This window comes from Caldimonas sp. KR1-144 (assembly GCF_049446155.1).
Lineage (GTDB): Bacteria > Pseudomonadota > Gammaproteobacteria > Burkholderiales > Burkholderiaceae_C > Rivibacter.
This window is the reverse complement of sequence record NZ_JBMSEE010000001.1, coordinates 547,617-602,256: the sequence shown is the minus strand read 5'-3', so window position 1 is coordinate 602,256 and position 54,640 is coordinate 547,617. Positions and strand designations below refer to the sequence as shown.

Sequence of the window (54,640 nt, the reverse complement as noted above, 5' to 3'; positions counted from 1 at the left end):
TCCAAGCGCACCGATGTCTACGCCACGCTGGGCTATGCCGACGGCAAGGACGGCGTGGTCGGCCTGTCACGCGACGACGTGACCTTCGGCAGCGACCAGACCGGCGTCGCGGTCGGCATCCAGCACCGCTTCTGATCCACTGCGCAGCGCAGCCTGCGGCAGCCTGGCGACAGCCGGGCTGCCGCGCTTAGCGCTCAGAATTCGCCCCGATTCCCGAGGAGACAGCCATGAGAGCTCAACTGATGCGGCGCCTCGCCGCGCCCCTGGTCTCGGTCGCGCTGTGCGTGGCCGGTGCCGCGCACGCGGCCGAGAACTACAAGATCATGATCGGCGCCAACCCCGGCGGCGGCTACGACCAGACCGGCCGCGGCATCGGCAAGGCCTTGCAGGAGTCGGGCGCGGCGGCCTCGGTGACCTACGAGAACAAGGGCGGCGCGGGCGGCACGATCGGCCTGGCGCAGTTCGCCAACGCCAGCAAGGGCGACCCGAACGCGATGATCGTCGTCGGCGCCATCATGGTCGGCGCCATCGTGCAGAACAAGCCGCCGATCACGCTGGCCAACGTCACGCCGGTGGCGCGCCTGCTGGCCGAGTACAACGTCTTCGTCGTGCCCGCGGCCTCGCCGATCAAGAGCATGAAGGACGTGGTCGAGCAGCTCAAGAAGGATCCGGCGAGCGTCAAGTGGGGCGGCGGCTCCAAGGGCTCGATCGACCACATCAGCGTCGCGATGATCGCGCGCGCGACCGGCGTCGACGTCGCGCGCGTCAACTACGTGCCGTTCAAGGGCGGCGGCGAGGCGGTCGCGGCGATCCTCGGCGGCCACGTCACGGTGGGCACCAGCGGCCTGGCCGAGATGGAGGAGTTCATCAAGACCGGCAAGCTGCGCGCGATCGGCATCACCTCGCCCGCGCGCCTGAAGGACGTGGCGATCCCCACGCTCAAGGAGCAGGGCGTCGACGTCGAGATCTTCAACTGGCGCGGCGTCTACGGCGCGGCCGGCATTACTCCCGAGCAGCGCAAGGCGCTGGCCGATGCGGTGAGCAAGGCCACCAAGACCAAGGCCTGGACCGAGACGCTCGAGAACAACCGCTGGACGCCGTCGCTGCTGACCGGCGACGAGTTCGCCAGGTTCGTCGACGAAGACCATGCGCGCATCCGCGCGCTGATGGTCAAGCTCGGCATGATCTGACGGGCCTGCCGCGATGAATCGACGCGCACAGACGCTGATCGGCGCCGGCACCGTGGGGCTGGCCGGCCTGCTGGCCGCCGGCGCCAGCCAGATCGGCGGCGAAGCCGGCTACGCCGGCGTGGGGCCGGCCTTCCTGCCGTGGCTGGTGAGCGCGGTGCTGGCCGTGTGCGGGGTGGCGCTGATCATCGGCGCGGCGCTGCCGGCGCCGGCCGAGGACGCGCCCGTGCCGGTGTCGGCGGACGGCGAAACGGCGAGTGCCGGCAGCGACTGGTCCTCGATGGCCTGGGTCTCGGCCGGCCTGCTGCTCAATGCCGCGCTGATCAACCAGCTCGGCTTCATCGTCTCGTGCGCGCTGCTGTTCGCCCTGGCCGCGCGCGGCTTTCGCCAGTCGATGGGGCAGGCCACCGGCTTGCAGCAGCTCGGCCGCGACGCACTGCTCGGGCTGGCGCTGTCCGCGCCGGTGTACTGGCTGTTCACCAAGGGCCTGGGGCTGACGCTGCCGGGCCTGACCAAGACCGGCTGGATCTGAGCGAGCTCACATGACCCCCACGCTCACTGCGTTCGCTGCCCCCCAAGGGGGCTCAGCCTCCTCGAGGCGGCTCGTCGGAGGCTGACCATGGAACTCTGGCAACAACTGCTGGCCGGCTTTGCCACCGCCGCCACGCCGGCCAACCTGATGTGGGCCTTCGTCGGCTGCTTCATCGGCACCGCGGTCGGCGTGCTGCCGGGGATCGGTCCGGCACTCACGGTCGCGATGCTGCTGCCGATCACCGCCAACGTGCCGGTGACCGCGTCGATGATCATGTTCGCGGGCATCTACTACGGCGCGATGTACGGCGGCTCGACGACCTCGATCCTGCTCAACACGCCCGGCGAGACCGGTTCGATGGTCACCGCGATGGAAGGCAACCTGATGGCCAAGCACGGCCGCGCGGGTGCCGCGCTGGCCACGGCCGCCATCGGCTCGTTCGTTGCCGGCTCGATCGCGACCGTGTTCGTCACGCTGTTCGCGCCGTTCATCGCCGAGTGGGCGCTGCGGCTCGGCCCGCCGGAGTACTTCGCGCTGATCCTGCTGGCCTTCACCACCGTCTCGGCGGTGCTGGGCGCGAGCGTGCTGCGCGGCATGACCGCGCTGTTCCTGGGCCTGGCGATCGGCCTGATCGGCATCGACCAGATCTCGGGCACCGCGCGCTACACGCTGGGCGTGCCCGAACTCGTGGACGGCATCGAGGTGGTGCTGGTCGCGGTGGGCCTGTTCGCGGTGGGTGAGGCGCTGCACGCGGTGATGTACGAAGGCCGCCAGCGCGAAAGCCGCAACGCGATGTCCAGCCTGTGGATGAACAAGCGCGACTGGCGCCGTTCATGGCCGGCCTGGCTGCGCGGCACGGCGCTGGGCTTCCCGTTCGGCACCATCCCGGCCGGCGGCACCGAGATCCCGACCTTCCTGTCCTACAGCCTCGAGAAGAAGCTCGCCAAGGACGATGACCGCGCCGAGTTCGGCCGCAAGGGCGCGATCGAGGGCGTGGCAGGCCCCGAGGCCGCGAACAACGCCACCGTCACGGCGGCGCTGGTGCCGCTGCTGACGCTGGGCATCCCGACCTCCAACACCACCGCGATCCTGCTGTCGGCGTTCCAGAACTACGGCATCCAGCCGGGGCCGACGCTGTTCCAGACCTCGGCCGCGCTGGTGTGGGCGCTGATCGCTTCGCTCTACATCGGCAACGTGATGCTGCTGGTGCTCAACCTGCCGCTGGTGGGCCTGTGGACGCGCCTGCTGAGCATTCCGAAGCCGGCGCTGTACGCGGGGATCCTGATCTTCGCGACAGTGGGCGTGTACGGCATGCGCCAGTCGTCGTTCGACCTGTTCCTGCTCTACGGCATCGGCCTCGTCGGCGTGCTGATGCGCCGCTTCGACTTCCCGACCGCGCCGGTGATCGTCGGCATGATCCTGGGGCCCATGGGCGAGGCGCAGATGCGCAACGCGCTGTCGATCGGCGAAGGCCGCTGGACGGTCTTCATCGACCGGCCGTTCTCGGCCGTCGTGATCGGCCTGTGCGTGGTGCTGGTGTGCGCGCCGCCGCTGTGGCGGCGGTTCGGGCCGAAGCAGATGTGAATGGCGTGGAGGCAAAGGCGCCGTGCTTGTTCACGGAAACCTCGCATCCGCCTTCTTCGAAGTAGCACGGCCTTGCCTTCGCGGCAGGCGGTCCCCGGCGGGGGCGATTTCCGGGGCGCGCCCCCGACCCGAGCAGCGCAACGCAGTCGGCGCGCAGCGCCGACCGCCACGGCATGAGCCCCTGCCGGGACCGCCTGCCGCGAACCGCAGCCCCTCGGACTGCAGAGCTACCCGGCGGCACCCATCCGCCGTGCCCGCTCGGCCTGCGCCTGCAGCGCCTGCGCATCGGGCGCGTCCTGCGTCGGCCAGCCCTGCAGGTGGCGGATCGCGATCGCGCTCAGTGCCGCGATCCATTCGTGCTGGTCGTTGAGGCAGGGGATGTAGCCGAACTCGCTGCCGCCCGCGCCGAGGAAGGCGGCGCGCGCTTCCATGTCGATCTCCTCGAGGGTCTCGATGCAGTCGGACGTGAAGCCGGGGCAGGCGATGTCGACGTGCTTCACGCCGGCACGCGCGAGCCCCACCAGCGTCGGCTCGGTGTAGGGCTCGAGCCACTTGGCCCGCCCGAAACGGCTCTGGAACGTGACCAGCACGCGCTCGGGCGCGAGGCCGAGGCGCTCGCCCAGCAGGCGCGCGGTCTTGTGGCATTCGCAGTGGTAGGGGTCGCCCAGGCGCAGCGTGCGCTCGGGCACGCCGTGGAAGCTCAGCACGAGCCGCTCGCCGCGGCCGTGCGTCATCCAGTGGGTCTCGATGCGCTTGGCGAGCGCGCGGATGTAGCCCTCGTCGTCGTGGTAGTGGTTGACGAAGCGCAGCTCGGGAATGCGGCGCTGGCGCGCGCTCCACGCGTTGACGGCATCGATCACGCTGGCGGTCGTGGCGCCCGAGTACTGCGGGTACAGCGGCAGCACGAGGACACGCGTCGCGCCTTCGGCGACCAGCGCGTCGAGCTCGGCGGCGATCGACGGGCGGCCGTAGCGCATCGCGTGGCGCACCAGCACGCGGTGGCCGCGCTCGCCGAGGTAGCCGCCCAGGAGCTTGGCCTGCCTGGCGGTCCATACCGCGAGCGGCGAGCCCTCGGGCGTCCAGATGCTGGCGTACTTGGCCGCCGACTTGGCCGGGCGCGTGCGCAGGATCAGGCCGTGCAGGATCGGCAGCCAGATCGCGCGCGGGATCTCGACCACGCGTCGGTCGGCGAGGAACTCGCCGAGGTAGCGGCGCAGCGCCGCGGCGGTGGGCTCGTCGGGCGTGCCGAGGTTGACGAGCAGCACCGCGGTGCGCTCGGGGCGGCCGTGGCGAAAGTTGTGCGGGTCGGCAGTGGCCATGGTCAGTTCAGCGAGGCGCCCAGGGCCGGGCGCAGTCCGTCGAGGTCGCGGATCACGCGGGCGATGTCGATGGGCTTGGTCCAGTAGCCGACGAAGCCGGCATCGCGCGCGCGCTGCATGTCGTCGGGCAGCGCGTCGGCCGAGCACATGAAGGCCGGCGCGGCTTCGAGTCCCGGCTGCGCGCGCAGCTGGACCAGCACCTCGTGGCCGCTCATGCCGGGCAGGTGGGCGTCGAGCACCAGCACCTGCGGCAGCCAGTCGCGCACGAGTTCGAGCGCCTCGCTGCCGTCCTCGGCGACGCGCAGATCGACGCCGCCGTGCAGCTTGAGCGCCTCTTCGAACAGCAGCGCGTTGATGCGGTTGTCCTCGACGTACAGCAGGCGCAGCGGTGCGGGTGCGGCCGGCAGCTCGATCGTCGCGGCGGCCGACGCGGGCGCGGCGCGCGGCAGGTTGATCATGAGGCGCGTGCCGCGGCCCAGCACGCTCGACAGGCTCAACGTGCCGCCCATCTCCTCGACCAGCCGGCGCGCGATGATGAGGCCCAGGCCGGTGCCTTCGATCGCGCTGGTCTCCAGGCCCAGGCGCTCGAAGGGCTGGAACAGGCGCGCCTGCTGCTCCTCGCTGAGCCCCGGGCCGTTGTCCTCGATCGCGATGCACCAGCGCTCGCCGCGCGCGTCGAGGCTGGTCGCGACGCGCAGCATGCCCGCGTCGCGGTTGTATTTGACGCCGTTGGACAGCAGGTTGATCAGCACCTGGCGCAGCCGGCGCGGATCGGCGCGCACCGTGGCCTCGGCATCGACGGCGTTGTGGCTCAGCACCGCGCGGCGCTGCGCGAGCGGAGCCAGCAGGTCCAGCACGCCGCCGACCAGGGCGTGCAGCGGCACCGGCTGCAGGTCGAGCACCAGCTTTCCGGCCTCGACGCGCTGCAGGTCCAGCACCTCGTCGACCAGGTTGAGCAGGTGCTGCCCGGCCTCGAGGATGTGGTTGCTGTAGCGCTCGAGCTGCGCAGGCGAATCACCGCCGTTGAGCCGCAGCAGCTGGGCGAAGCCGATCACGGCGTTGAGCGGCGTGCGCATCTCGTGACTCATGCGCGAGAGGAACTCGCTCTTGGCGCGGCTGGCCGCCTCGGCGCGCTCCTTGTCGCGCAGCGCGTTCTGGTGCTGCAGGCGCTCGGTGATGTCGACCTGCGTGCCGACCACGCGCGTCGGCGCGCCATCGGCATTGCGCGCGACGATCTTGCCGCGGTCTTGCACCCAGATCCAGTGGCCGCTCTTGTGGCGCAGGCGGTGCTCGGTCTCGTAGCTGTCGATCTCGCCGGCGCGGTAGCGGCGCACGGCCTCCATCACGCGCGGCTTGTCCTCGGGGTGGATGCGCTGCGTCCATTCGCGCAGGTCGGACCCGATCTCGTGCTCCTCGTGGCCGAGCATGCGCTTCCAGCGCGCCGAATAGAACATGCGCTGCCGGGTCTCGTCGAAGTCCCACACCGCGGTGTCGGAGCCTTCGAGCGCGAACTGCCAGCGTGCGTCGGCCTCGGCCAATGCGGCCTCGGCGGCGCGCTCGGCGGTGATGTCGCGGAAGGTCACCACGCAGGCGCGCCCGTCGTCGCCGCCGCTCGCCGGCAGCGGCTGGGCGGTCAGCCGCACGATGATCTCGGTGCCGTCGGGGCGCCGGACGCGCAGCACGCGGTCCAGCACGCGCCGTTGCTCCACCACGGCCGCGCGCACCGGGTGTTCATGCCGCGCGATGGGGCGGCCGTCCTCGTGCATCGTGAGAAAGCCCAGGCCGCTGAGGCGGTGTCCCGCCAGGCGCTGCAGCGGCATGCCCAGCAGCTCGCAGGCGGTCGGGTTGGCGGTCGCGATCGCGCCCTTCGCGCCGACCACCATCAGGCCCTCGGTCATGGTGGCGACGACCGAGCTGTACAGCGCTTCCGACAGGCGCAGGCGCTCGGCGTCGCGGATGCGCTCGGTCACGTCGTGCAGCACGCCGATGAAGTGCGTCAGACGGCCGGAGGCGTCGCGCACCGGCGCGACATGCACCTCGTTGACGAACACGCTGGCATCCTTGCGGCGGTTGCGCAGCGTCACGGTGCAGGGCCGGCCGGCGACCAGCGCGGCGCGCAGCTCGTCGAGCGCGGGCTGGTCGGACTCCTCGCCCTGCGGGCCCTGCAGGAGGCGGCAGTTGCGGCCGATGACCTCGTCGCGCTGCCAGCCGGTGAGCCGCTCGAACGCGGCGTTGGCGTAGATGACGGGCTGGTCGGCGTGCGCGGCGTCGACCACGACGACCGGCACGGCGGCCTCGGCCTCCAGCGCGCGCTGCATCATCAGCGCCTCGCGCTCGAGGCGGCGCAGGTCGGTGAGGTCGCGCGTGATGAAGAGAAAGCGCTCGCGCGCCATCGGCGAGACGCGGGCCTCGAAGTGGCGCTCGATGCCTTCTTGCGTGGTGAGCTCGTACTCGATGCGCTGCAGCTCGCCGCTGTCGCGCGCGCGCCGCAGCGCCGCATGGGCGAGCGCTGCGAGCTCGTCTGGCACGACGGCCTCGAACGGGCGGCCGCGCATCGCCGGCCACGCCGCGGCCAGCCATCGGTGGCTGGGGTCGCTGACCTCGAGATAGCGGCCATCGCCGTCGAGCACGAACCACAGGTCGGGCACGGCCTGCAGCACCGCGGCCAGCCGCGCGCGCGAGGCCTCGAGCTCGGCGCGCTGCTGGGCCAGCTCGAGCTCGGCGGTGCGGCGCTCGGTGATGTCGATGAGCCAGTGCACGACGCTGCCGTCGGGCAGGCGCTGATCGCCGGCGAGCACGTGCGTGTTGCCGAGCGCGAGCTCGTGCGTCGCGCCCTTGTCGGTGATCATGGCCTCGCGCCAGGCCACGGCCTCCTCGGGCGTGCCGTCGAAGTCGGAGTAGGCGCCGCGCACGGCCAGCGCGTGGATCAGCGACGGCCAGCTGGCGGGAAGCTCGGGCGTGCCCAGCAGCTGCGCCATGCGGCGGCGCGATTCGAGGTTGGCGAACACGATGCGCCCGTCGGCGGCGCAGATCATCACCGCCACGGTGAGCGAGTCGATCGCGCGGCGCAGCAGCTCCTGGCTCGAGCGGGCCTGGGCGCGCTCGGCGATCTCGGCCGTCACGTCGCGCGCGGCGCCGCGGTAGCCGCGAAAGCGTCCGGCGCTGTCGAACACCGGCAGGCCGCTCATCGACACGAGCATCGTGCCGCCATCGGCGCGCTCGCGCACCGAGACGGCATCGCGAAACGGCTCCTGGCGTTCGCGCGCGGCGAGGTAGCGTTCCCAGCCGGCGCGCAGCTCGGGGTCGTCGGGCGCACGGTGGAACTCGCGCACCTGGCGGCCGAGCTCGCGCGTCGCCGGCGCGCCGGTGTGCGCCTCGACACTGTCGGACACCCAGGTCAGCGCGCCTTGCGCGTCGCTCTCCCACAACCAGTCGGAACCGGCGCGGCTGGCGGTGCGCACGCGCGCCTCGAGCAGGCGGGTGCGCTGCGCGCGCAGGCGAGCGTCGAGCAGCGCGCTGGCGATCAGGGCCAGGTCGGCCAGCGCACGGGCCTGATCGGCGTCGAGCTGGCCCGCGCGGGTGTCGATCGCGCACAGCGTGCCGACGCGGCGGCCATCGACCGTCAGCGGCACGCTCGCGCAGGCGACGGCGCGCGGCGCGCCTTGCACCAGCGCGCCGGCCGCGAAGCGGGAATCGGCGCGCGCGTCGGACACTTCGAGCAGGGTGCCGGCGACGATGGCGGCGGACGGCAGATCGTCGCCGCGCGGGGCCTCGCGCCGATCCAGGCCCACCGACGCGGCAAACCACAGGCGCTCGCGGTCGACCAGCGTGATCGCCGCGACGGGGCGCGCGCAGCGCTCGGCCACCATGCGCGCCAGCGCGTCGAGGGCCGGATCGTCCTGGGGCTGATCGAGCAGGCGCAGGTCCTGGAGGACCTGCAGCCGTTCGGGCTCGTCGGCGGGAAGAACGACCGCGTGCATCGAATCAGGGACGCGCGAAGACAGCAAGGCGACAACTGTAACGGAGGCCATCGCGCATGCGCCGGCGCGCTGGGCGACACTGCGTGCCGTTGTTGACCGGCCCTGCGAGTTTCTCGTGCCTGCTTCCAAATTCGATCCCGCCCGGCTGCGCGCGCTCAGCCTCGACCTCGACGACACGCTGTGGCCGATCTGGCCGACCATCCGGCGCGCCGAAGCGGTGCTGCACGACTGGCTCGAGCGCCATGCGCCGCGCACCGCTCGGCTGGTCGACCTGGCGTCGATGCGGCGGCTGCGCGAGCAGGTGGCCGGCGAACTGCCCGGGCTTGCGCACGATCTGTCGGCGCTGCGGCGCGAGGCGATCCGCCGCGCGCTGGTCTCGGCCGGCGACGATCCGGCGCTGGCGGCCGAGGCTTTCGACGTGTTCTTCGCCGAGCGCCAGCGCGTCGAGTGCTTCGACGACGTGAAGCCCGCGCTCGAGCGGCTGGCGAGCCGCTACACACTGGTGGCGCTGACCAACGGCAACGCGGATCTCGAGCGCATCGGCCTCGCGCCATGGTTTCGCGCCGGCTTCGTCGGCGCGTGCGAGGTCGGCATCGGCAAGCCCGATGCACGCATCTTCCAGGTCGCCTGCGAGCGCCTGGGCTGTGCGCCTGACGACGTGCTGCACGTCGGCGACGATCTGCTGCTCGACGTGGCGGGTGCGCAAGGGGCCGGTCTGCACGCCGGATGGATCGAGCGCGTGCCGGCCGACGCGCCGGCGCCGCAGCGGCTGGCATGGCACGGCCGCGACCTGCTCGCGCTGGCCGACCGCTTGGGGGCATAAGGCCCCCCGCGCTCAGCGACGCGTCGTCACCGGATCGCGCAGCGAGTCGGGGTGCACGAGCACCTCGAAGTGCACGGTCGGCGCGGTCGGGTCGTTGGGCGCCGCACCCAGGCAGATCACGCCGCGGCCGTGCAAGGTGCATGAGCCGCGCCGCAGCGATACCACCTCGTTCTGCCCCTCGAAGCGAACGAACGTTCCGTTGTAGCTGAGATCGCTGATCTGGAACGTGCCGCCGTGGCTCTCGATGCGCGCGTGCGAGCGCGACACGCGCGTGTCCTCGATGCAGTAGGTCGCCTCGGTGCTGCGGCCCAGCACGGCCGGCAGTTCGTTGGCCGAGAACACGTGGTCAACGTCCAGCCAGACGAGGCGGATGCCGTCGGGAATGGGATTGGGCAGCGTGCCCTCGAAGAGCGTCGCGACCGTCTCGCCGAAGCGGCGCGCCTCGAGGCGAAACACCTGCACCGGCTCCTGGCGCCCCCGCAGCTGCAATCGGCTGAGCGAGCGAAAGCGCCCGCGCTGTTCCTCATCGAGCCGCTCGACCACCTTCTCGGTGGCCAATGTCTCGTTGTCGCCGGCGCTGTCGAGCAGGCGCGCGGCCACGTTGACCGCGTCGCCGAAGCAGTCGCCGTTGACCTCGACCACCTCGCCGTGGGTCACCGCCACCTGCAGCTTGAGTGCCGGCACGCGCAGGCCACCGGTCTGCGGCTCGCTGTCGACGATGCGGTCGAGCGATTCGTGCATGCCGTCGGCCGCGTCGATGCCGTCTTGCGGCTGTTCGAACACGGCCATCAGGCCGTCGCCCAGCGTCTTGACGACCTGACCGCCGCAGTTGACGACGATCTGACCCATCAGCATCACGCTTTGCGTGACGACAGCGGCCGCCTCGGCGTTGCCGAGCTTCTCGAACAGCCCCGTGCTGCCGCGCAGGTCGGCAAACAGGACGGTGCGTTCGACGATCGAGGTCATACAGCGGCTCGGGGGGATCGCGGCAGTTTAGCCGCGCACGCTCGTGCCGAGGGCGGCGCGGCGGCCAGAAACGGTGCGGCCCGTGCCGGTGAAGCCACCGGCACGGGCCGTTCGTCTCGCGGATGCGACGCCGGGGAGCGTCGCGCCGTCAGATCAGAGCTTGTCTAGGTAGGTGCGCAGCTTGTGCCTACGGCAAGCCGAGACGCGCTCGCTGCGCGACCGCGGCCGCCTGCGGCGGCACCTGCTTGGCCGATCACAGATTGTCCAAGTAGGTTCTCAGCTTGTCGGAGCGGCTCGGATGCTTGAGCTTGCGGATCGCCTTCGCCTCGATCTGGCGGATGCGCTCGCGCGTCACGTCGAACTGCTTGCCCACCTCTTCCAGCGTGTGATCGGTGCTCATCTCGATGCCGAAGCGCATGCGCAGCACCTTGGCCTCGCGCGGGGTCAGCGAGTCGAGGATGTCCTTGACCACGTCGCGCAGGCCGGCCTGCATGGCGGCTTCGATCGGCGCGGTGTTGTTGGTGTCCTCGATGAAGTCGCCCAGGTGGGAGTCGTCGTCGTCGCCGATCGGCGTCTCCATGGAGATCGGCTCCTTGGCGATCTTCATGATCTTGCGGATCTTGTCCTCGGGCATCTCCATCTTCTCGGCCAGCGTCGGCGCGTCCGGCTCGAAGCCGAATTCCTGCAGGTGCTGGCGCGAGATGCGGTTCATCTTGTTGATCGTCTCGATCATGTGAACCGGGATGCGGATCGTGCGCGCCTGGTCGGCGATCGAGCGCGTGATGGCCTGGCGGATCCACCACGTGGCATAGGTCGAGAACTTGTAGCCGCGGCGGTATTCGAACTTGTCGACCGCCTTCATCAGGCCGATGTTGCCTTCCTGGATGAGGTCGAGGAACTGCAGGCCACGGTTGGTGTACTTCTTGGCGATCGAGATCACGAGGCGCAGGTTGGCCTCGATCATCTCGCGCTTGGCCTCGCGCGAGCTGGCCTCGCCCTGGTTCATCTTCTTGTTGATGACCTTCAGGTCCTCGATCGGCACCACGGCCTTGGCCTGGATGTCGATCAGGCGCTGCTGCAGGTCCTGCACCGGCGGCAGGTGGCGTGCGAGCACGGCGCTGTAGGGCTTGCCGGCCGCCACTTCCTTCTCGGCCCACTTGAGGTTCAGCGCGTTGGGCGGGAAGGTCTTGACGAAGTGCTCCTGCGGCATGCCGCACTTGTCGACCACGATCTTGCGGATCTCGCGCTCGTAGCGGCGCACGTCGTCGACCTGGGCGCGCAGCACCTGGCAAAGGCGCTCGATGGTCTTGACCGTGAAGCGCACGCTCATGATCACCGAGCTCACGCCGAGCTGGGCCTTGTTGTACGAGGAGGACTTGTAGCCTTCCTTCTCGTAGGCCTTGCGCATGCGGTCGAAGTGGCCCGCGAGTTCGTCGAACTTGGCCAGCGCCTGGGTCTTGAGCTCTTCGAGCTTCTTGGTCAGCGCCTTGCTGCCGCCCTGGCCGTCGTCATCGTCCGCCTCGTCGAATTCGTCGAAGTCTTCCTCGGCCACGTAGTCGTCGGCCTCGTCATCGGAGACGAAGCCGTCGACCACCTCGGAGATCTGCATCTCGCCGGCGCGGATCTTGTCGCCCTGGGCCAGGATCTCGGCGATCGTGGCGGGCGATTCGCTGATGGCCAGCATCATCGCCTGCAGGCCGCCTTCGATGCGCTTGGCGATCTCGATTTCGCCCTCGCGCGTGAGCAGCTCGACCGTGCCCATCTCGCGCATGTACATGCGCACCGGGTCGGTCGTGCGGCCGAACTCGGAGTCCACCGTCGACAGCGCAGCCTCGGCGGCTTCTTCGGCTTCCTCCTCGGTGGCCGTCGAGGTGTTGCTGCCCGAGATCAGCAGCGTGGCGGCGTCGGGCGCCTGCTCGTAGACCGCGATGCCCATGTCGTTGAGCATCGAGACGATGGCCTCGAGGATTTCGGCGTCGACGAGCTTTTCGGGCAGGTGGTCGCTGATCTCCTGGTGCGTCAGGTAGCCGCGCGTCTTGCCCATCTTGATGAGGGTCTTCAGCTCCTGGCGGCGCTTGTTGACTTCCTCTTCGCTCAGGGCCGACTCGTCGAGGCCGAACTCGCGCATCAGCGCGCGTTCCTTGGCCTTGCTGACCTTCATGCGCAGCGGCTTGGCCTTGGCCTTCTCCTCGGCGACCTCCTCGACCGCCTCAACCTCGGCATCGCCTTCGAGATCCGCCTCGACGTCCGAGAAGTCCTCTTCCTCGGCCTCGGGCTTCTTCTTCTCGTCGGCCGGCTTGCGGCCCGGCTTGCCCTTGGCCGCCTTGGCGGCGGGCTTGGCCGGCGCCTTGGCGCTCGCCTTCGCGGCTTCGGCCTTGGCGGCCGCAGCCTTCTTGGGCTCGAGCTCGTCGGCCTTCGCGGCCTTGGTGGTCTTGGCCGGGGCGGCCTTGGCGGCGGGCTTCGCGGTCTTGACGGGGGCGCTCTTCTTCGCGGTCATGCGGTTCCTCGACGGGGCATGGATGTGAACTTGGAGTTCCTGCGCAGGCAGGTGGTTCGGATCCGGCGTTCCCATGGCGAACGTGAACTCGTGCGCAGCGCGGGCCTGCGGCCGAAAGTGGCGCCGCAAAAGCTACGCGCGGCAGCGCAACGCGGCCGTGCAAAGGGAACGCCGAGCGGGCAAGTTCGCGTGAACCTTGGATTTGTGCAGCCCTTGCGGGGAAGGTGGCCAATCATGGTGCCCGTTTTCAACGGGTGGCCGAAGACCGGAGGTGCTGCTGTCACTCTTGCCGCGTCTGACGAATCCGTAATTATCTGTCAAGAGGCGATTGACGTCAAAGATGCCGTGGCTATCGCGCCGAGGGCGGGGCCGTCAGGCGCTTTTTCAGGGCAATGTGCGTCTCGTTGAGACTGCGCCGCTCCTGCGGCGAAGCGTCGGCCGGCAAGGCATTGATTTGCTCTTCGAGGGCTCGCAGGCGCAGGCGGTCGACCAGCACCAGCAGGTCGGCGCGCAAGTCGCTTGCCGGGTCCGGTTCCAGCAAGGCTGCCACGCGCTCCAGCACCGCGTCGCCGCGCCCCTCGGACAGCGCGGCCAGATCGTCGAGCAAGGCGGCGCGGGTCAGCGGGCCGTGCTCGTGCAGGCTGCGCTCGACCGCCGAGAACAGCTCGCCGTAGCCGCCGCCCTGGCTCGCCAGCAGGTCCTGGGCGGGGCCATCGAGCGCATCCCACAGCTCGGTGCGGTGGACGAGCAGCCACAGAACGCGGTCCAGCTCGGTGGCGGTCGCCCGGCTCGGGGCGCGCCCCGAGCTGCGCGGGCGGGGCCGCGGCTGGCCTTCGCCGACCCGGGGGGAGCGCTGCGATCCCTGCGCGCGCGCGGGCGCCGCGCCGCTCCACAGGCTGGCGAGGTCATCGTGCGACAAGTGGCCAAGCGTGGCCAGCTCGCCGAGCAACTGGCGCTTGAGCGCGCCGTCGGGCAGAGCGGACCACAGCGGCTTGGCATTGGCCAGCAGCCTGGCGCGGCCTTCGGCGCTGCCCAGGTCGCAGCCTTCGCCGGCCTGCTCGACCAGCTGGCGCGACAGCGGCACGGCCTGCGCGACACAGCGCTCGAAGGCCGGCGCGCCGTGCTCGCGCACGTAGGAATCGGGGTCGTGCTCGGGCGGCAGGAACAGGAAACGGATGCGCCGCGTGTCGGTGGCGTGGGGCAGCGCGGCCTCGAGCGCGCGACCGGCGGCGCGGCGGCCGGCCGCGTCGCCGTCGAAGCTGAACACCACGTGGTCGGTGAAGCGCATCAGCTTGGCCACGTGCTCGGCCGTGCAGGCCGTGCCGAGCGTGGCGACGGCGTTCGCAAAGCCTAGCTGCGCGAGCGCGACCACGTCCATGTAGCCCTCGACCACGAGCGCATAGCCCTTCTCGCGCAGCGCAGCGCGCGCCTCGTGCAGGCCGTAGAGCTCGCGGCCCTTGACGAACACCGGCGTCTCGGGCGAGTTCAGGTACTTGGGCTCGCCCTGGTCGAGCACGCGCCCGCCGAAGCCGATCACGTCGCCTTGCACGCCGCGGATCGGGAACATGATGCGGTCGCGGAAGCGGTCGTAGCGCTTTTGCTCCGGGCCCTCTTCGCCCTGCACGATGACCAGGCCGCTCTCGGCCAGCAGCGGGTCGTCGTAGCGCGGGAACACGCCGGCCAGGCTGCGCCAGCCCTCGGGCGCGTAGCCGAGGCCGAAGCGCGCGGCGATTTCGCCGGTGAGCCCGCGACCCTTGAGGTAGTCGATCGCGCGCGGGCTGGCCTTGAGCTGGGCGCGGTAGTGCTTGGCGGCGCGCGCGAGCACATCCCCGAGCGTCGCCTGCTTCTCCTTCGCGGCCTTGGCGCGTTCGCGTTCTTCGGGGCTGCGGTCGTCCTCGGGAACGTTCATGCCGAGCTGCTGGGCCAGGTCGTGCACCGCGTCGACGAAGCTGGCGCCGGTGTGCTCCATCAGGAAGCGCAGCGCGTCGCCGTGCGCGCCGCAGCCGAAGCAGTGGTAGGTCTGGCGCGAGGGGCTGACGATGAAGCTGGGCGACTTCTCGCCATGGAAGGGGCACAGGCCCTTGTGGTTGATGCCGGCCTTCTTGAGCGTGACGTGGCGGCCGACCACCTCGACGATGTCGGCGCGCGCCAGCAGTTCCTGGATGAAGCCGGCCGGGATCATCAGCGCCCCATCGCGTGGCCGAGCGATTCACGCACGGCCTGGCGCACCTGCACGTAGCCGTCGTTGCTCGGCAGCCAGTCCAGGCGCGGCTCGTCGTTGTTCGAGTAGCCGGTCGGCGCCGCCACGACGGTGATGCCGCGCGCCGCGGCCTCGTCCTCGAACGCACGCAGCGCGCGCCGCATGTGCCAGGCGCTGGTGACCAGCACGATCTCGCGCACGCCGGCGTCGGCCAGCAGCGGCACCGTGTTGAGCGCGTTCTCGCGCGTGTCGCGCGAGCGATCCTCGGTCCAGCGCATCGAAAGACCATACTCCTCGCGGGCAATGCGAGCGGCGACGGCCGCCTCGGCGGGGGCCGGTGCCCCGTTGTGCTGCGCCCACCCGCTGCCGCCGCTGAAGCCCAGCGGCGCGCCCGTCTCGCGCGCAAGGCGCGCGGCGTAGCGCAGCCGCATGAAGGCTCGGTCGACGAGATCCGGTGCGTCGAGCTCGCGCGCATGGAGCTTGACCCCGCCGCCCAGCGCAATGATCGCGACCTGCGGGCCGTTCTTCGCGACACGTTGGCGGATGCCTTCGATCTGCGCCGCCGTCAGCGGCGCGGGCAGCGCCAGCCAGCGCTGCTCCATCCAGCGGCCAACCGCCGTGCAGCAGCTCAGCCAGATCAACACCGCGGCCAACAGCACCAGCGCGCGCGCCAGCCGCGGCCGGCGTCCGGCCTGCCACGCGCCAGCCAGTGCCAGCGCCAGCCAGGGCACGGGCGGCAGCACCAGGGCGGTCAGGAAGGGTTTCCAGCTCTCGATCATCTCGACGACAGGGGACCGGGGGGCGAAAGCCGGGCGACAGATTCTGCCGCAGGGCCAAGCAGGCTCGAACGCGCGCGTGTACATTGACCGCCTTTCGCCGCAGGACGAAGCGCCATGAACACCGACACTGCGCCCGCTACCGAGATCGCCACCCTGGCCGGCGGCTGCTTCTGGTGCACCGAGGCTGTCTACCTCGATGTCGACGGCGTCGTCGCGGTCGAGTCGGGCTACTCGAACGGCCACGCGGTGAAGCCGAGCTACGAGCAGGTCTGCCGCGGCGACACCGGCCATGCCGAGGTCGTGCGCGTGAGCTTCGACCCGGCGCGCATCAGCTTTCGCGAGCTGCTCGAGATCTTCTTCGTCGTCCACGATCCGACCACGCTCAACCGCCAGGGCAACGACGTCGGCACGCAGTACCGCTCGGGTATCTACACCCACAGCGACGAGCAGACGCGCGTCGCGCGCGAGGTGATCGCGGAGCTCGAGGCCAGCGGCGGCGTGCGCGGCAAGGTGGTCACCGAGGTCGAGCCCGAGCGCAACTACTGGCGCGCCGAGGCCTACCACCAGAACTACTTCGCGCAGCACCCCGAGCAGGGCTATTGCGCCTTCGTCGTCGCGCCCAAGGTCGAGAAATTCCGCAAGACCTTCAAGGACCGCGTGCGGCGCTGATGCCACGACGATGAACGCGCACCGCGAACCGCCGATCCGAGCCGCCCGGCGCCTGCCGGCGTGGCTGGCGTTCGCGCTGGCGTTCGCGCTGCTGAGCGCGCAGGGCTTTGGCAGCTGGCACCGCGCGCTGCATGCGCTGGGCGCGGAAACGGTCGCTACGGCGGCCGGCCAGGCCTCGAGCGGGGGCGGCCACGCCGCCGGCTCGGTCGAGTGCCGGCTGATCGACCACCTGTTCCATGCCGAGCGGCTGCCTGCCGCGGCGCCCGCGCTGGCGCTGCCCGCCCTCGTGCGCGTGCCGCCGTCGACGGCGGTCGTCGTCGCGCGGCTCGCCGAGCCGTCGCGGCACTACCAGGCCCGCGCTCCGCCGCAGGCCTGAGCGCGCCGCTGCGGCGCGTCGATTCCCGCTGAGCTTTCGCCTCGAGTGCGCCGCGGCCCTGCCGCCGCGCGCGCTCGGCCTTCCCGAACGGATCCCGCGCAGCCCTGGCGGCCGCGCCACCTGCCATGAACTTCAAACACCGTTTCACGCCGCTGGCCCTGGCCATCGCGGCGCTGCCCCTTGCCGCCGCGGCCCAGGATGCCGCACCCGCCGCCACGCTGCCGGACGTGGTCGTCACCGGCAACCCGCTGGCCAGCGACGAGATCGCGACGCCCTCGAGCGTGCTCACCGGCCCCGAACTCGTGCTGCGCCGCGCCTCCACGCTCGGCGAGACGCTCGCCACGCAGCCAGGCATGAGCGCGAGCTACTTCGGCCCCAACGCCAACCGGCCGGTGATCCGCGGCTTCGACGGCGACCGCATCCGCGTGCTCAACAACGCCGGCGCCTCGCTCGATGCCTCGTCGCTGAGCTTCGACCATGCCGTGCCGCTCGAGCCGCTGCTGGTCACGCGCATCGAGGTGCTGCGCGGTCCGGCCGCGCTGCTGTACGGCGGCAGCGCCGTCGGCGGCGTGGTCAACGTGATGGACAACCGCATCCCGTCCGCGCCGCAGCCGGGCGTCTCGGGTGCGCTCGAACTGCGCGGCGGCGGCGCGGCCGACGAACGCGCGGCCGTGGCCTCGGTCGATGCCGGCGGCAACGGCTTCGCGCTGCACGCCGACGCCTACGGTCGCAAGACCGACGACACCCGCACACCCGACTACGACCGCCCCGACGGGGCCGGCGGCACGACGCGCGCCGAGCGCATCGTCAATTCGGCCAGCGACGCCAAGGGCGGTGCGCTCGGCGCGTCGTGGGTCGGCGAGCACGGCTATCTCGGCGCCGCGGTCGACACCTACCGCAACGACTACGGTGTGGTCGCCGAGGACGACGTGACGATCCGCATGAAGCGCGACAAGCTCGCGCTCGCCGGCGAGTGGCGCGATGCCGACGGCGCGGTGCGCGCCGTGCGCGGACGCGTGCAGTTCACCGACTACGAGCACCGCGAAATCGAGGGCACGGGCGAAGTCGGCACGACCTTCACGAATCAGGGCACGGATGCCCGCTTCGAGCTCGAGCACGCACCGATCGGCGGACTCAAGGGCGTGATCGGCGGGCAGGCCGAGAACGCGCGCTTCCAGGCGCTCGGCGAGGAGGCCTTCGTGCCCAGCACGCGCACGCGCCAGGGCGCGCTGTTCGTGTTCGAGGAGCAGGCCGTCGGCGCCGGCAAGCTGACCTACGGCGCGCGCGTCGAGCGCACCAGCGTCGATTCCAAGGGCGACGACGTCAGCGCCGACCCGCGCTTCGGTGCGGCGACCGGCCGCGACTTCACGACCGGCAGTGCCGCGCTCGGCGCCGTGTGGCCGCTGAACGCCGAGTGGAAGTGGACCGGCAACCTCGCCTACACCGAGCGTGCGCCGACGCTCTACGAGCTCTACGCCAATGGCGCGCACGTCGCGACCGGGACGTTCGAGCGCGGCGACCTCGACCAGCGCAAGGAGCGCGGCACCACGCTCGACCTCGGCACGCAATGGCAGCGCGGCCGCGCTCACTTCAAGGCCAACGTCTTCGTCAGCCAGTTCTCGAACTACATCGCGCTGTTCGCGACCGGCGAGCCGCCGGTCGTCAATGACGAAGGCGAGGAACTGCCGGTCTACGCCTACCACGGCGTCAAGGCGCGCTTCGTCGGTGGCGAGCTGCAAGGCGGCTGGCGCGCATTCGAGGGCGCGCAGCACACGCTCGACCTCGACGCGCAGCTCGACTGGGTGCGCGCGGACGATCGCAGCAATGGGGAGCCGCTGCCGCGCATCGCGCCGCTGCGCGTGGGCCTGGGCGCCAGCTGGGGCATCGCCGGCTGGACGCTGCGCACCGACCTGCGCCACGCCTTCAAACAAGACCGCGTGCCGAGCGACGACGTCGCGACGCCGAGCTACACGCTGCTCAACCTCGCGCTCAGCCGGCCGTTCGACGCCGGACCGACCAGCGGACTGTTCTACGTCAAGCTCGACAACGTGACCGACGAGCTGGCCTACAACGCATCGACGATCGGCACGGTGCGTCCGCTCTCGCCGCTGCCGGGGCGCAGCCTCAGTGCCGGGGTGCGATTGACGTTCTAGGGCGCGAGTCGCGTGCGCTGCCAGCTGCCGTCGGCTTGCAGCGCATAGACGAGCCGGTCGTGCAGCCGGCTCTTGCGACCCTGCCAGAACTCCCAGCGGTCCGGCAGCAGCCGAAAGCCGCCCCAGTGCGGCGGGCGCGGCGGGTGCAGGCCGTGCTGGGCCGCGGCCTTGGCGGCATTGGCAACCAGCACCGCGCGCGAGGCGATGGTCTCGCTTTGCGGGGAGGCCCAGGCGCCCAGGCGCGAGTCGAGCGGACGCGAGGCGAAGTAGGCGTCGGACTCTTCGGCGCTGGTCTTCTCCACGCGGCCCTCGATGCGCACCACGCGCTCGAGCTCGACCCAGTGGAACTGCAGCGCCGCGAACGGATGGACCTCCAGCTCGCGGCCCTTGCGGCTGCGGTAGTTCGTGTACCACACGATGCCGCGCTCGTCGAAGCCCTTGACCAGCACGATGCGCGTCGACGGCCGACCGTCGGCACCGACGGTGGCCAGCGTCATCGCATTGGGCTCGGGCAGCTTGGCCGCGAGCGCCTCGTCGAACCAGGCCTTGAACTGCGCCAGCGGCGCCGAAGCGGCGCGCGCCTCGTCGAGTTCCGCGCGCTCGTAGCTCTTGCGCAGATCGGCAATGTCCTTCATGGCTTGCAGTGTAGAAGCGCTCTCGAGTGGTGCGATTCCCTGCGGCGCGCTCGGGATTGAGCGCCGTCCTGCAAGCTGCGCGCATCGCGAGCACAGTCCACGCCTTCCACACGCGGAGGTGTTTTCGGAAATGACAACCCAGTTCACGCTGAATGGCAAGCCGACGACCGTCGACGTCGAGCCGACCACGCCCTTGCTCTGGACCCTGCGCGACGAGCTGGGCATGACCGGCACCAAATTCGGCTGCGGTGTCGCCGCCTGCGGCGCCTGCACGGTGCACCTCAACGGCCAAGCCACGCGCTCGTGCGTGCTGCCGGTCTCGTCGGTGGCGGGGCAGAAGGTCACCACGATCGAGGCCGCCGGCGCCGGCAAGGTCGGCAAGGCGGTGCAGGCCGCATGGATCAAGCACGACGTTGCGCAGTGCGGCTACTGCCAGAGCGGCCAGATCATGAGCGCGATCGGTCTCTTGTCGACCAACAAGAAGCCGAGCGACGCCGACATCGACGCGGCCATGGCCGGCAACGTCTGCCGCTGCGGCACCTACCAGCGCATCCGCGCCGCGATCCACGACGCCGCGCGCTCGCTGGCCTGAACACGCACACGCAAAGGAACACCGAGATGAGCCTCGAGACGATGGTGCGCCGCCTGGGCGGCGCGAGCGAGATCGACGCTTCGGCCGCACAAGCGTGGCGCGGCGGCGAAGTGAACCGGCGCGGCTTCCTCGCCGCCAGCGCGGCCGCCGGCGGCCTGACCTTCTCTTTCGCGCTCGACGCGCAGGCGGCCGATGCGCCGGCGCCCGCGGCCAAGCCGCCGGCCAACCCGAACGCCTTCATCAAGATCAACCCCGACAACACGGTCGAGGTGCGCGTCAACCGGCTCGACTTCGGCCAGGGCGCGCTGACCTCGCTGCCGATGCTGGTGGCCGAGGAGATGGACCTCGACTGGTCGCAGGTGCGCGCCAGCCTCGCGCCGGCCGGCGAGGCCTACAAGGATCCGCTGTTCGGCATCCAGATGACCGGCGGCTCGACGGCGGTCGCGCACTCCTGGCAGCAGCACCGCGAGATCGGCGCTGCGGCGCGCGCGATGCTGGTGTCGGCCGCGGCCCAGCAGTGGGGCGTGGACGTCCAGGCCTGCCGCACCGAGAAAGGCCACGTGATCTCGGGCAACCGCAAGGCGAGCTATGCCTCGCTGGCCGAGTCGGCCGCGCGTCAGCCCGTGCCCCAGAAGGTCACGCTGAAGGAGCCGAAGGACTTTCGCATCATCGGCCGCGGCCAGCGGCGGCTGGACGCGGTGGCGGGCGCCGGCGGCAAGAAGAACTACGGCATCGACATGCGCCTGCCCGGCATGAAGACCGCGGTGCTGATGCGCGCGCCGACCTTCGGCGGCCAGGTCGAGAGCTTCGATGCCAGCGCGGCCAAGGCCATCCCCGGCGTGCTCGAGGTGCTGCAGGTGCCCACCGACCGCGGCGGCAGCGGCCTCGCGGTGGTGGCCACCGGCTACTGGCCGGCCAAGCAGGGCCGCGACGCGCTCAAGGTGCAGTGGAAGCCGGGTGCGAGCGCCGGCGTCTCGAGCGATCAGCTGTTCGAGCAGTTCAAGGCCGAGGCCAAGTCGCCCAAGCTGACCGCGCGCGAGGCCGGGCCGGCGATCACCGTGGTGCCGAGCAAGACCATCGTCGCCGAGTACGAGCTGCCCTACCTTGCGCACGCGCCGATGGAGCCGTTGAACGCCACCTTCGACCTCGGCGACGGCCGCGCGACGGTGTGGGCCGGCACGCAGTTCCAGACCATCGATCAGATGGCGATCGCGCAGACCCTGGGCCTCAAGCCCGAGCAGGTCACGCTCAACACGCTGCCGGCCGGCGGCGGCTTCGGCCGGCGCGCGGTGCCGAGCTCCGACTACCTGCGCGAAGCCGCGCAGATCGCCAAGGCCTGGAAGGAGAAGGGCGGCGCGAACGGCGGCCCGCTGCGCGTGATGTGGAGCCGCGAGGACGACATCAAGGGCGGCTACTACCGCCCGATGCACGTGCACCGCGCCGAGATCGGCCTCGACGGCAACGGCAACGTGATCAAGTGGGACCACGCCATCGTCGGCCAATCGATCATCAAGGGCTCGCCGTTCGAGCAGTTCCTCGTCAAGGACGGCGTCGACCACACGATGACCGAGGGCGTGGTCGAGAACACCTACGGCGTGCCGCTGCGCCTTCGCGTCACGCACCCGGAAGTGCCGGTGCCGGTGCTGTGGTGGCGCTCGGTCGGCCACACGCACACCGCGTTCGTGATGGAAACCCTGGCCGACGAAGTGGCGCGTGCCGCGGGGCAGGATCCGGTCGCGTGGCGGCTGGCGCGCTACGACGCGAAGACGCATGGCCGTCACATCGCCGCGCTCAAGCTGGCGGTGGAGAAGTCGGGCTACGGCAAGCGCAAGCTGCCGGCCGGCCAGGCCTTCGGCGTCGCGGTGCACGAGTCGTTCGGCTCGGTCGTGGCCTACGTGGCCGAGGTGTCGATCAAGGAGGGCCGTCCGGTCGTGCATCGCGTCACCGCCGGCGTGCATGCCAACACCGTGGTCAACCCGACCGCTGCCGAGGCGCAGATCCAGGGCGGTGCGACCTATGGCTGGGGCATGGCGCTGCCGGGCGCGCAGATCACGCTCAAGGACGGCCAGGTCGAGCAGAGCCAGTTCACCGATTACACGCCGCCGCGCATCACCGACGCCTTCCCGGTCGCGGTGCATTTCGTGCCGAGCAACGATCCGCCGACCGGGCTGGGCGAGCCCGGCACGCCGGTGATCGTGCCGGCGGTGGCCAACGCGGTGGCGGCGCTGACCGGCAAGCGGCTGCGCAAGCTGCCGTTCGAAACGCTGACCTGAGCGGCTTCGCTTGCGGCGTTCCACCTAGGAACAAAGTTGCCTTAGGGGGCGGGGAACTGCCTAAGTGAAGCCACCACTTCCTGCACGGCGTCGCAAGCGCTGAGATGGCGGTACGGAGCATGGACGCTCAGCGGGAGAAGGCGGTGGTGAGCCGGGACGGCACGGTGGTGATCGTGCTCGCGGCGGGGAGCGGCAAGCGCTTCGCCGGCGACGCGACAACGCAGCGCGCAACGGATGCGCGGCACAAGCTCGCGCAGCCGTTTGGCGCGTCCACCGTGCTCGGCACGACGATCGACTGCGCGCTCGCCTCGCACCTGCCGGTGATCGTCGTGACGACGGCCGAGCTGCAGCCCGAGGCGACGCAGCGCGTCGCGGCGCGCGACCTCGTGCTGCTGCCGGCCGCCGACGGCGAGAGCGCCGCCGCGCCGCTCGGCATGGGCTATTCGATCGCCGCCGGCGTGGCCGCGCGGCCCAATGCGCGCGGCTGGCTGGTGCTGCCCGGCGACATGCCGCTGGTGCGCTCGCAAACCCTGGTGGCGCTGGCGCGCGAGCTGCCCAAGCACGCCATCGTCTATGCGCAGCACCAGGGTCGGCGCGGCCATCCGGTCGGCTTCGCGGCCGAGCTGTACTCGGAACTCGCGACGCTCAGCGGCGACGAAGGCGCGCGGCGCCTGCTCGGGCGCTATCCGGCTCAAGCGCTCGAGTGCGGCGATGCCGGCGTGGTGTTCGATATCGACACGCGCGCCGACCTCGAGGCTGCCCGGGCGCTGCACCGCGCGCAGGCCGAGGCGGCCTGAGCGCGAGCCTGCGCTGTCGCCCTCAGGACTCGACGAGGCCGTTGCGCAGCGCGAGCGCGACATGGCGCTCGACCGCGGCGTCGCGAATGCCGTGCGCGCGCAGCGACCGGTGCGTGTGCACCAGATACTCCAGCGTGCTGCCGTAGCGGCCCTTGGCATTGCGCAGGATCGCCAGCAGCTGCGCGTCGTCAATCATGCCGACATGCGCGGGGCTGCGCCGGCTGAGCGTGAAGGCCAGCGCGCGCACCGTGCCGCCGGGCGTCTGGCAGCGCAGCCAGCGCGGGTCGTAGACGCCGGTGGGCATCTCGCGCGCCCACAGGCGATCGAGCTGCTCGCGCGCGCCGGCCTGGGCGATGCGATAGACCACGCCGCGGCAGCTGCCGCCGGGCAGCAGCGCGAACACGAGACCGGGCTTGTCGGGCGTGCCGCGATTGACGCGCGAACGCATGCGAAAGGCCCGGTGGAAGCCGTGAACGGTCGCGCTGCGGCGCTCGACCGCCTCGAACTCGGGCCGCCAGATCAGCGAGGCGTAGCCGAACACCCACAGGTCTTCCTGCGGGCTCCAGCCTTGCAGCGTGGCTTCGAGCAGTGCCTGCGGATCGCGCAGCACCGGCACGCCGGCCACCGTTGCCGGCGGCGCTTCAACATCCAGCCCCATGGCCGCAAGCGTGGCGCGGGGCGCCGTGGGCTGTCAAGCCGGCCGTTGGTAAGAATTCTCGCTGCCGACCCACAGGGTGCCGCCGCGGCCGGTTGGCTTACTCGGCTCGCTCGATCAGCTCGATCTTGTAGCCGTCCGGGTCGGTCACGAAGGCGATCACCGTCGTGCCGCCCTTCACCGGGCCCGGCTCGCGCGTGACCGCGCCGCCGCCGGCACGAATGCGCTCGCAGGCCGCGTAGACGTCGGGCACGCCGATCGCGATGTGCCCGTAGGCGGTGCCGAGTTCGTACGACGAGACACCGTGGTTGTAGGTCAGCTCGATCTCGGCCTGGCCCGGGTTGCCGCCGTAGCCGACGAAGGCCAGCGAATACTGCTGCTCGGGGCGCTCGGTGGTGCGCAGCAGCTGCATGCCCATCACCTTCGTGTAGAAGTCGATCGAGCGCTGCAGGTCGCCGACGCGCAGCATGGTGTGGAGCAATCTCATTGCTTGGATGGGAAGTCGAACACGAGACACGTGGTGGTCGCGTGAGCGTACAACTTTCCGTCCGGGCCCGTGAGGCGGCCCTCAGCGGTGGCGACCTGGCCGCCGACGTGGATCGCCACGCCTTCGGCGCGCACCAGCGGCACCTTCTTCGTCAGTGCGCGCACGATGTTCACCTTGAGCTCGAGTGTCGTGTAGGCCTTGCCCGCCGGCAGCGACGAATGCACCGCGCAGCCCACGGCCGAGTCGAGCAGGGTGCAGAACCAGCCGCCGTGCACCGTGCCCATCGGGTTGTAGTGGCGCTCGAGCGGGCGGCCCTGGAAGACCGCGCGGCCGGGGCGGATGTCGACCGGCAGGAAATCCAGCGTCTCGCCGATCGGTGGTGCAGGGAGCTGGCCGGAGAAGATCGCGTCGAACAGCGCCATGCCCGGCTTGCCGATCACCTGTTCGGGCCGCGCCCAGCCGGTCTCGCCGTGAAGGCGCGCGCGCACGGCGCGTTCGTCGGCCTCCCAGCGGGCCAGGGTTTCGGCGGCTTGCTGTTCGTTCATGGCGGTCATGACCCTGTCTCCTTCGGGATGGTTGCAGCTACAAAAGTTGTAGATACAATAAAAGCCATGCCAAGCCGCGTCAAGACCGCAGCGACCCAGGCCGCCGACTCGCCGGCCGCGCCGCGCGGCTGCACCAACCTCAAGCTGCGCCAGCTCTCACGCCGCGTGACGCGGCACTATGACCAGTACGTCGCGGCCACGGGGCTGAAGAACACGCAGTACTCGCTGCTGTCGCATGCTGTGTTGCTGGGGCCGATCCGCCCCGGCGAGCTGGCCGCGCGCATGCAGCTTGAGCCGTCCACGCTGACGCGCAACCTGCAGCCGCTGATCGCCCAGGGCTGGCTGGCACTGGAGCCCGGCGAGGACGCGCGCAGTCGCCTGGTGGTGGCCACCGAGTCCGGCCGCGCCAAGCGAGTCGAGGCGCAGCGGGCCTGGAAGCAGGCCCAGCTCGCCCTCAACCACCAGCTGGGCGATGCGCGCGTCGTGCGCCTGCACGCCCTGATCGACGAATGCCTGGCGCTGATGGACGAGGCGCCCGGCCAAGACGGAGAGACCCATGTCTGACGTATCCAAGGCCGGCGCCGCCCGCGCACTGCCTCCGCTCGCGCGCGCCTTGCCTCCGCTCGCGCTCGTGCTGCTGGCCGCGGCCGGCACCTTTGCGCTCACGATGGGCGCGCGCCAGTCGATGGGCCTGTTCCTGCCCACGCTCAACACCCACACCGGCCTGGGCATCGCGAGCATCAGCCTCGCGTTCGCCTTTGGCCAGCTGTGGTGGGGCCTCACGCAGCCGATCGCCGGTCTCGTGGCCGACCGCGTGGGCGCCGGGCGCGTGCTGCTGGCCGGCGTGATCCTGGTGGCGCTGGGCACGGCGATGGTGCCGTTCATGACCTCGACCGCCGGGCTGATCTTCGCGATCGGCGTGCTGGCCGCCGGCGGCGCCGGCATGGCCGGGCCTTCGGTGCTGATGGCGGCGACCACGCGGCTGATCGAGCCTGCGAAGCGCGGCATGGCCACCGGCATCGTCAATGCGGGCGGCTCGTTCGGCCAGTTCCTCTTCGCGCCGATCGCGCAGGGCGTGACCGCCGCGGCCGGCTGGGTCGCGGCGCTGCAGGTGCTGGCGTTCTCGACCCTGCTCGCGCTGCCCGCGGCCTGGGTGCTGCGCGGCAACTCGAACGCGCTGGCCGCGGCCGGCGGTGCGCCGCGCGAGAAGGTGGGCACGATGATCCGCCGCGCAGTGGCCGACCCGAGCTACCGGCTGCTGTGCGCCGGCTTCTTCGTCTGCGGGTTCCACGTCGCCTTCATCGCGACGCACCTGCCGGGCGTCGTCGCGGCCTGCCAGCTGCCGCCCGAGGTGGGCGCGTGGTCGCTGGCGGTGATCGGCCTGTTCAACATCGCCGGCAGCTTCGCGATGGGCTGGGCGATCGGCTTCCAGGGCGGGCGCTGGCGCATGAAGTCGCTGCTCGCGCTGGTCTACGCGACGCGCGCGGTGGCCGTGCTGCTGTTCCTGCTCGCGCCCAAGACGCCGACGACGATGCTGGTGTTCGCCGCGGTGATCGGCTTCACCTACCTCTCGACGGTGCCGCCGACGGCCGGGCTCGTGGCGCGCTTCTTCGGCCCCGCCAACATGGCCACGCTGTTCGGCATCGTGATGCTGGCGCACCAGCTCGGCGGCTTCCTCGGCGCCTGGCTGGGCGGCAAGGCGTTCGAGTGGACCGGCAGCTACGACTGGATGTGGTACGCCGACATCGTGCTCGCCGTCGGCGCGGCGCTGGTGCACCTGCCGATCCGCGAGACGCGGCCGCAGGCGGCGGTGCCTGCGGCGGCGTGATTCAAAGGCCCAAGCCCAACAGCACGAGCACGCCGAGCACGGCAAACACCACCGCGGCGATGCGCCGCACCCAGGCCAGCGGGACGAACTTCACCGCCTTGTCGCCGAGGAACACCGCGGGCACGTTGGCCAGCATCATGCCCAGCGTGGTGCCCGTGGTCACCGTGACGAGCGAGGCGTACTTGGCGGCCAGCATCACGGTCGCGATCTGCGTCTTGTCGCCCATCTCGGCGAGGAAGAACGCGACCACGGTGATGCCGAACACGCCCAGCGCCGAATGAGACGGCGGCGCGTCGTCGTCGTCGATCTCGTCGGGCTTGAGCGTCCACAGCGACACCGCGAAGAAGCTCGCCGCCAGCGCCCAGCGCAGCCACTGCACCGGCACCTGCGACTGGATGAAGGCGCCCAGCGCGCTGGCCGCCGCGTGGTTGGCCAGTGTGGCCACCAGGATGCCGAGCACGATCGGCGCCGGCTTGCGAAAGCGCGCCGCGAGCAGCAGCGCGAGGAGCTGGGTCTTGTCGCCGATCTCGCTCAGGGCGACCAGGCCGGTCGAGACGGCCAGGGCTTCGAAGTTGAACATCCGGATGCGCTGAAAAACGAACGACCCGCGGCGCATGGCGCGCGCGCGGGTCCGTGGCGGATTCTAAGGACCTGCCGTTCAGGCCGGCTGCAGGGCCGGCGCGCGCCGATCGCGCGCGGCGCGGCGCAGGGCCGGCGCGCGCCGATCGCGCGCGGCGCGGCGCAGGGCGACCGCGTCGATCGGCGTGGCCGCCGCATCGAGGCGGAACACGCCCACCGCATTCGCGACGGCCTCGGCCTGCGCGTCGAGCGCCTGCGCGGCCACCGCGAGCTGCTGTACCAGCGCCGCATTGCGCTGCGTGATGCCGTCCATCTGCGCGACGGCCTCGTTGACCTGCGTGATGCCGAGCAGTTGCTCGCGCGCGCCGGCGCCGATCTCGTCGATCAGCCGGCCCACGCCGCGCGCGGCAGCGAGCGATTCGTCCATCGTGCGGCGTGCCGCGTCCGCCCGCGCGGTGCCCGCGCGCACCGTCTCGGCCGAAGCCTCGACGAGCCGCTTGACCTCCTTGGCGGCGCCGGCCGTGCGCTGTGCCAGCGCGCGGACCTCCGCCGCGACGACCGCGAAGCCGCGGCCCTGCTCGCCGGTGCGCGCGGCCTCGACGGCGGCGTTGAGCGCGAGCAGGTTGGTCTGGAAGGCGATGCCGTCGATGACCTGCACGATCTCGCCGATGCGTGTCGACGACGACGCGATCTCCCCCATCGTGCGGGCGAGTTCGCCGACCGCGGCGCTGCCGCGCTCGGCCACGTCCATGGCCTGGCTTGCGAGCGCTGAGGCCTGCTGCGCGGCATCGGCACTCTGGCGCACGGTGCCGGTGATCTGCTCCATCGAGGCGGCCGTTTCCTCGAGGCTCGCCGCCTGCGACTCGGTGCGCGCGGCGAGATCCTGGTTGCCGTCGACGATCTCCCGCGTCGCCTGGCGCATGCGATCGACCTCGGTGCGCGCGTCGCGCACGATCGACAGCAGGTTCACGTCGAGCTGGTTCAGGGCCTGGCCGAGCTGGCCCGTCAGGTCATGGCGCTGCACGGCCAGCGCCTGCGTCAGGTCGCCCGCTGCCATGCGGTTCGCAAAGCGCAGCAGCGGCTTCAGCGGCGCCACCGTCAACCGGTGCAGCAGGAGGCCGCCCACCGCGCCGACCAGCACGGCAGCGGCCGCTGCGGCCGGCGCCGGCAACGAAGTCGCGGCGGCCACGCCCGCCGCGGCGAGGGCAAGCGCCGCCGCAGCGAGGCGACCTGACAGGCCGAAGTGGAGCAACTCGCGCGCCCGGCCGGCGAGACTTCGTTCGACCACGCGTCCGGCACGCAAGGCATGCACGAGGTGGCCGCGCGACTTCTCCTCGCGCATCGTCGCGTAGAGCCGTTCGGCGGCGTCGATCGCAGCCCGCGGGGCCTCGGTGCGCACCGACATGTAGCCCACCGGCCGACCGCCTTCCATCAGCGGCGTCACGTTGGCCAAGACCCAGTAGTGGTCGCCGTCCTTGCGGCGGTTCTTCACCACGCCCGACCAGGGCCGGCCGGCGGCGACCGTGGCCCAGAGGTCACGGAACGCCTCCTCCGGCATGTCGGGGTGGCGAATCAGGTTGTGCGGCTGGCCGAGCAGCTCGTCGCGCGTGTAGCCCGAGAGCGCCACGAAGCCGGGGTTGCAGTAGGTGATGCGGCCCTTGAGGTCGGTCGTGGAGACGATCGCCTCGCCGCGGGGAAAAGGGTGTTCGCGCTGGGTGACGGGGAGGTTGGTTCTCATGGGTGTCCAGATTGGGGGGCCTTCGACCACCCTATCGGTCGCCCGGCGCGCGCCTGAACCGCGACGAGCGCGCGGCTTGACCTGGATCAAGCCGCGCTGCGCGCCTCGCGGTCCAGCCACACGCCCAGGCCCTGCGCGTTGAGCTCGACATCCATCGCCAGCAGCCCGGCGATCTCGGCGTCGTCGAGCGCGCTGCCGAGCGCGCGCAGGCGCTGCGCGTAGAGCGCGCCCAGCGCCGACTTCAGCGCCTCGTGGCGAGCGGGTGCGCCGGCCAGCGGACGGGCCAGCGCGACCATGGCCCCGGTCTGCTCGAGCAACAGCGCGGCCAGGCGGCGCACTTCCTCGACGCTGCCGCCGATGCGGCCGTAGTGCGTGGGGTACATCCACACCGGCTCGCGCTCGAGCATGCGCGCGACCGACTGCTTCAGCGCCTCGGGCTCGAACTGCACCGGCGTCGTGGTCGGCAGCAGGTAGCGGCCCTTGGGCGCTTCGAACTCGGGGTAGGACAGGCCGAAGGTGTCGCCGGTGAACCAGCCGCGGCTGGCTGCGTCCCAGATGCAGTGGTGGTGGCGCGCGTGGCCCGGCGAGTCGATGAACTGCAGGGGCCGCCCGGCGAGCTCGATCGTCATGCCGTCGGTGGTGGCGACCACGCGCTCGGCCGGCACCGGGCGCACGTCGCCGTAGGTGCGCGCGACCTCGTCGGCGCCGTACACGCCGCGCGCGCCGTCGAGCAGGGCGCTCGGGTCGATCATGTGGCGCGCGCCGCGCGGGTGCACGGCCATCTTCGCGGCCGGCAGCTGCGCCATCAGCAGGCCGGCGCCGCCCGCGTGGTCGAGGTGCACGTGGGTCGGGATGACCCAGTCGACGGCGTCGCGCGCGAGGCCGAGCGCGTCGAGCGCGGCGAGCAGGCGCGGCACCGAGTCGTTGAGGCCGGCGTCGACGAAGGCCGCGCGGCCTTGCTCGACGATCAGGTAGGCGGCGTCGAAGCGCGCCCGCACGAAACCGGTGTCGATCGCGTGGATGCCGTGCGAGAGCGGCTCGATGAAGTCGTGCATGGCGTGCAGGTCTCGAAGGGGCGACGAGGCATTTTGAGCTCCCGGCGGACGAACGGCCCGACGCCTGCGCGACCTTTGTGCGACAATCCCGCTGCGCTGCAACAACTGCGCACGACGGACCTCCCAGCGAGGTCCGTTGCTTTGAGAGCATCGTCACCAGTCTCGATTCGCGGCATTCGCGCGGATCTCCTGCAAAGGCCCTAGCGCCTCCTGCTTGCCGTCTGTTGGTCGATGTATGGCCAACGCCCGCCCACCATACCAGTGCGGGCATGACGGATCCGCCGGCGACCCCGGCGGTGCTGAGCAATGACGACCCTCTTCGAGGCCGATGGCCTCGCCATGCCGATCGAATCTTCCTCTTCGGACGCCGTCGAAATGACCGCGCCCGTGACCGTGGCCGCCGCCGCCGAGCCCAACGGCTTTGCGACGCTGGGCCTCGTGCCGCCGCTGCTGGCCGCAGTCGCCGAGCTCGGCTTCACCCGGCCGACGCCGGTGCAGGCCCAGGCCGTGCCCGCCGCGATGGCCGGCGGCGACTGGATGGTGTCCAGCCAGACCGGCAGCGGCAAGACCGCGGCCTTCCTGCTGCCGGTGCTGCAGCGGCTGCTGAGCGCGCCGGCGCCGGCCGAAAGCAAGGTCAGCACCCCGCGCGCCGTGGTGCTGTGCCCGACGCGCGAGCTCGCGCAGCAAGTCGCCGCCGATGCCGTCGATCTGATGCGCGGCGTCGTGATCTCGCTCAAGACCACCGGCAAGCACGATGCGTTCAAGCAGTCCGCGCGCGGACTGCGCGTGGCCAGCGTGGTGGGCGGCGTGCCCTACGGCAAGCAGATCTTCGACCTGCGCGGCGCGGCGCTCGTGATCGCGACGCCCGGGCGCCTGCTCGACCTGCACGAGCGCCGCCAGATCCGCCTCGACCAGGTCCAGGCGCTGGTGGTCGACGAGGCCGACCGCATGCTCGACCTCGGCTTCGCCGACGACCTGGCCGCGATCCACGAACTGACCGCCGAGCGCGAGCAGACCCTGATGTACTCGGCCACCTTCGCGCCGCGCATCATGGCCCTGGCCGCGCGCGTGATGCGCGAGCCGCAGCGCCTGGCGCTTGCCTCGGCGCAGGATCGCCACACCGACATCACGCAGACCCTGCACTGGGCCGACAACCTGGCCCACAAGGAAAAGCTGCTCGACCATTGGCTGCGCGACGCCGGCCTCGACCAGGCCGTGGTGTTCGCCAGCACGCAGGTCGACACCGAGACCATCGCCGAAGCGCTGCAGCAAAAGGGCCACGCGGCCGTGGCGCTGCACGGCGCGATGCCGCAAAGCGTGCGCAACCGCCGCCTGCAGAACCTGCGCGACGGCCGCATCCGCGTGCTGGTCGCCACCGACGTCGCCGCGCGCGGCATCGACGTGCCGAGCATCAGCCACGTGATCAACTTCGGCCTGCCGATGAAGGCCGAGGACTACGTGCACCGCATCGGCCGCACCGGTCGCGCCGGCCGCAGCGGCACCGCGGTGACGATCGCCGAGCACCGCGAGCGCCACAAGATCCGCCAGATCGAGCAGTACACCAACCAGCCGATGACGGCCAGCGAGATCGCCGGCCTCGAGCCGCAGGTTCGCCCGCAGCCGCGCCCGCAAGGCCCGCGTCGCGGCGCGCCGGGCGGCCCGCGCGGTGGCCATCGCGGTCAGGGCGGCTTCGGCGGCCCGCGCGGCGGTGATCGCTTCGGCGGTCCGCGCGAAGGCGGCGAGCGCTTCGCTTCGCGTGAGGGCGGCGAGCGCTTCGTGCCCCGCGATGGCGGTGACCGCTTCGCGCCGCGCGACGGCGGCTTCCGCCAGGGTCACGGCGGTCACGGCCAGGGCCACGGCGGTGCGCGCCGCGATGGCGCTACCAGCGGGTTTGCGAAAGCTCCTCGTACAGCGCCGCGTAAATCCGGCTACGGCTCGCGCTGATCTCGCCGCGCTCCACCGCCGCGAGCACCGCACAGCCGGGCTCGTGGCGATGGCTGCAGTTGTAGAAGCGGCAGCCGCCCGCGTGCTCGCGCAGGTCGGGCATCAGTTGCGCGATCTGCGCCGGCTCGAGCTGGCGCAGGCCGAACTCCTGGAAACCCGGCGAGTCGATCAGTGCCGCGCGATCGAAGCCTTCGCCGACGTCGAGCCAGTACCACTGCGTGGTCGTCGTCGTGTGGCGGCCCGAGTTCAGCGCCTGAGAGATCTCGCCGACCTGCGCGCGCGCATCGGGCACCAGCGCATTGACCAAGGTGCTCTTGCCGGTGCCTGAGGGGCCGAGCACCAGGCTCGCGCGGCCGGCCAGGCGTGGCGCCAGCGTCGCGCGCCAGGCCTCGATGTCCTGCGACAGTGAACCCTCGAGCACCGTGTAGCCCATGGCGCGATAGGGCGCGAGCCGCTCGCGCTGGGCGTCGGTCTGCGGCAGGTCGGTCTTGTTCAGGCACACGCAGGCCTCGAGCCCGACCGACTCCGCCGCGATCAGCGCGCGCGTGAGCTGAGACTCGCTGAACACCGGCTCCACTGCCACCCACACCAGCAGCTGGTCGAGATTGGCGGCGAAGCTCTTGGTCTTCCACTCGTCCTGCCGGTACAGCAGGTTGCGGCGCGGCTCGATCTTCTCGATCACGCCTTCGTCGACATCGTCGGCCGCGGCGCCGCGCGCGCCTTCGTGCGTCGCGCGCCAGTGCACGCGGTCGCCGACCACGGCCTCGCTCTTCTTGCCGCGCGGGTGGCAGGGGATGCGCCGGCCCTCGGGCGTCTCGACGATGTAGTGGCGGCCGTGCCCGGCGACCACGAGGCCGATGTCCGGGGCCGGGGCGTGCGTCGTCACGCGGCGCCCAGCGAACGCATCGCGGCCAGGCGCTCGATGGCCGGCGGGTGCGAGTAGTAGAAGCGCACGTAGAGCCGGTCGGGCGTCAGCGTCGCGGCGTTGTCCTCGTAGAGCTTGAGCAGCGCGTGGGCCAGGTCGTCCGGGCGCGTCTGCGCGCAGGCATAGGCGTCGGCTTCGTACTCATGGCGGCGCGACAGCGCGGCGAACAACGGCGCGACAAAGAAGGTGAACACGGGGCCCACGAGCAGGAACAGCAGCAGCGCGAGCGCGTCGTTCGGCGCCACCAGCGAAGGCGCGACGCCCAGGCCCAGGTAGAACCAGCTCTGCTGCGCCAGCCATCCGAGCAGCGCCAGGCCCAGTCCCGACAGCGCGAACATCGCCGCGATGCGCTTGACCACGTGGCGGCGCTTGAAGTGGCCCAGCTCGTGCGCCAGCACCGCCTCCACCTCGCCCGGCGAGAGCTTGGCCAGCAGCGTGTCGAAGAACACCACGCGCTTGGCGGCGCCGAAGCCGGTGAAGTAGGCGTTGGCGTGTGCCGAACGGCGGCTGCCGTCCATCACGAACAAGCCCTTGGCCGCGAAGCCGCAGCGCGCCATCAGCGCCTCGACGCGCGCCTTCAGCGCCTCGTCCTCGAGCGGCTTGAACTTGTTGAACCAGGGCGCGATCACGGTCGGGTAGAGCACCAGCACCAGCAGGTTGAAGCCGACCCACGCGCCCCACGCCCACAGCCACCATGCGCTGCCGGCGCTGCCCATCAGCCACAGCACCAGCGCCGCGAGCGGGCCGCCGAGCAGCACGCCGACCACCAGGCCCTTGAGCTGGTCGGCCAGCCACAGCCTCGGGGTCATGCGATTGAAGCCGTGCGCCTGCTCGAGCCGGAACGTGTTCCAGGCCTCGAGCGGCAGCTCGATCAGCGCGCCGATCAGCGCGAAGGCGCCGACGAGTGCCAGCTGGTGCGTCAGCGGCCCCAGGCCGAAGGCGTCGCGCAGCCAGGCGTCGAGCGCGCCCAGGCCGCCGAGCAAGGTCCAGCCGAGCAGCACGGCGGTCGAGAACGCGGTCTGCACGAGGCCGAAGCGCAGCTTGGCGATCGTGTAGTCGGCCGCGCGCTGGTGGGCGGCCAGGCTGACCGTTTCGGCGAAAGGCGCCGGCACCGCGTCGCGATGGCGCGCGACGTGCCGGATCTGGCGGCTCGCCAGCCACAACTTGACCGCGAGCGACGCCAACAGGAAGGCGCCGAACAGCGCACTCAGGGCCAAGGGAGTCATGCCGGTCAGTGTAAGTCGCCGATCCAAGTCGCCGACAATGGCGGTCGAAAGGATTCCCGATGAGCACGCCCACTCCCGACGCCGCGACGGCGGCCGCCCCGACGCTGGCCAAGAGCGACCAGAACCTGGTCTGGATCGACCTCGAGATGACCGGTCTCTACCCCGACCGCGACCGCATCATCGAGATCGCCGTCGTGGTGACCGACCCGCAACTCACCGTGCGCGTCGAGGGGCCGGTCTTCGCGATCCACCAGAGCGACGAAGTGCTCGACGGCATGGACGCCTGGAACAAGGGCACGCACGGCAAGAGCGGCCTGACCGAGCGCGTGCGCGCATCCACCGTCGACGAAGCCGCGGCCGAGGCGCAGACCATCGCCTTCCTGAAGCAATACATCGGCGAGCGCGGCTCGCCGATGTGCGGCAACTCGATCTGCCAGGACCGCCGCTTCCTCGCCAACTACATGCCGGCGCTGGAGGCCTTCTTCCACTACCGCAACCTGGACGTCTCCACGCTCAAGGAGCTCGCCAAGCGCTGGAAGCCGCAGATCATGAGCGGCTTCAAGAAGGCCCAGGCGCACACGGCGCTGGCCGACATCCACGAGTCGATCGACGAGCTGGCGTATTACCGCCAGCACCTGCTGAGCCTCTGAGCTCAGTGGCCGCCGCCGAGGTAGGCGGCCTTCACCGCCGGATCGTCGCGCAGCTTCTTCGCCTCGCCCTGCACCGAGATCCGGCCGTTCTCCAGCACGTAGCCGTAGTCGGCCACGCCCAGCGCGGCGGCCGCGAACTGTTCGACGAGCAGCATCGTCACGCCTTGCTCCTTGAGCCGGCCGATGATGCGAAACACCTCGTCGACGAGGATGGGCGCGAGGCCCATCGACGGCTCGTCGAGCAGCACGACCTCAGGGTTGAGCATCACCGCGCGCGCCATCGCGAGCATCTGCTGCTCGCCGCCCGAGAGCGTGCCGGCGAGCTGGTTGCGGCGTTCCTTCAGGCGCGGGAACAGCTCCATCGCGCGCTCGAGATCGCCCTTCACGTCGCCCTTCGGGCGCGAGCCGGTCAGGCGGGGAAACGCGCCGAGCGTGAGGTTGTCGGTCACGCTCATCGTCGCGAACACGCGCCGGCCTTCCGGCGAATGCGCGAGGCCGCGCTTGGCGACGTGAAAGGATTCGAGCCCGTCGATGCGCTCGCCGTTGAGCGTGATCTGGCCCGCGGTCGGCGCGATCATTCCGGAGATCGCGCGCATCGTCGTGGTCTTGCCGGCGCCGTTGGAGCCGATCAGCGTGACGACCTGGCCCTTGGGCACGTCGATCGAGATGCCGTGCAGGACTTCGACCTTGCCGTAGCCGGCCTTGAGGTTCTGGATGCTGAGCATGGTGTTGTCGTCCTGTACGTCAGTGCGCCTCGCCGCCGAGGTAGGCCTCGATGACCTTCGGGTTCGCCTGCACCTCGGCCGGCTTGCCCTCGGCGATCTTCTGGCCGAAGTCGAGCACCGTGACGGTGTCGCAGATCGACATGACGACGTCCATGTGGTGCTCGATCAGGATCACCGTGATGCCGTGCTCGCGGATCTTGGTGACGATGGCGACGAGCTCCTTGATGTCCGGCGCGGTCAGGCCGGCGGCGGGCTCGTCGAGCAGCAGCAGTTGCGGGTCGAGCGCGAGCGCGCGCGCGATCTCGAGCAGGCGCTGCTTGCCGTAGGGCAGGTTGCGCGCCTCCTCGTGCGCCAGGTTGGCCAGGCCGACGAAGCGCAGCAGCGCGAGCGCGCGCGCGGTGGCCTGCGCGTCCTCGCTGCGGTAGCGCGGCGAGTGCAGCGCCACGTCGACCAGGTGGCTGGCGAAGCTGTGGTGCAGGCCGACCATCACGTTCTGCAGCGCCGTCATCTCGCCGAACAGCTGCACGTTCTGGAAGGTGCGCGCGATGCCCGACAGCGCGATGTCCGACGAGGTGCGACCGACGATTGAGCTGCCCGCGAACGCGATCTGCCCCGCGGTCGGCACGTAGATGCCGGTGAGCACGTTCATCATCGTGCTCTTGCCCGAGCCGTTGGGGCCGATCAGGCCGTGGATCGTGCCGCGCCGGACCTGGAGGTCGACGTTGTTGATCGCCTTCAGGCCACCGAACTGCATCAGGATGCCGCTGGCATCGATGATCGACTCGCCCGCGCCGCGCCGGGCGTCGGAGATCGCGTCGCCGGCGGCGGCTTGAACCTCGGGTTCCTCGAAGCGTCGGCCGCGCGATTGAAGGTTCAGCGCGTTGCGCACGAAGCCGACGATGCCGTCTTGCAGGTAGTAGACGACGAACAGCGTGATCAGTCCGAAGATCGACAACCGCCAGTCGGTCATCGAGGTCAGCACGAAGGACAGGCCGGCAAGCGCGACGCTGCCGATCACCGGGATCGCGACCGACTTGAGCGTGGCCTTGCCGCGCTTCATCGCCACGCCGCACGCGAGGGCGACCACGACGGCCAGCGCGATCGACACCCAGCGAAACAGCTCCAGGTCGTCGAGCATCTTGGGCAGCAGCACGATGATGGCCGCGCCGAGCAAGGCGCCGGTGCGCGTCTTGCGCCCGCCCATGATCACCGCGAGCAGGAACATCACGGTGAGCTCGAAGTTGTAGGTGTTGGGCGAGATGTACTGCTCGGAATAGGCGTACAGCGCGCCGGCCAGGCCGGCGAGGCCGGCGCTGATCACGAAGGCGTAGACCTTGTAGCGGTAGACCGAGACGCCCATGCAGTCCGACGCGACCGGGCTGCCGCGCAGCGCCTCGAAGGCGCGGCCCAGGTGCGATCGCAGCATGCGGTGCACGACGACCAGCGAGACCACCAGCGCCGCGGCGACGACCCAGAAGAACTCGCGCTCGTCGAGCTGGTGGCCGAAGAGGACGGGCTTGTCGAGCTTGATGCCCATCGGCCCTTCGGTCAGGAAGCTCATCTCGTTGATGAGGATCTGGATGATGGTGCCGAAGGCCAGCGTCACCATCGCGAGGTAGGGGCCGGTCACGCGCAGCGCCGGCAGCGCGAGCACGGCGCCGAACAGGGCGGTCACCGCGATCGCCGCCGGCAGCGTGATCCACAGCGAGGCACCGAGCTTGAGCACCAGCACGCCCGCGGTATAGGCGCCGATGCCGAACAGGCCGGCGTGGCCGAGCGACACCTGGCCGGTGTAGCCGACCACGATGTCCAGGCCGAACAGCACGATCGCGTAGATCAGGATCGTCTCGACCAGGTGCACGTAGTAGGGGTTGGCGAACGCCACCGGAAACAGCGCGAGCGCGGCGATGCCGGCCACGCCGAGCGCCAGGGCGCCCAGCTTGCGCGGCGCACGCGGGGCCGCCGCCGAGGGCAGGGCAGCAGATTGAGCTTGCGTCATGGTCAGACCTTCTTGATCGCGGTCTTGCCGAACAGGCCGGCCGGCTTCATCGCCAGCACGATCAGCAGCAGCACGAGGCCCGGCACGTCCTTGTAGCCGGTGGAGATGTAGAAGCCCGTGGTCGTCTCGGCGATGCCCAGGATCAGGCCGCCGACCACGATGCCCAGGCCGCTGGTGAGGCCGCCGATGATCGCGACCGCAAAGGCCTTCAAGCCCAGCACCGCGCCCATCGTGGCGCCGGTCAGCGTGAGCGGCGCGATCAGCATGCCGGCGAAGGCCGCGGTCAGCGACGACAGCGCGTACGAGAACGTGATCACCAGGCCGGTGTTGATGCCCATCAGCTTGGCGGCGTCGCGGTCGTTGAAGGTCGCGACCACGGCCTTGCCGTAGATCGAGCGGCGGTTGAAGAGCTCGACCGCCAGCATCATCGCCAAGGCGCCGACGACGACCAGGACTTCCATCGGCAGCACGTTCGCGCCGAGCAGCTTCATCGGCGACTCGGGCAGTGGCGAGGGGAACTTGAGGTCGTCGCGACCCCACACGTTCTCGGCCACGTTTTTGAAGATGATGCCCAGCGCGATCGTCGACATGATCCAGCCGAACTCCGACTTGATCTTGATCGCCGGGCGCACGCCGATGCGTTCGACCAGCGCGCCTTGCACGGCGCCGAACAGGCACACGATGGGCAGCACCAGCCAGTAGTTCCAGCCGAGCTTGTCGACCAGCGTGAGGCCGACCAGCGCGCCCAGCATCAGCGCCTCGCCCTGGCCGAAGTTCAGCGTGTCGGAGGTGGCGAAGGTGAGCTGGTAGCCGAACGCGATGACGGCGTAGATCATGCCCAGCGCGATGCCGCTGAACACGAGTTGGGTCAGGATCTGCATGACGAACCCCGAGGGCCGCGAGAGTGCGGCCGTTGAACAGGCACGGCCCCGGCGCGAACGCCGAGGCCGTGCGGTGCGGCGAAAGGCGAAAGCCCTACTTCTTTGCGGACGCCTGCAGCGCGCCCTTGGCGTTGACGTCCTTCACGCGCACCTCCGAGGCCTTCTTGAAGTCGGATTCGTAGGCGTAGACGACGCGCTGGCCCTTGACCTCGCCGAACACCGGGATGTTGGCGGTGATGGCCTCGTGGTCGGTCTTGGTGAAGGGCTTGTTGTAGGTCGTCACGACGCCTTCGACCGGCGCCTTCAGGTCCTCGAGCGCGGCCTTGATCTTCGGGCCCTCGGTCGAGCCGGCCTGCTTGATCGCGGCGGCCAGCAGGTAGATCGAGTCGTAGCCCTGCGCGGCCGAGACCGGCGAGTCGATGCGGCTGTTCTTCGGGTTGAAGGTCTTGAGGTAGCTGACGATGAAGGCCTGGCGCTTGGGCGTGGTGGGCTCCTGGATGAAGGTCTGCGGCATGCGCGCGCCTTCGCCACCGGGGCCGGCGTTGTCGATGTAGTTGGCCATCGACAGCGTCCAGCTGCCGATCATCGGCACCTTCCAGCCCAGCTTGGTCATGCCGTTGGCGATCTGCGCCAGCTCGGGGCCGATGCCGTAGGTCAGGATCGCCTCGGCGCCGGCCTCCTTGGCCTTGAGCAGCTGGGGCGTCATGTCGACGTCCTTGATGTTGAACTTCTCGACCGCGACCGGCTTGATGCCCTTTTGCTCGAGCGCCTTCTCGAGGTCGGCGCGGCCGAGCTGGCCGTAGTTGGTCGAGTCGGCCAGGATCGCGACCTTCTTGAAGCCGCGGCGCGCGATCGCTTCTTCCACGATCATCGGCGCCTGGATCGAGTCGTGCGCCGCGTTGCGGAACACGTAGTTCTCGGGCTTGTCGTCGAACTGGTGGGTGATGACCGAGCCGGTCGCGACGTTGTTGATCACCGGGATCTTGGCGTCCTGGAAGAAGCGCTGCGAGGCCAGCGCGACGCCGGTGTTGATGTAGCCGACGGTGGCGACCACACGCTCCTTGTTGATCAGCTCCTGGGCGATCTGCACGCCGCGCTCGTTCTTGGCCTCGTCGTCGCGCTCCACGAGCTGGATCTGGCGGCCCAGCACGCCGCCGGCCTTGTTGATCTCCTCGGCCGCGAGGCGCACGCCGTCGCGCATGCTCACGCCCATCGACGACGAACCGCCGGTGAAGGGACCGGCCACGCCGATCTTGATCGGCTCGCCGGCGGCAAAGGCGGTGCTGATGCTGGCGCCGAGCGCAAGGGCGGTGAGGCCCGCTGCTGCGATGAACTTCATCGATGTCTCCAATGTGGTTTCGAGGGCGAGTCGCCGCGGCGTCGACGCCGTTTCGGCTGCTCGCACAGTGTTGCGAGCGCGCCTTCGCGCCGCTTCCGTCTGACTACGCAGCGGCGGGGCGCGGCAACACGTACTGGAAAACCCAGTCGAGGGAAACCCGAGTCGCGCGGTGCCGGACCCTCACCCCAGCCCTCTCCCGCGCGCGAGAGAGGGAGGGGAGCACGCCGGCGCGGCTCCCTCGCCCCCGCCAGGGGGAGAGGGTGGGGTGAGAGGAAACGCAGCGGACCGTTGCAGCCTACGGATGCTCGATACCGCGCCGCGCGTGCTCAACCGCGTACTTGATCAGCTCCGCCTGCCCCGCCAGATCGAGCTTGCGCCGGATGCTCTGGCGGTGCGACTCGACCGTGCGCACGCTCAGGCCCAGATCGCGCGCGATCTGCTTGCTCGAGTGGCCGGCGCCCAGGCCGCGAAGAATCTCCTGCTCGCGCGCCGAGAGCTGGTTGCGCGCGGCCGGTGCCGGTGCGCGAAACAGTTGCTGGGCGATTGCCGGGCTCAGGTAGGTGCCGCCGCCGACCACGGTGCGGATCGCGCCGAGGATCTCGGACGACGGCGCGTCCTTGAGCACGTAGCCGCGCGCGCCGGCCGCGAGCGCGCGTTGCGCATACTCGGGCGCGTCGTACATGCTGAGCATCAGCACCGCCACTTGCGGATGCGAGGCGTGCAGCCGGCCGGTGAGCTCGATGCCGCCGATGCCGCGCATGCCGATGTCCATCAGCACCACGCCGGGCCGGCAGCGCTCGATCTCGACCAGTGCCTCCTCGGCGTCGCCGGCCTCGCCGACGACCTCGATGTCGTCGACGCTGTCCATGCGGGCCTTGAGCCCGTCGCGCACCAGCGGGTGGTCGTCGACCAGCATCAGGCGGATGGGGGCGTTCATCGTCATGCGGCCAGGCCGCCGGAGGCGGCGACAGGAGCGGCGAAGCGCCGCAGCGCCTCGGCCGGGATCTCGGCGCGCACCCGCGTGCGTCCGGGCTGGGACTCGATCTCGAAGCTGCCGCCGATCGTCGCGATGCGCTCGCGCATGTTCGACAAGCCGATGCCGCGGCCGGGATGCTCGGCCATCGCCTGCGCGTCGAAGCCGCGGCCGTTGTCCTCGATCACGAGCCGCAGGCCGCGACGGTCGCCATCGAGCTCGATCGTCACGCGCGTCGCCGCGGCGTGCTTGCGGATGTTGGTCAGCGCCTCCTGCGTCACGCGAAACAGCACGGTCTTGATCGCCTCGGGCGGGTCGGCCAGGTCCTCGCCGCCATGCAGCTCGAAGCGCTGGCCGCCGTGGCCGCACATCTCCTCGCCGAGGTTGCGCAGTGCGGCGCGCAGGCCGAGCTGGTCGAGCATCGCCGGGCGCAGGCGGTGCGACATGCCGCGCACCTCGAGCAAGGCCTCGTTGAGGCGCTGCAGCGCGCGCTGCAGCGGCGCGCGCGCGCCGCCGTCAGCCACCGGCATGCGGTCGAGCGCGGACTCGGTCAGCAGCTTGACCGACACCAGGGTCTGGCTGGTGCTGTCGTGCAGCTCGCGCGAGACGTAGGCGCGCTCCTCCTCCTGCGAGCTGACGATCTTGCGCGTCAGCAGCGTGAGCTTGGCGTCGGCGGCGCGGCGCTCGCCCAGGCCGATCAGCAGCGCCGCCGCGACGATCACCGAGATCGCGAACAGCGCGGTCGCGACGATCCAGGCCATCGTCGTGTTGAGGTTGCCGACCATCTCGCGGTCGAGCTGGTCGAGCACCGCCTCGACGTCGTCGACGTAGATGCCGGTGCCGACCATCCAGTGCCAGCGATCGAGGCCGGTCACGTAGGCGATCTTGGCGGCCACCTTGCGCTGCGAGGGCTTGTTCCAGGTGTAGTAGACGGTGCCGCCGCCTTCCTTGGCACGGTCGATCATCACCTTGATCGGCCGCTGGCCGGTGCTGTCGACGTGGTCCAGCAGGTTCTGTCCGACCAGCTCCGGCTGGCGCGGGTGCATCAGGTTCGTGCCGTCGTAGTCGTAGAGGAAGAAGTAGCCGTCGCTGCCGTAGTCCAGCATCGCGAGCTGCTTCATCACCTCGCGCCTGATGGCCTCGTCGTCGCGGCCGGTGTTGTACAGCGGCGTGATCGTGCTCAGCGCCAGCGCGACGTAGTGCCGCAGCTCCGACTCGACGGCGTTCATGTAGACCGTCTTCACCAGCTCCTGCTGCCGCCTGGCGAGCTCGGCCTCCTGCTGGCGCACCGCGAAGGCGATCAGCGCGAGCGAGAGCAGCAGCGGCAGCACCGCCAGCAGGATCAGCTTCAGTCTCAGGCGCATGACGAGCGGATTGTGGCGCCGGGCGTCATTGCGAACACCAGCGTGAGCGCCAGGCGCCGATGGCGTCGCGCGGCGCCAGCGGCCCGAGGCCGAGCGCCTGCGCGGCCGCCCGCAGCGCGGCGTGCGGATCGCCCAGGTCGATCGGTGCGGCGCCGGTTTGCTTGCTGAGCTTCTGGCCGTCGGCGCCCAGCACCAACGGCACGTGCAGGTAGCGGGGCGTTGGCAGCCCCAGGGCTCGCTGCAGCAGGATCTGGCGCGGCGTGTTGTCGGCCAGGTCCTCGCCGCGCACGACGTCGGTGATGGCCTGCGCGGCGTCGTCGGCCACGACCGCGAGCTGGTAGGCCCACAGGCCGTCGGCGCGCTTGAGCACGAAGTCGCCGACGGCGCGGGCGACGTCCTGATGCTGCGCGCCGAGGCGGCGGTCGTGCCAGTCGACGCGCGCGTCGTCGGGCAGCCGGAATCGCCACGCGCGCGGCGCGCGACCGCGCAGCCCGCCGTTCTCGGGCCGGCAGGTGCCGGGGTAGACCAGCTCGCCATGGCGCTCGCGCGCGACGCCCGCGGCGGCCCAGTGCGCGGCGATGTCCTGGCGCGTGCAGGCACAGGGGTAGGCGCGGCCCTCGGCCACCAGGCGCGCGAGCGCGGCGTCGTAGCGGGCGCCGTTGGCGCTTTGCCAGGTGGGCGGCTCGTCGGCCGCGAGGCCCAGTGCCTCGAGCTGGCGCGAGATCTCCTCGGCCGCGCCGGGCACGCAGCGCGGCGTGTCGACGTCCTCGATGCGCACCAGCCAGCGCCCGCCGTGCGCGCGCGCGTCGAGCCAGCTCGCGAGCGCGGCGACGAGCGAGCCGGCATGCAGCGGCCCGGTGGGCGAGGGCGCGAAGCGGCCGATGTAGCTCATCGACGCGGACGATCAGAACAGCAGGCCGACGTGCTGCTCCAGCAATGCGCGGCGCGTCTTCGGGCTGCGCAGCTGCGAAAGCCACCACGACAGCGCCTCGCCCGGCGCGCCGCCACCGGACACGCGCCAGGCGTAGTGCAGCGTGCCGCGCCGCGGCGGCAGGGTGGTCTCCTTGACCACCAGCCGGCCGGCCTCCACATGCCGGCGCACCAGCGACTGCGGCATCGAGCCGCAGCCCAGGCCGCGCAGCTGCGCCTCGAGCTTGGCGGCCAGCGAGGGCACGGTCAGCACGTCCTGGCCCGGCTGCACGCCAAAGGTCATCGGCGCGAAGCGGTGGGCGCTGTCGGCGATCGCGACGATGCGGTGCTGGGCGATCACCTCGGGCGTGAGCGGCTCGGGCAGGCGCGCGAGCGGATGGTGCGGCGCGACCGCGAAGCACCACTCCAGCTCGCCGAGCGGCTCGCACTCGATGCCGGAGCCGCCCTGCGGCTCGGCGGCCACGCCGATCGCGAGGTCGGCCTCGCCGGTGGCCAGCGTCTCCCAGGTGCCCGACAGGGCCTCGTCGCGCAGCTTCAGGCGCGTGGGCGGCGGCGAAGGGCGGTCGCCGCCGGGCGTTTCGACCTGCAGCGCATAGAAGGCCTCGACCAGCTCGAATAGCGCGCTCGGCGCGAGCACGGTCTCGAAGGCGATCGTCAGCTGGGTCTCCCAGCCGGTGGCGACGCGGCGCACGCGGTTGGCCACCGCGTCCATCTCGGTCAGGAGGCGCCGGCCCTCGCGCAGCAGTTCCTCGCCGGCCGCCGTGAGCCGCGCCTGGCGCGAGCTGCGGTCGAACAGCAGCACGTCGAGCGCGTCTTCGAGCTGGCGCACGCTGTAGGTCAGTGCCGAGGGCACCTTGCCGAGCTCGCGCGCGGCGGCGGCGAAGCTGCCGGAACGCGCGATGACATCCATCATCGTCAGCGCCTCGGGGGTGAGCACGTTGCGGCGGTCGCCGGGCTGGGGAGACTTCATGGCCACCATTGTCGCCAAGCACCTTCAAAGGCGTTGAATGCCGCCTTCAAGCGCTTGCGGACACGGCGCACGCCGCGCTCCCTACAGTGGCGCCACGGGTCCACGAGACCCGCCACGCAAGCCGAAAGGAGCCTTTCATGATCACCCTGCGCAAGTCCGCCGAACGCGGTTATGCCGACCACGGCTGGCTCAAGAGCTACCACAGCTTCTCGTTCGCCGACTACTACGACCCGGCCCACATGGGCGTGGGCAACCTGCGCGTGATCAACGATGACCGCATCGCCCCCGGCTCGGGCTTCGGCACGCACGGCCACCGCGACATGGAGATCGTCAGCTACGTGCTCGACGGCGCGCTGGCGCACAAGGACAACATGGGCAACGGCGCGGCGATCCTGCCCGGCGACGTGCAGCGCATGAGCGCCGGCACCGGCGTGATGCACAGCGAGTTCAACCACGCGCCCGCGGCGACGACGCATTTCCTGCAGATCTGGCTGATTCCGCACACCCGCGGCATCCAGCCGGGCTACGAGCAGAAGCACTTCACGCCCGAGAGCAAGCGCGGCAGGCTCAAGCTGGTGGCATCGCGCCATGCGCGCGAGGACGCGGTGCAGATCCACGCCGACGCCGAGCTCTACGCCGGCCTGTTCGACGGCGACGAGATCGCCGGGCTCGACCTCGACCCGAAGCGCATCGCCTACGTGCACGTCGCGCGCGGCGCGGTCACCGTCAACGGGCAACGGCTGGAGACGGGCGACGCGCTGCAGCTCGACGGCGAGTCGCAGCTGCACATCGAGAAGGGCGAGAACGCCGAGGTGCTGGTGTTCGACCTCGCACGCTGACGGTTCATCTCCGGTCGGACGCTACAGTCGGCGCCCGACCGGAGCCACGCTGGAGTCTTCATGAGCGATCTGAAAGTTCTCGTCATCGCCGGCAGCGCCCGCCGCGGCGCCTACAGCGTGCAGCTCGCGCAGGCCGCGGCCGAACTGCTGCGCGCGGCCGGTGCGCAGACCACGATGCTGGACCTGCGCGCCCTCGCGCTGCCGATCTACGACGGCGACATCGAGGCCGATCACGGCGTGCCCGCCGGCGCGGCAACGCTGCGCGATGCGCTTCGCAGCCACGACGCGCTGCTGCTCGTGACGCCCGAGTACAACGGCTTTCCGACGCCGCTGGTGATCAATGCCTTCGACTGGCTCTCGCGCCTGAAGGCCGAGGGCGAGGCGCCGGCGGGCCTGGCGGTCACGGCCAGCAAGCCGGCCGCGCTGCTGTCGAGCTCGCCCGGGCCCTTGGGCGGCCTGCGCAGCTTGAACTACCTGCGCCAGTACCTGTCGATGGCCTTCGCGATGCTCGTCGTGCCGCAGCAGTTCGCGCTCGGCCGCGCCGCCGAGGCCTTCGACGAACACGGCGGCCTGAAGGACGAGAAGACCCGCGCCGCGGTGCAGGGCGTGCTGGCGTCGCTGCTCAAGGTGGCCGGCGCGATGAAGGGAGCCCGCTGATGACGATCGAAGGCCAGCTGATCCGCGGCCAGGCCGCGCCGCTCGGCGCGCTGGCGACCTTGTCCGACGGCAAGCACGTCTGGAATGCCGACCTGCAGGCGAGCCTCGGCGGCGCCGAGTCGGCGCCCGACCCGCATGCCCTGCTCGACTCCGCGCTCGCCGCCTGCACGCTGCTGACGCTGGAGGTCTACCTGCGGCGCAAGCAGCTCGCCGTGCGATCGCTGCGCGTGTCGGTCGAGCACGAGGAGAAGGCCACGGCCGAAGGCGTGCACTACCAGCTGAGGCGCCGGCTGCACATCGACGGCGACCTGAGCGACGAGGAGCGCGCCCGGCTGCTGGCGATTGCCGAGAAGTGCCCGATCCATCGCGTGCTGACGGGCGACATCGAGATCGAGACCGCGCTGGCCTGAGCCGCCTTGGCGCCGCTACAGTGCGGCGCATGGACGCAAGCAACAAGTTCTGGCTGGTTCTCAATTTCCTGCCCTGGACCGACTGGGCCGCGCTGGCAGGGTACTTCGCCGCCTGGGCCGGCTATGCGCACTTTGCGCGCCAGCGCGCGCCCATCAAGCCCTCGCTGCTGGCCACGACCAACCGCATCCGCCGCCAGTGGATGCTGCAGACCAGCTATCGCGACGTGCGCATCCTCGACGGCCAGGTGATGCAGAACCTCTCCACCAGCCCGAGCTTCTTCGCGTCGACCACCATCCTGATCATCGGCGGCCTGCTGGCGGCGCTGGGCACCAGCGACAAGGCCAGCGAGCTCGTGCGCGAGATCCCGTTCGCCGCGCGCACCACCGCGCTGGTGTTCGATCTCAAGTTGCTGCTGATGATCGCGGTCTTCATCTACGCCTTCTTCCGATTCACCTGGAGCATGCGGCAATACACCTTCGGTGCGCTGCTGATCGGCGCCGCGCCCGACGCCAAGCAGCTCGACGCGATGGGCGAGCAAGGCGCGGCGCTGCGCGAGGCCTTCGCCGACCGCGCCGGGCGCGTGGTCGGCCTGGCGGCCGAGACCTTCAACGACGGCCTGCGCGCCTACTACTTCAGCTTCGCGGCGATCGGCTGGTTCTTTTCGCCCGCGGTGTTCGCGCTCGGCTCGGCCGGCGTGGTGTGGATCCTGTACCGACGCGAGTTCCACTCCGAGGTGCTGGCGGTGCTGCGCGAGCAGCCCTGAGGGCCGCTGCCAGCGTCTTCGCAGCCGTTCACATCGCGACGGTCTTGCCGACGTAGAGGATCGGCCCGGTCGGCCGCCCGATCGGCGAGCCGGACTGCGGCTCCAGCGTGATCTCGAACAGCTGCTGCTCGCCCACCGCGGGCAGCCGCGACAGCGGCAGCTCCACCGCCTGGCCGGGCTTCACCAGGCCCAATGACGTCGGGCCTGCCGCGCCTTCAGGCTTGGTCCAGAACTGCAGCGCGCGCCCCGCCGGCACAGGCGCGGCTTCGGCCACCGGCACGAGGCGCAGGCTGCGACCGGCCTGCAGCTCGACCAGCCAGCCGGTGCGGCCGGTCTCGGGGCTTTGCAGCACGGCCAGATAGCGCGCCGGCTGCGGCTCGGTGCCGCGCTGCACCAGCAGCACGGCGAGGAACAGCGACATGGCGACGGCCAGCGCGCTGAGGCCTTGCCACAGCGGCAGCCGATGCCACCACGGCGCGCGCGCTGCCGATCGGCGCGCAGCGGGTGCGGCGCCCACCGACGCCTCGATGCGCCGCCACAACTGCGGCCGCGGCGCGAGCGCGGGTACGGCGGCGCTCAGGCCGAGCAGCCGGTCCTGCCAGGCGTAGACATGGGCCAGCAGCGCGCGATCCCGCGCGAGCTCGGCCTCGAACGCGGCGTGCCCGGCCGCATCGAGCGTGCCGAGCACGTACTCGCCCGCGGTGTCGCTGCGGTCATCGGCGGTCGCGTCGCTCACGCCATGCACTCCTTCAGACTCGCCAGGCTGCGGCGGATCCACGACTTCACCGTGCCCAGCGGCGTGCTCAGCCGCTGGGCGATCTGCTCGTGCGTGTAGCCGTCGACGAAGGCATGCATCACGCAGGCGCGGCGCATCTCGTCGAGCCGCTGCAGGCAACGCTCGAGGATGTCCGCGTCGAGGCCGCGCTCATCGGCGCTGGCGCTGGCAGTCTGCTGAGCATCGGACAGCGCGGCGAGTTCCTGCGGGTCGGTCGGCTGCAGGCGCTGCGGCGAACGCGCCAGCTTCAGGGCGCGGTGCCGAACGATGGTGTAGAGCCAGCCGCGCGCCGAGCCGAGTTCGGGGCGGTAGGTGCCGGCGTGCTGCCAGACCTGGATAAAGGCATCGTGCAGCACGTCCTCGGCCAGCTCGCGGTCGTGCACGATGCGCATCGCCACGCCGAGCAGCCAGCGCGCCTCGCGCTCGTACAGCGCGCGCAGCGCGAAGCGCTCGCCGCGCGCGCAGGCGAGCACGCAGGCTTCGTAGTCGAACGCGGCGGTCGTCGTCATGCGGGACACGACGGTAGCAGCGCGTCGGCAGGCCCACTCATGAGGCTTTCCAGAAGATGTAGTCGGCCTGGTACTTGACGATCTCCTTGCGGCCCGCCGCCGTGGCGTCGCAGCCCTTCGCCGGCGCGACGCCGCCTTGGGTGGCGACGCGCTGCACGTAGGCCACGCCGCTCATCGCGCCGGCGCCGGTCGCCGGACCGGCCTTCACCAGCTGCAGCGCAATGCTGCCGGCCGCCGCCGGCGCGACCGCGACCTGCGTGCCGGTGATTGCCGACCCGTCGCTCGACGCCCAGGTCGCCGGAGGGCCCCAGTAGCGGCCGACCTCGGCGCCCGTGCGGCTGCGCAACTGAGCCATCGGACCCACGAAGGCCCATTCGAACGCGTCTGGCGTACCGGCCTTGGCGCGGCATTCGTAGGTGATCTCGCCGATGCCGACGGTTTCCATCGCCACGCGGTGCCCGGCGGGCACCCTCACGGCTTCGGGCAGGCCTTCCTGGCTGAACGTCGGTGCCATCTCGGCCGGCCTGGAGGGCATCTGGCCGCAGGCGGCGAGCCAGGCGGTGGCGGCGACCACGGCGAGCGCGGCGGGGGAAACGGTTCTCATGGCGTGCTCCTCGACGAAGAAGGGGGTGAATGTGACGGGGTCACATCCACCACTAGCCGCGTGCCGCCGGTTTGGATGCAGTGCGCCTAAAAAAAATGCCGCGGCGCGTGCCGGCCTGTCCGCGCCGGCGGCAGTTCGTGCCGACGCCCGGTCGGTTCGTCGCCATCCGCTGGGTCCGGGCGACTGACGTGCCTAGAGTTCGCTCCATCGCAAGACGCCACCGCCACCAGGAGCCCACGATGATCAGCCGCCTTACCAGTTTCGCCGTTGCCTTCGCCGTCACCGCCGCCGCCTCGCTGGCCTTCGCCGCCGAAGCGCGCGAAGATGTGCTGGCGGCCCGGGCCGCCAAGGCCGCCGCCCCGGTCGTGCAACTCGAGCGCGTGGTGATCACCGCGCAGCGTCTGCCGCAGGCCGGCCTCTGATCGCTTCACCGAATCACGGAGCGCCACGATGTCCATCAGCGACGAACTCGGCCGCCTCGGCGAACTGCACCAGCGCGGCGTGCTGACCGACGACGAATTCACCCGCGCCAAGGCGCGCGTGCTCAACGGCGTTGCGTCGTCCACCGCAGCCGGCGGGAGCGCCGCGGTCGCGGCGCTGAACGCGCTGCGCCGCAGCCGCACCGACCGTTGGCTGGGCGGCGTGTGCGGCGGCCTGGCGGATTTCACCGGCCTGGCCGCCTGGGTCTGGCGCCTGGCCTTCACGCTCCTGATGCTGTGCGCCGGCACCGGCGTGCTGATCTACCTGCTGATGTGGATCTTCGTGCCCGAGGCGGAAGCGCCGCTGGTCAACGGCCAGGGCCGGCCGGCCTGAGCGCGACGACCGCGGCGCCGCGCGCCGGGCCGCGGCCGCCGGCGAGCCGCTGCCTGAGGTAGTCGTGCAGCCGCACGTGCTGGCTGAACACCACGTTGAAGCGCAGGTGCTCGCTGGGCGCCCCGTCGGCATGGAAGCTCGAGCCGCGCGCCAGCAGGATGCCGCTGGCAAAGGCGTCCTTGGCCAGCTGGTCGATGTCGACGCCGCCCGCAACGCGCGCCCACAGGAACAGGCCGCCTTCGCCGGGGTGGTCGATCTCGATGCCGCAGTCGGCGAGCTGGCGTGACGTGAGGCTGCGCGCGTGGCCCAGGCGCTGGTTCAGCCGGTCGATGTGCTTGCGCCAGCGCCCGGTGGCGAGCAGCTCGAGCAGCACGTGCTCGTTGAGCGCCGCGGTCGTCATCACCGACATGATCTTCTCGCGCAGCAGCGGCTTGAGCAGCTCCGGCTCGGCGGCCAGGTAGCCCAGGCGCAGCGCGGGGCTGAGCGCCTTGCAGAAGGTCGAGTAGTAGATGACGCGCGACAGGCCCGCGAGCTGTGCCAGCCGCGGCGGATGGCCGGGATGGAAGTGTCCCTGCACGTCGTCCTCGGCGATCAGGAAGCCGTGGCGTTCGGCGAGCGCCAGCACGCGGTGCAGCGCCCCCGCGCTGGCGCCCCAGCCGGTCGGGTTGTGCAGCACCGACTGCGCGAAGAACAGCCGCGGGCGCCGCGTCTTGCAGGCCTCCTCGAGTGCGGCGAGATCCGGGCCGTCGTGCCGGCGCGGGATCGGCACGACCTGCATGCCGAGGTCGCGCAGGCGCTCGAACAGCAGGAAGTAGCCGGGGTCGTCGACCAGCACCGCGTCGCCGCGCTGAAGGAAGCAGCGGCAGATCAGGTCGATCGCGTGCGTGCCGCCGTAGGTGGTGAGCACGCGCGAGGCGTCGACCGGGATGCCTTGTGCGCGCATCATCAGCGCGAGCCGCTCGCGCAGCTCGGGCAGGCCCTGCGGGGGGCAGCGCGCGGCCATGCCGCCGGGGGTCTTGGCCACGGCGCGCTGGACCAGCGAAGGCGGGATGCCTTCTTCCAGCCACGACACCGGCAAGGCGCCGCTGCTGGCCGGCAGCACGCCGGAGCGCTGGTCGTGCGCCTGCTGCACGAGCCAAACCGCGTCCTGCTCCTCGCCGGCGGCGAGGGCGGACTCGATGGTCTGCGACGCCGGGCCGGCCGCGACCACGAAGCCGGCGGTGCCGCGCGGCTCGATCAGCGCCTGCGCGACCAGCCGGTCATAAGCCGTCACGACGGTGTTCGCGCTGACGCCGAGCTGGGCGGCGAGCGCGCGGATCGACGGCAGGCGGCTGCCGGCGGGCAGCTGGCCATCGTCGATCAGGCGACGCAGCCGGGCCTCGGTCTGGTCGGCCAGGGGCGTGGGGCTGTCGCGATCGAGCGTGAACACAGGGAAGCGCAGGGTCAGAAGCGATCGGGCCGCAGGGCGCGCCCGGCCCACGGCGCCGCGCCATCATCGCCCATCCATGCCGAGATGCCGGGGTGGGGCAGGTCGGCGCGCCGCAGGCCGATGTCGCGCAGCTCGCGGTCGCTCAGCACGGACAAGGCCTCGGCCGCGAAGCGCTCGCGGCGCTCGGCCGCGAAGCGATCGAGCCGGCGCGCGATGCGGTGGGCCAGCGAGGCCAGGAGGTCGGGCCAGGGCGCGGCCGAAGGGGCACGGGAAGCGAGGGTGTTCATGGCGGTGGCGCAGGGGCGTGCAAGCGTGTCGCCAGCGTAGGCCCTGGGCTGCCGCCGCAACAGCCACAGCGGCCGCGCGACAAGGCGGAACTGTGTGGGTCGCGCGATGGTGACAGCGGCGCGCGCCGCGCTCAGGGACGGGCCGTGCGGTAAGGAGGCGCGCCGGCGGTGCCGACCATCAGCTCGTTGCGCACGCCCTCGACGTCGTCGATGTCGCGCACGATGCGCTCGATCTCGGCGGCCTGTTCGGCCGTGGCGACGCAGCCCTTGAGCCAGACGACGCGGCGCTGCCCCAGCGCCCAGATGCGGGTGGCGTCGAAGCGGCGGGTCGATTCGATCGCGCGCTTGACGCGCGGCACGATCTCGCGGTCGTAGAGGTAGGCGTTGTGCAGCCGGCAGCGCCCGGCCATCCAGCAACTCACGCCGCGCTGCGAGCGGTCGTGGGCCTCGGCGCGGAACTCCTCGTCGGTGTAGGTCGGCGCCTGGGGCTCGGGGCAGCCGGGCAAGCCGTCGGTGACGGCGATGAAGGGGTCGTCGAAGGGGTTGACGCGCGACGGTTCGGCCTGGACTGCCGGGCCTGCCAGCAGCAGTCCCGCGGTGACCGAGCGCGCGATCACCGTCACAAAAGCCGAACGCCGCCGCGGTTCCCCGGGGCGGCGTTCGCGCATGGGGCTCTCCTGGTGGCGAGCCCCGGATTCTGCGCGCGGCGCGCTCAGAACGCGTGGCGCAGGCCGGCCATCACGCCGGTCTGGTTTTCGCCCGGCGCCGGTGCCTGGGCCGTGCCGCTCAGGCCGACCGAGGGCGAGAACTGAGCGGCGCCGTCGTTGCTGAGCGCGCCCAGCGTGACGTAGGCCGCCGTGCGCTTGGAGAACGCGTAGGTGGCGCGCAGCGCGAGCATCTTGCCGTCGTTGTCGTTGTCCTTGAAGGCGAAGTCGTAGTACTGCGCTTCGAAGGTCAGGCTGTCGGTCAGCGGGTGGGCCACCGCCAGCGACCACAGCGTGCTCTTTTGCAGCGCGGGAGCCGCGGTCTCGTTGTCGCGGCGCATGTAGTTGGCGGCGAGCTTGGTCTTGCCGAGCATCACGTAGCCGTTGACCGCGGCGCGCTGGTCGGTCAGGTGGGCCAGGTTGGCCGTCGGCGGCGTGTTGGCGCCACCCTGGAGGCCGCGCTGCTCGTCGATCCAGGCCGCCACGCCCCACAACGACGCGTCGTACTTGGCGACGGCCGACCACGCGTGGCACTCGCGGCCAATGCCGCGCTCGCCGGCGCAGGTGTTGGCGTCGCGCCCGAGGCTGTAGAGCGCGCCGAGCGTGAGGCCGCCGAACTTGCCCTGGTAGGCGAGCGCGTTGTCGACGCGCGGGCCGGCGAGGAAGAGGTCGAACGCGCCGGCGCCGTAGATCTGCGCGAGAAACAGGTCGGTCGACAGCGAGCCGAGCAGGAGCATCGAGTACTGGCGGCCCAGCGACACGGTGCCCCAGTCACTGCTGAGGCCGACGAAGGCCTGGCGGCCGAACAGGCGGTTGCCCTGCTGCATGACGCCGCTGTCGGCGCCGAAGCCGGACTCGAGCGTGAACACGGCCTTCAGTCCGCCGCCCAGGTCTTCGCTGCCGCGCAAGCCCCAGCGCGAGGCCGCCGAGCCGGCGATCGTGGGCATGCGGTACAGCGTGTCGTCGCCGGCGCCGACGTGGTCGAGCCGCTCGACCCCGGCATCAATGAGGCCGTAGAGCGTGACGTTCTGGGCTTGGACAGCGCCGGCGGACAAGGCCAGGGCAGCGGCGGCGATCAAGGTGCGCTTCATCGAAGGGTCTCCTCGTTGGGGTGTGTTGCGAGTGCGCGGTGCGGGCGACGCCGCTTCCTGCGCGGTGCCGGGCGATCCTAGGGAGCGCGCCGCGCGAGGCTTGGATAGATGCGACACCGTGCTGGATGGCACCGTCTGGAGTGTAGTGACCGATAGTGGACTGTCAAGTACAGTAATTCTGCCCGACGACGGTGCGCGCCTTTACGGCGTCTTTACGCCCGCCGCCGCGGTCTTGATCCCTCGCTGACGCCCTCGTGCGCAGACTGATCGGCATCGAAACGGATGCCCCGAAAGGGGAGCTTGCATGGACATCGTCTACATCGCCGCGCTGGCCGCACTGGCGGGCTCGGCCGTCGCGCTGGCGTTGGGCTGCGCGAGGCTGCTGGGAGGCCAGGCATGAGCGCGCTGTATGTGATCGGCGGTGTCATCGCCGTCGGGCTGGCGGCCTACCTCGTGTTCGCGCTGCTGTGCGCCGAGGAGATCTGACATGACCACCTCGAGCTGGATGCTGCTGGCCGTCTACGCCGTCCTCGTGCTGGCGATTGCCTGGCCGCTGGGCGGCTACATCGTGCGCGTCGTCGAGGGCCGCCTGCGCTGGGTGGCGCCGATCGAGCGCGGCCTGTTCCGACTGGCGGGCGTCAACCCCGACGCCGAGACCGGCTGGCTGCGCTATGCGATCGGCCTGCTGATCTTCAACGCCCTCGGCCTCGCGGCCGTGTATGCGCTGCAGCGGCTGCAGGGCGTGCTGCCGCTGAACCCGCAGGGCTTCGGCGCGGTGACGCCGGATTCGTCGTTCAACACCGCGGTGAGCTTTGTCACCAACACCAACTGGCAGGGCTACGGCGGCGAGTCGACGATGAGCTACCTGACCCAGATGCTGGCGCTGACGGTGCAGAACTTCCTGTCGGCCGCCACCGGCATTGCCGTCGCCATTGCCCTGATCCGCGGCTTTGCGCGCGCCAGCGTGGCGTCGATCGGCAACGTCTGGGCCGACCTCACGCGCATCACGCTGTGGCTGCTGCTGCCCATTTCGTTCGTGCTGGCGCTGTTCTTCGTCGGCGAAGGCGTGATCCAGAACTTCGATGCCTACCGCGAGGCGACGCGCATCGAGGCGGTGGACTACCAGGCGCCCAAGCTCGACGCGCAGGGCCAGCCGGTGGCCGATGCCGAGGGCAAGCCGGTGACCGAGACCGTCAAGGCGACAACCCAGACGCTGGCGATGGGGCCGGTGGCCTCGCAGCTGGCGATCAAGATGCTGGGCACCAACGGCGGCGGCTTCTTCAACGCCAACTCGGCCCATCCCTACGAGAATCCGACGCCGCTGTCGAACCTGGTGCAGATGCTGGCGATCTTCGCGATCCCTGCCGCGCTGTGCTTCACGTTCGGGCAGATGGTCGGCGACCGGCGCCAGGGCATCGCGGTGTTCGCCGCGATGGCGGCGCTGTTCACGGTGTTCGCGATCGGCGCGATGGCCTTCGAGCAGCAGGGCAATCCGCACATCGCCGCGCTCGGCGTCGACCAGGCGGCCACGGCGTTGCAGTCGGGCGGCAACATGGAAGGCAAGGAGGTGCGCTTCGGCATCG

General features: G+C 71.0%; 53 protein-coding genes (2 of these 53 only partly in view). 23 read left to right on the top strand and 30 right to left on the bottom strand.

What is annotated here, in order from left to right; genetic code table 11:
- The 4 genes from ACO2TI_RS03045 to ACO2TI_RS03030 all read left to right on the top strand — a co-directional run.
- Positions 1-135, top strand: the 3' end of a protein-coding gene (locus tag ACO2TI_RS03045; RefSeq protein ID WP_423281967.1) for a porin. 942 nt of this gene lie to the left of the window's left edge; only the last 135 of its 1,077 coding nucleotides appear in the window; the start codon falls outside the window, past its left edge; the stop codon is at positions 133-135.
- Between the two features lie 92 nt (positions 136-227).
- Complete coding sequence (locus ACO2TI_RS03040) at positions 228-1,190, top strand: Bug family tripartite tricarboxylate transporter substrate binding protein (RefSeq protein ID WP_423281966.1); 963 nt, start codon at positions 228-230, stop codon at positions 1,188-1,190.
- 13 nt (positions 1,191-1,203) lie between these two features.
- Entirely contained in the window at positions 1,204-1,719 is a 516-nt protein-coding gene (locus ACO2TI_RS03035; RefSeq protein ID WP_423281965.1) for a tripartite tricarboxylate transporter TctB family protein, read from the top strand.
- 87 nt (positions 1,720-1,806) lie between these two features.
- A complete protein-coding gene (locus ACO2TI_RS03030) occupies positions 1,807-3,303 on the top strand; it encodes a tripartite tricarboxylate transporter permease (RefSeq protein ID WP_423281964.1) in 1,497 nt (498 codons plus the stop codon).
- Between the two features lie 227 nt (positions 3,304-3,530).
- On the opposite strand, the gene hemH is transcribed toward ACO2TI_RS03030, so the two are convergent.
- Together hemH and ACO2TI_RS03020 are read right to left on the bottom strand one after the other, a co-directional pair.
- Positions 3,531-4,622, bottom strand: coding sequence for a ferrochelatase (hemH, locus tag ACO2TI_RS03025; protein WP_423281963.1), 1,092 nt, complete (start codon positions 4,620-4,622; stop codon positions 3,531-3,533).
- A 2-nt stretch (positions 4,623-4,624) separates the two neighbouring features.
- A complete protein-coding gene (locus ACO2TI_RS03020) occupies positions 4,625-8,602 on the bottom strand; it encodes a PAS domain S-box protein (protein ID WP_423281962.1) in 3,978 nt (1,325 codons plus the stop codon).
- Positions 8,603-8,717: 115 nt separating this feature from the next.
- Here ACO2TI_RS03020 and ACO2TI_RS03015 point away from each other — a divergent pair, with 115 nt between their 5' ends.
- Positions 8,718-9,425, top strand: coding sequence for an HAD family hydrolase (locus tag ACO2TI_RS03015; protein WP_423281961.1), 708 nt, complete (start codon positions 8,718-8,720; stop codon positions 9,423-9,425).
- A 12-nt stretch (positions 9,426-9,437) separates the two neighbouring features.
- Here the strand turns inward: ACO2TI_RS03015 and ACO2TI_RS03010 are convergent, their stop codons facing one another.
- From ACO2TI_RS03010 to ACO2TI_RS02995, 4 genes are all read right to left on the bottom strand, one after another.
- Positions 9,438-10,391, bottom strand: a complete 954-nt coding sequence (locus ACO2TI_RS03010; protein ID WP_423281960.1) for an adenylate/guanylate cyclase domain-containing protein — start codon at positions 10,389-10,391, stop codon at positions 9,438-9,440.
- Positions 10,392-10,644: 253 nt separating this feature from the next.
- Complete coding sequence (gene rpoD, locus ACO2TI_RS03005) at positions 10,645-12,888, bottom strand: RNA polymerase sigma factor RpoD (RefSeq protein WP_423281959.1); 2,244 nt, start codon at positions 12,886-12,888, stop codon at positions 10,645-10,647.
- A 349-nt stretch (positions 12,889-13,237) separates the two neighbouring features.
- Positions 13,238-15,070, bottom strand: coding sequence for a DNA primase (gene dnaG, locus ACO2TI_RS03000; RefSeq protein WP_423281958.1), 1,833 nt, complete (start codon positions 15,068-15,070; stop codon positions 13,238-13,240).
- Positions 15,070-15,867, bottom strand: coding sequence for a YdcF family protein (locus ACO2TI_RS02995; RefSeq protein WP_423281957.1), 798 nt, complete (start codon positions 15,865-15,867; stop codon positions 15,070-15,072). The genes dnaG and ACO2TI_RS02995 overlap by 1 nt, the downstream gene beginning before the upstream one ends.
- A gap of 114 nt (positions 15,868-15,981) precedes the next feature.
- On the opposite strand from ACO2TI_RS02995, the gene msrA reads away from it, so the two are divergent.
- The 3 genes from msrA (at position 15,982) to ACO2TI_RS02980 (ending at position 19,065) form a co-directional block, all read left to right on the top strand.
- Entirely contained in the window at positions 15,982-16,536 is a 555-nt protein-coding gene (msrA, locus tag ACO2TI_RS02990; RefSeq protein ID WP_423281956.1) for a peptide-methionine (S)-S-oxide reductase MsrA, read from the top strand.
- 10 nt (positions 16,537-16,546) lie between these two features.
- Positions 16,547-16,912, top strand: coding sequence for a hypothetical protein (locus ACO2TI_RS02985; protein ID WP_423281955.1), 366 nt, complete (start codon positions 16,547-16,549; stop codon positions 16,910-16,912).
- Between the two features lie 125 nt (positions 16,913-17,037).
- Positions 17,038-19,065 (top strand): TonB-dependent receptor, encoded by a 2,028-nt coding sequence (locus ACO2TI_RS02980; protein ID WP_423281954.1) that lies wholly within the window; start codon positions 17,038-17,040, stop codon positions 19,063-19,065.
- Here ACO2TI_RS02980 and pdxH read toward each other — a convergent pair.
- Positions 19,062-19,700, bottom strand: a complete 639-nt coding sequence (gene pdxH / locus ACO2TI_RS02975) for a pyridoxamine 5'-phosphate oxidase (protein WP_423281953.1) — start codon at positions 19,698-19,700, stop codon at positions 19,062-19,064. The two genes, ACO2TI_RS02980 and pdxH, sit on opposite strands and share 4 nt — an antisense overlap.
- A 130-nt stretch (positions 19,701-19,830) precedes the next feature.
- On the opposite strand from pdxH, the gene ACO2TI_RS02970 reads away from it, so the two are divergent.
- The 3 genes from ACO2TI_RS02970 to ACO2TI_RS02960 all read left to right on the top strand — a co-directional run bounded on the left by ACO2TI_RS02970 (position 19,831) and on the right by ACO2TI_RS02960 (position 23,362).
- Complete coding sequence (locus ACO2TI_RS02970) at positions 19,831-20,292, top strand: (2Fe-2S)-binding protein (protein ID WP_423281952.1); 462 nt, start codon at positions 19,831-19,833, stop codon at positions 20,290-20,292.
- Between the two features lie 26 nt (positions 20,293-20,318).
- Positions 20,319-22,565 (top strand): molybdopterin cofactor-binding domain-containing protein, encoded by a 2,247-nt coding sequence (locus ACO2TI_RS02965; protein WP_423281951.1) that lies wholly within the window; start codon positions 20,319-20,321, stop codon positions 22,563-22,565.
- A 119-nt stretch (positions 22,566-22,684) separates the two neighbouring features.
- Positions 22,685-23,362 carry a nucleotidyltransferase family protein gene (locus ACO2TI_RS02960; protein WP_423281950.1) on the top strand — a complete coding sequence of 226 codons (678 nt, stop codon included), beginning with the start codon at positions 22,685-22,687 and terminating at the stop codon, positions 23,360-23,362.
- 22 nt (positions 23,363-23,384) lie between these two features.
- On the opposite strand, the gene ACO2TI_RS02955 is transcribed toward ACO2TI_RS02960, so the two are convergent.
- The 3 genes from ACO2TI_RS02955 to ACO2TI_RS02945 form a co-directional block, all read right to left on the bottom strand.
- Positions 23,385-24,020 carry a gamma-glutamylcyclotransferase gene (locus tag ACO2TI_RS02955; protein ID WP_423281949.1) on the bottom strand — a complete coding sequence of 212 codons (636 nt, stop codon included), beginning with the start codon at positions 24,018-24,020 and terminating at the stop codon, positions 23,385-23,387.
- Between the two features lie 97 nt (positions 24,021-24,117).
- The gene (gene gloA / locus ACO2TI_RS02950; RefSeq protein WP_423281948.1) at positions 24,118-24,504 is read right to left on the bottom strand and encodes a lactoylglutathione lyase; all 387 of its coding nucleotides are present in this window, start codon (positions 24,502-24,504) and stop codon (positions 24,118-24,120) included.
- Positions 24,501-25,049, bottom strand: a complete 549-nt coding sequence (locus ACO2TI_RS02945; RefSeq protein WP_423282138.1) for a PaaI family thioesterase — start codon at positions 25,047-25,049, stop codon at positions 24,501-24,503. Before ACO2TI_RS02945 ends, gloA begins: the two co-directional genes overlap by 4 nt.
- A gap of 66 nt (positions 25,050-25,115) precedes the next feature.
- On the opposite strand from ACO2TI_RS02945, the gene ACO2TI_RS02940 reads away from it, so the two are divergent.
- Both ACO2TI_RS02940 and ACO2TI_RS02935 read left to right on the top strand, forming a co-directional pair.
- Positions 25,116-25,613, top strand: coding sequence for a MarR family winged helix-turn-helix transcriptional regulator (locus ACO2TI_RS02940; RefSeq protein WP_423281947.1), 498 nt, complete (start codon positions 25,116-25,118; stop codon positions 25,611-25,613).
- Positions 25,606-26,877, top strand: a complete 1,272-nt coding sequence (locus tag ACO2TI_RS02935; protein WP_423281946.1) for an MFS transporter — start codon at positions 25,606-25,608, stop codon at positions 26,875-26,877. Before ACO2TI_RS02940 ends, ACO2TI_RS02935 begins: the two co-directional genes overlap by 8 nt.
- 1 nt (position 26,878) lies before the next feature.
- Here ACO2TI_RS02935 and ACO2TI_RS02930 read toward each other — a convergent pair whose 3' ends face one another.
- The 3 genes from ACO2TI_RS02930 to ACO2TI_RS02920 form a co-directional block, all read right to left on the bottom strand.
- Positions 26,879-27,457 (bottom strand): TMEM165/GDT1 family protein, encoded by a 579-nt coding sequence (locus tag ACO2TI_RS02930; RefSeq protein WP_423281945.1) that lies wholly within the window; start codon positions 27,455-27,457, stop codon positions 26,879-26,881.
- Positions 27,458-27,535: 78 nt separating this feature from the next.
- Positions 27,536-29,194, bottom strand: coding sequence for a methyl-accepting chemotaxis protein (locus ACO2TI_RS02925; RefSeq protein ID WP_423281944.1), 1,659 nt, complete (start codon positions 29,192-29,194; stop codon positions 27,536-27,538).
- Positions 29,195-29,280: 86 nt separating this feature from the next.
- Positions 29,281-30,249: an MBL fold metallo-hydrolase gene (locus ACO2TI_RS02920; protein ID WP_423281943.1), complete on the bottom strand. Its 969-nt coding sequence runs from the start codon at positions 30,247-30,249 to the stop codon at positions 29,281-29,283.
- Between the two features lie 375 nt (positions 30,250-30,624).
- Between ACO2TI_RS02920 and ACO2TI_RS02915 the strand changes: the two genes are divergently transcribed.
- Positions 30,625-32,193: a DEAD/DEAH box helicase gene (locus ACO2TI_RS02915; protein ID WP_423281942.1), complete on the top strand. Its 1,569-nt coding sequence runs from the start codon at positions 30,625-30,627 to the stop codon at positions 32,191-32,193.
- On the opposite strand, the gene rsgA is transcribed toward ACO2TI_RS02915, so the two are convergent.
- Together rsgA and ACO2TI_RS02905 are read right to left on the bottom strand one after the other, a co-directional pair.
- Positions 32,129-33,079: a ribosome small subunit-dependent GTPase A gene (gene rsgA / locus ACO2TI_RS02910; protein WP_423281941.1), complete on the bottom strand. Its 951-nt coding sequence runs from the start codon at positions 33,077-33,079 to the stop codon at positions 32,129-32,131. The genes ACO2TI_RS02915 and rsgA overlap by 65 nt on opposite strands.
- Entirely contained in the window at positions 33,076-34,344 is a 1,269-nt protein-coding gene (locus ACO2TI_RS02905; protein WP_423281940.1) for a M48 family metallopeptidase, read from the bottom strand. Before ACO2TI_RS02905 ends, rsgA begins: the two co-directional genes overlap by 4 nt.
- A gap of 59 nt (positions 34,345-34,403) precedes the next feature.
- Here ACO2TI_RS02905 and orn point away from each other — a divergent pair, with 59 nt between their 5' ends.
- Entirely contained in the window at positions 34,404-34,994 is a 591-nt protein-coding gene (orn, locus tag ACO2TI_RS02900) for an oligoribonuclease (RefSeq protein ID WP_423281939.1), read from the top strand.
- A gap of 2 nt (positions 34,995-34,996) precedes the next feature.
- Here orn and ACO2TI_RS02895 read toward each other — a convergent pair whose 3' ends face one another.
- The 8 genes from ACO2TI_RS02895 to ACO2TI_RS02860 form a co-directional block, all read right to left on the bottom strand.
- Positions 34,997-35,719 carry an ABC transporter ATP-binding protein gene (locus ACO2TI_RS02895; RefSeq protein WP_423281938.1) on the bottom strand — a complete coding sequence of 241 codons (723 nt, stop codon included), beginning with the start codon at positions 35,717-35,719 and terminating at the stop codon, positions 34,997-34,999.
- Positions 35,720-35,738: 19 nt separating this feature from the next.
- Complete coding sequence (locus ACO2TI_RS02890; RefSeq protein WP_423281937.1) at positions 35,739-37,718, bottom strand: ABC transporter permease subunit; 1,980 nt, start codon at positions 37,716-37,718, stop codon at positions 35,739-35,741.
- Positions 37,719-37,720: 2 nt separating this feature from the next.
- Entirely contained in the window at positions 37,721-38,599 is an 879-nt protein-coding gene (locus ACO2TI_RS02885; RefSeq protein ID WP_423281936.1) for a branched-chain amino acid ABC transporter permease, read from the bottom strand.
- A 94-nt stretch (positions 38,600-38,693) separates the two neighbouring features.
- Positions 38,694-39,938, bottom strand: coding sequence for an ABC transporter substrate-binding protein (locus tag ACO2TI_RS02880; RefSeq protein ID WP_423281935.1), 1,245 nt, complete (start codon positions 39,936-39,938; stop codon positions 38,694-38,696).
- Between the two features lie 295 nt (positions 39,939-40,233).
- Complete coding sequence (locus tag ACO2TI_RS02875; protein WP_423281934.1) at positions 40,234-40,881, bottom strand: response regulator transcription factor; 648 nt, start codon at positions 40,879-40,881, stop codon at positions 40,234-40,236.
- Positions 40,878-42,275, bottom strand: coding sequence for a cache domain-containing protein (locus ACO2TI_RS02870; protein ID WP_423281933.1), 1,398 nt, complete (start codon positions 42,273-42,275; stop codon positions 40,878-40,880). Before ACO2TI_RS02870 ends, ACO2TI_RS02875 begins: the two co-directional genes overlap by 4 nt.
- Before the next feature lie 25 nt (positions 42,276-42,300).
- On the bottom strand, positions 42,301-43,167 hold the full coding sequence (gene gluQRS / locus ACO2TI_RS02865; RefSeq protein WP_423281932.1) for a tRNA glutamyl-Q(34) synthetase GluQRS: 867 nt from the start codon (positions 43,165-43,167) through the stop codon (positions 42,301-42,303).
- A gap of 12 nt (positions 43,168-43,179) precedes the next feature.
- Positions 43,180-44,175 carry a LysR family transcriptional regulator gene (locus tag ACO2TI_RS02860; protein ID WP_423281931.1) on the bottom strand — a complete coding sequence of 332 codons (996 nt, stop codon included), beginning with the start codon at positions 44,173-44,175 and terminating at the stop codon, positions 43,180-43,182.
- 137 nt (positions 44,176-44,312) lie between these two features.
- Between ACO2TI_RS02860 and ACO2TI_RS02855 the strand changes: the two genes are divergently transcribed.
- The 4 genes from ACO2TI_RS02855 to ACO2TI_RS02840 are packed head-to-tail and all read left to right on the top strand — an operon-like array spanning position 44,313 to position 46,845.
- Positions 44,313-45,014, top strand: a complete 702-nt coding sequence (locus ACO2TI_RS02855) for a pirin family protein (RefSeq protein WP_423281930.1) — start codon at positions 44,313-44,315, stop codon at positions 45,012-45,014.
- A gap of 60 nt (positions 45,015-45,074) precedes the next feature.
- On the top strand, positions 45,075-45,671 hold the full coding sequence (locus ACO2TI_RS02850; protein WP_423281929.1) for an NADPH-dependent FMN reductase: 597 nt from the start codon (positions 45,075-45,077) through the stop codon (positions 45,669-45,671).
- Positions 45,671-46,081: an OsmC family protein gene (locus tag ACO2TI_RS02845; protein WP_423281928.1), complete on the top strand. Its 411-nt coding sequence runs from the start codon at positions 45,671-45,673 to the stop codon at positions 46,079-46,081. The genes ACO2TI_RS02850 and ACO2TI_RS02845 overlap by 1 nt, the downstream gene beginning before the upstream one ends.
- Positions 46,082-46,110: 29 nt before the next feature.
- Entirely contained in the window at positions 46,111-46,845 is a 735-nt protein-coding gene (locus ACO2TI_RS02840; RefSeq protein ID WP_423281927.1) for a DUF599 domain-containing protein, read from the top strand.
- Between the two features lie 28 nt (positions 46,846-46,873).
- On the opposite strand, the gene ACO2TI_RS02835 is transcribed toward ACO2TI_RS02840, so the two are convergent.
- The 3 genes from ACO2TI_RS02835 to ACO2TI_RS02825 are packed head-to-tail and all read right to left on the bottom strand — an operon-like array spanning position 46,874 to position 48,733.
- Complete coding sequence (locus tag ACO2TI_RS02835; RefSeq protein ID WP_423281926.1) at positions 46,874-47,581, bottom strand: anti-sigma factor; 708 nt, start codon at positions 47,579-47,581, stop codon at positions 46,874-46,876.
- Entirely contained in the window at positions 47,578-48,129 is a 552-nt protein-coding gene (locus ACO2TI_RS02830) for a sigma-70 family RNA polymerase sigma factor (RefSeq protein ID WP_423281925.1), read from the bottom strand. Before ACO2TI_RS02830 ends, ACO2TI_RS02835 begins: the two co-directional genes overlap by 4 nt.
- A gap of 37 nt (positions 48,130-48,166) precedes the next feature.
- On the bottom strand, positions 48,167-48,733 hold the full coding sequence (locus ACO2TI_RS02825; protein ID WP_423281924.1) for a DUF3455 domain-containing protein: 567 nt from the start codon (positions 48,731-48,733) through the stop codon (positions 48,167-48,169).
- A gap of 239 nt (positions 48,734-48,972) precedes the next feature.
- Here ACO2TI_RS02825 and ACO2TI_RS02820 point away from each other — a divergent pair, with 239 nt between their 5' ends.
- Together ACO2TI_RS02820 and ACO2TI_RS02815 are read left to right on the top strand one after the other, a co-directional pair.
- On the top strand, positions 48,973-49,155 hold the full coding sequence (locus ACO2TI_RS02820) for a hypothetical protein (RefSeq protein ID WP_423281923.1): 183 nt from the start codon (positions 48,973-48,975) through the stop codon (positions 49,153-49,155).
- A 28-nt stretch (positions 49,156-49,183) separates the two neighbouring features.
- Positions 49,184-49,546, top strand: coding sequence for a PspC domain-containing protein (locus ACO2TI_RS02815; protein ID WP_423281922.1), 363 nt, complete (start codon positions 49,184-49,186; stop codon positions 49,544-49,546).
- On the opposite strand, the gene ACO2TI_RS02810 is transcribed toward ACO2TI_RS02815, so the two are convergent.
- The 4 genes from ACO2TI_RS02810 to ACO2TI_RS02795 all read right to left on the bottom strand — a co-directional run bounded on the left by ACO2TI_RS02810 (position 49,521) and on the right by ACO2TI_RS02795 (position 53,057).
- Positions 49,521-50,975, bottom strand: a complete 1,455-nt coding sequence (locus ACO2TI_RS02810; RefSeq protein ID WP_423281921.1) for a PLP-dependent aminotransferase family protein — start codon at positions 50,973-50,975, stop codon at positions 49,521-49,523. The genes ACO2TI_RS02815 and ACO2TI_RS02810 overlap by 26 nt on opposite strands.
- A 14-nt stretch (positions 50,976-50,989) precedes the next feature.
- Entirely contained in the window at positions 50,990-51,262 is a 273-nt protein-coding gene (locus ACO2TI_RS02805; protein ID WP_423281920.1) for a DUF1127 domain-containing protein, read from the bottom strand.
- Positions 51,263-51,393: 131 nt separating this feature from the next.
- The gene (locus ACO2TI_RS02800) at positions 51,394-51,930 is read right to left on the bottom strand and encodes a BON domain-containing protein (RefSeq protein WP_423281919.1); all 537 of its coding nucleotides are present in this window, start codon (positions 51,928-51,930) and stop codon (positions 51,394-51,396) included.
- Between the two features lie 44 nt (positions 51,931-51,974).
- Positions 51,975-53,057, bottom strand: a complete 1,083-nt coding sequence (locus ACO2TI_RS02795; protein ID WP_423281918.1) for a porin — start codon at positions 53,055-53,057, stop codon at positions 51,975-51,977.
- Positions 53,058-53,453: 396 nt separating this feature from the next.
- On the opposite strand from ACO2TI_RS02795, the gene kdpF reads away from it, so the two are divergent.
- Both kdpF and kdpA read left to right on the top strand, forming a co-directional pair.
- Positions 53,454-53,543: a K(+)-transporting ATPase subunit F gene (gene kdpF, locus ACO2TI_RS02790; protein WP_423281917.1), complete on the top strand. Its 90-nt coding sequence runs from the start codon at positions 53,454-53,456 to the stop codon at positions 53,541-53,543.
- A 1-nt stretch (position 53,544) separates the two neighbouring features.
- On the top strand, positions 53,545-54,640 hold the 5' portion of the coding sequence (kdpA, locus tag ACO2TI_RS02785; protein ID WP_423281916.1) for a potassium-transporting ATPase subunit KdpA. 701 nt of this gene lie beyond the right edge of the window; the window shows 1,096 of its 1,797 coding nt (coding positions 1-1,096); the start codon lies at positions 53,545-53,547; its stop codon lies beyond the right edge, outside the window.

Bases quoted from the DNA above. Each gene is read 5' to 3' on its own strand.
- ACO2TI_RS03040 (WP_423281966.1), top strand. From the start codon at position 228: ATGAGAGCTCAACTGATGCGGCGCCTCGCCGCGCCCCTGGTCTCGGTC.
- ACO2TI_RS03035 (WP_423281965.1), top strand. From the start codon at position 1,204: ATGAATCGACGCGCACAGACGCTGATCGGCGCCGGCACCGTGGGGCTG.
- ACO2TI_RS03030 (WP_423281964.1), top strand. From the start codon at position 1,807: ATGGAACTCTGGCAACAACTGCTGGCCGGCTTTGCCACCGCCGCCACG.
- hemH (WP_423281963.1), bottom strand. From the start codon at position 4,622: ATGGCCACTGCCGACCCGCACAACTTTCGCCACGGCCGCCCCGAGCGC.
- ACO2TI_RS03020 (WP_423281962.1), bottom strand. From the start codon at position 8,602: ATGCACGCGGTCGTTCTTCCCGCCGACGAGCCCGAACGGCTGCAGGTC.
- ACO2TI_RS03010 (WP_423281960.1), bottom strand. From the start codon at position 10,391: ATGACCTCGATCGTCGAACGCACCGTCCTGTTTGCCGACCTGCGCGGC.
- rpoD (WP_423281959.1), bottom strand. From the start codon at position 12,888: ATGACCGCGAAGAAGAGCGCCCCCGTCAAGACCGCGAAGCCCGCCGCC.
- dnaG (WP_423281958.1), bottom strand. From the start codon at position 15,070: ATGATCCCGGCCGGCTTCATCCAGGAACTGCTGGCGCGCGCCGACATC.
- ACO2TI_RS02995 (WP_423281957.1), bottom strand. From the start codon at position 15,867: ATGATCGAGAGCTGGAAACCCTTCCTGACCGCCCTGGTGCTGCCGCCC.
- msrA (WP_423281956.1), top strand. From the start codon at position 15,982: ATGAACACCGACACTGCGCCCGCTACCGAGATCGCCACCCTGGCCGGC.
- ACO2TI_RS02985 (WP_423281955.1), top strand. From the start codon at position 16,547: ATGAACGCGCACCGCGAACCGCCGATCCGAGCCGCCCGGCGCCTGCCG.
- ACO2TI_RS02980 (WP_423281954.1), top strand. From the start codon at position 17,038: ATGAACTTCAAACACCGTTTCACGCCGCTGGCCCTGGCCATCGCGGCG.
- pdxH (WP_423281953.1), bottom strand. From the start codon at position 19,700: ATGAAGGACATTGCCGATCTGCGCAAGAGCTACGAGCGCGCGGAACTC.
- ACO2TI_RS02970 (WP_423281952.1), top strand. From the start codon at position 19,831: ATGACAACCCAGTTCACGCTGAATGGCAAGCCGACGACCGTCGACGTC.
- ACO2TI_RS02965 (WP_423281951.1), top strand. From the start codon at position 20,319: ATGAGCCTCGAGACGATGGTGCGCCGCCTGGGCGGCGCGAGCGAGATC.
- ACO2TI_RS02960 (WP_423281950.1), top strand. From the start codon at position 22,685: ATGGACGCTCAGCGGGAGAAGGCGGTGGTGAGCCGGGACGGCACGGTG.
- ACO2TI_RS02955 (WP_423281949.1), bottom strand. From the start codon at position 24,020: ATGGGGCTGGATGTTGAAGCGCCGCCGGCAACGGTGGCCGGCGTGCCG.
- gloA (WP_423281948.1), bottom strand. From the start codon at position 24,504: ATGAGATTGCTCCACACCATGCTGCGCGTCGGCGACCTGCAGCGCTCG.
- ACO2TI_RS02945 (WP_423282138.1), bottom strand. From the start codon at position 25,049: ATGAACGAACAGCAAGCCGCCGAAACCCTGGCCCGCTGGGAGGCCGAC.
- ACO2TI_RS02940 (WP_423281947.1), top strand. From the start codon at position 25,116: ATGCCAAGCCGCGTCAAGACCGCAGCGACCCAGGCCGCCGACTCGCCG.
- ACO2TI_RS02935 (WP_423281946.1), top strand. From the start codon at position 25,606: ATGTCTGACGTATCCAAGGCCGGCGCCGCCCGCGCACTGCCTCCGCTC.
- ACO2TI_RS02930 (WP_423281945.1), bottom strand. From the start codon at position 27,457: ATGTTCAACTTCGAAGCCCTGGCCGTCTCGACCGGCCTGGTCGCCCTG.
- ACO2TI_RS02925 (WP_423281944.1), bottom strand. From the start codon at position 29,194: ATGAGAACCAACCTCCCCGTCACCCAGCGCGAACACCCTTTTCCCCGC.
- ACO2TI_RS02920 (WP_423281943.1), bottom strand. From the start codon at position 30,249: ATGCACGACTTCATCGAGCCGCTCTCGCACGGCATCCACGCGATCGAC.
- ACO2TI_RS02915 (WP_423281942.1), top strand. From the start codon at position 30,625: ATGACCGCGCCCGTGACCGTGGCCGCCGCCGCCGAGCCCAACGGCTTT.
- ACO2TI_RS02905 (WP_423281940.1), bottom strand. From the start codon at position 34,344: ATGACTCCCTTGGCCCTGAGTGCGCTGTTCGGCGCCTTCCTGTTGGCG.
- orn (WP_423281939.1), top strand. From the start codon at position 34,404: ATGAGCACGCCCACTCCCGACGCCGCGACGGCGGCCGCCCCGACGCTG.
- ACO2TI_RS02895 (WP_423281938.1), bottom strand. From the start codon at position 35,719: ATGCTCAGCATCCAGAACCTCAAGGCCGGCTACGGCAAGGTCGAAGTC.
- ACO2TI_RS02890 (WP_423281937.1), bottom strand. From the start codon at position 37,718: ATGACGCAAGCTCAATCTGCTGCCCTGCCCTCGGCGGCGGCCCCGCGT.
- ACO2TI_RS02885 (WP_423281936.1), bottom strand. From the start codon at position 38,599: ATGCAGATCCTGACCCAACTCGTGTTCAGCGGCATCGCGCTGGGCATG.
- ACO2TI_RS02880 (WP_423281935.1), bottom strand. From the start codon at position 39,938: ATGAAGTTCATCGCAGCAGCGGGCCTCACCGCCCTTGCGCTCGGCGCC.
- ACO2TI_RS02875 (WP_423281934.1), bottom strand. From the start codon at position 40,881: ATGACGATGAACGCCCCCATCCGCCTGATGCTGGTCGACGACCACCCG.
- ACO2TI_RS02870 (WP_423281933.1), bottom strand. From the start codon at position 42,275: ATGCGCCTGAGACTGAAGCTGATCCTGCTGGCGGTGCTGCCGCTGCTG.
- gluQRS (WP_423281932.1), bottom strand. From the start codon at position 43,167: ATGAGCTACATCGGCCGCTTCGCGCCCTCGCCCACCGGGCCGCTGCAT.
- ACO2TI_RS02860 (WP_423281931.1), bottom strand. From the start codon at position 44,175: ATGAAGTCTCCCCAGCCCGGCGACCGCCGCAACGTGCTCACCCCCGAG.
- ACO2TI_RS02855 (WP_423281930.1), top strand. From the start codon at position 44,313: ATGATCACCCTGCGCAAGTCCGCCGAACGCGGTTATGCCGACCACGGC.
- ACO2TI_RS02850 (WP_423281929.1), top strand. From the start codon at position 45,075: ATGAGCGATCTGAAAGTTCTCGTCATCGCCGGCAGCGCCCGCCGCGGC.
- ACO2TI_RS02845 (WP_423281928.1), top strand. From the start codon at position 45,671: ATGACGATCGAAGGCCAGCTGATCCGCGGCCAGGCCGCGCCGCTCGGC.
- ACO2TI_RS02840 (WP_423281927.1), top strand. From the start codon at position 46,111: ATGGACGCAAGCAACAAGTTCTGGCTGGTTCTCAATTTCCTGCCCTGG.
- ACO2TI_RS02830 (WP_423281925.1), bottom strand. From the start codon at position 48,129: ATGACGACGACCGCCGCGTTCGACTACGAAGCCTGCGTGCTCGCCTGC.
- ACO2TI_RS02825 (WP_423281924.1), bottom strand. From the start codon at position 48,733: ATGAGAACCGTTTCCCCCGCCGCGCTCGCCGTGGTCGCCGCCACCGCC.
- ACO2TI_RS02820 (WP_423281923.1), top strand. From the start codon at position 48,973: ATGATCAGCCGCCTTACCAGTTTCGCCGTTGCCTTCGCCGTCACCGCC.
- ACO2TI_RS02815 (WP_423281922.1), top strand. From the start codon at position 49,184: ATGTCCATCAGCGACGAACTCGGCCGCCTCGGCGAACTGCACCAGCGC.
- ACO2TI_RS02805 (WP_423281920.1), bottom strand. From the start codon at position 51,262: ATGAACACCCTCGCTTCCCGTGCCCCTTCGGCCGCGCCCTGGCCCGAC.
- ACO2TI_RS02800 (WP_423281919.1), bottom strand. From the start codon at position 51,930: ATGCGCGAACGCCGCCCCGGGGAACCGCGGCGGCGTTCGGCTTTTGTG.
- ACO2TI_RS02795 (WP_423281918.1), bottom strand. From the start codon at position 53,057: ATGAAGCGCACCTTGATCGCCGCCGCTGCCCTGGCCTTGTCCGCCGGC.
- kdpF (WP_423281917.1), top strand. From the start codon at position 53,454: ATGAGCGCGCTGTATGTGATCGGCGGTGTCATCGCCGTCGGGCTGGCG.